The organism is Enterobacter cloacae complex sp. IR5412, assembly GCF_049237385.1.
GTDB classification, from domain to species: domain Bacteria; phylum Pseudomonadota; class Gammaproteobacteria; order Enterobacterales; family Enterobacteriaceae; genus Enterobacter; species Enterobacter intestinihominis.
Genome location: NZ_JBMKHQ010000005.1, coordinates 72,663 through 129,523, shown reverse-complemented (window position 1 = coordinate 129,523; position 56,861 = coordinate 72,663). Strand labels below are relative to the sequence as shown.

At 55.9% G+C, this 56,861-nt stretch carries 56 protein-coding genes and 1 other RNA gene; 33 read left to right on the top strand and 24 right to left on the bottom strand.

Going from position 1 to position 56,861, the window contains the following annotated elements; genetic code table 11:
• The first annotated feature begins 253 nt into the window (after positions 1 to 253).
• The 11 genes from ACOTX2_RS11185 (at position 254) to ACOTX2_RS11135 (ending at position 7,633) form a co-directional block, all read left to right on the top strand.
• A complete protein-coding gene (locus ACOTX2_RS11185) occupies positions 254 to 1,552 on the top strand; it encodes an MFS transporter (RefSeq protein ID WP_022649474.1) in 1,299 nt (432 codons plus the stop codon).
• Between the two features lie 196 nt (positions 1,553 to 1,748).
• Entirely contained in the window at positions 1,749 to 2,525 is a 777-nt protein-coding gene (gene exuR / locus ACOTX2_RS11180) for a transcriptional regulator ExuR (protein WP_063147859.1), read from the top strand.
• A gap of 341 nt (positions 2,526 to 2,866) precedes the next feature.
• Positions 2,867 to 3,529: a DedA family general envelope maintenance protein YqjA gene (yqjA, locus tag ACOTX2_RS11175; RefSeq protein WP_022649475.1), complete on the top strand. Its 663-nt coding sequence runs from the start codon at positions 2,867 to 2,869 to the stop codon at positions 3,527 to 3,529.
• 2 nt (positions 3,530 to 3,531) lie between these two features.
• Positions 3,532 to 3,915: an EnvZ/OmpR regulon moderator MzrA gene (gene mzrA, locus ACOTX2_RS11170; protein WP_022649476.1), complete on the top strand. Its 384-nt coding sequence runs from the start codon at positions 3,532 to 3,534 to the stop codon at positions 3,913 to 3,915.
• 143 nt (positions 3,916 to 4,058) lie between these two features.
• Positions 4,059 to 4,427 (top strand): DUF1090 domain-containing protein, encoded by a 369-nt coding sequence (locus tag ACOTX2_RS11165; protein ID WP_017382428.1) that lies wholly within the window; start codon positions 4,059 to 4,061, stop codon positions 4,425 to 4,427.
• 29 nt (positions 4,428 to 4,456) lie between these two features.
• Positions 4,457 to 4,762, top strand: coding sequence for a DUF883 family protein (locus ACOTX2_RS11160; RefSeq protein WP_008503141.1), 306 nt, complete (start codon positions 4,457 to 4,459; stop codon positions 4,760 to 4,762).
• 2 nt (positions 4,763 to 4,764) lie between these two features.
• The gene (locus ACOTX2_RS11155) at positions 4,765 to 5,163 is read left to right on the top strand and encodes a phage holin family protein (RefSeq protein WP_003862647.1); all 399 of its coding nucleotides are present in this window, start codon (positions 4,765 to 4,767) and stop codon (positions 5,161 to 5,163) included.
• A complete protein-coding gene (locus ACOTX2_RS11150) occupies positions 5,160 to 5,456 on the top strand; it encodes a YqjK-like family protein (RefSeq protein WP_022649477.1) in 297 nt (98 codons plus the stop codon). The genes ACOTX2_RS11155 and ACOTX2_RS11150 overlap by 4 nt, the downstream gene beginning before the upstream one ends.
• Before the next feature lie 253 nt (positions 5,457 to 5,709).
• Complete coding sequence (locus tag ACOTX2_RS11145) at positions 5,710 to 6,102, top strand: DoxX family protein (RefSeq protein ID WP_032626373.1); 393 nt, start codon at positions 5,710 to 5,712, stop codon at positions 6,100 to 6,102.
• A 72-nt stretch (positions 6,103 to 6,174) separates the two neighbouring features.
• Positions 6,175 to 7,161, top strand: coding sequence for a glutathione S-transferase family protein (locus ACOTX2_RS11140; protein WP_003862653.1), 987 nt, complete (start codon positions 6,175 to 6,177; stop codon positions 7,159 to 7,161).
• A gap of 106 nt (positions 7,162 to 7,267) precedes the next feature.
• Positions 7,268 to 7,633 carry a DUF805 domain-containing protein gene (locus tag ACOTX2_RS11135; protein WP_022649479.1) on the top strand — a complete coding sequence of 122 codons (366 nt, stop codon included), beginning with the start codon at positions 7,268 to 7,270 and terminating at the stop codon, positions 7,631 to 7,633.
• Between the two features lie 47 nt (positions 7,634 to 7,680).
• Here the strand turns inward: ACOTX2_RS11135 and yhaJ are convergent, their stop codons facing one another.
• Complete coding sequence (gene yhaJ / locus ACOTX2_RS11130) at positions 7,681 to 8,583, bottom strand: DNA-binding transcriptional regulator YhaJ (RefSeq protein WP_022649480.1); 903 nt, start codon at positions 8,581 to 8,583, stop codon at positions 7,681 to 7,683.
• 104 nt (positions 8,584 to 8,687) lie between these two features.
• On the opposite strand from yhaJ, the gene ACOTX2_RS11125 reads away from it, so the two are divergent.
• On the top strand, positions 8,688 to 9,389 hold the full coding sequence (locus ACOTX2_RS11125) for a pirin family protein (RefSeq protein WP_063147858.1): 702 nt from the start codon (positions 8,688 to 8,690) through the stop codon (positions 9,387 to 9,389).
• A gap of 93 nt (positions 9,390 to 9,482) precedes the next feature.
• Here the strand turns inward: ACOTX2_RS11125 and ACOTX2_RS11120 are convergent, their stop codons facing one another.
• The 11 genes from ACOTX2_RS11120 to garL all read right to left on the bottom strand — a co-directional run bounded on the left by ACOTX2_RS11120 (position 9,483) and on the right by garL (position 23,273).
• Positions 9,483 to 10,784, bottom strand: a complete 1,302-nt coding sequence (locus tag ACOTX2_RS11120; protein WP_022649482.1) for a serine dehydratase subunit alpha family protein — start codon at positions 10,782 to 10,784, stop codon at positions 9,483 to 9,485.
• Positions 10,785 to 10,804: 20 nt separating this feature from the next.
• A complete protein-coding gene (locus tag ACOTX2_RS11115; protein ID WP_048965982.1) occupies positions 10,805 to 12,136 on the bottom strand; it encodes an amino acid permease in 1,332 nt (443 codons plus the stop codon).
• 274 nt (positions 12,137 to 12,410) lie between these two features.
• Entirely contained in the window at positions 12,411 to 14,705 is a 2,295-nt protein-coding gene (gene pflB, locus ACOTX2_RS11110; protein ID WP_421625916.1) for a formate C-acetyltransferase, read from the bottom strand.
• Positions 14,706 to 14,720: 15 nt separating this feature from the next.
• Entirely contained in the window at positions 14,721 to 15,929 is a 1,209-nt protein-coding gene (gene tdcD / locus ACOTX2_RS11105; RefSeq protein ID WP_063147857.1) for a propionate kinase, read from the bottom strand.
• Between the two features lie 30 nt (positions 15,930 to 15,959).
• A complete protein-coding gene (gene tdcC / locus ACOTX2_RS11100) occupies positions 15,960 to 17,291 on the bottom strand; it encodes a threonine/serine transporter TdcC (RefSeq protein WP_022649486.1) in 1,332 nt (443 codons plus the stop codon).
• A gap of 9 nt (positions 17,292 to 17,300) precedes the next feature.
• The gene (gene tdcB / locus ACOTX2_RS11095) at positions 17,301 to 18,290 is read right to left on the bottom strand and encodes a bifunctional threonine ammonia-lyase/L-serine ammonia-lyase TdcB (RefSeq protein WP_023298701.1); all 990 of its coding nucleotides are present in this window, start codon (positions 18,288 to 18,290) and stop codon (positions 17,301 to 17,303) included.
• Between the two features lie 96 nt (positions 18,291 to 18,386).
• Complete coding sequence (gene tdcA / locus ACOTX2_RS11090; protein ID WP_023298702.1) at positions 18,387 to 19,307, bottom strand: transcriptional regulator TdcA; 921 nt, start codon at positions 19,305 to 19,307, stop codon at positions 18,387 to 18,389.
• 672 nt (positions 19,308 to 19,979) lie between these two features.
• Positions 19,980 to 20,356, bottom strand: an RNA gene (gene rnpB, locus ACOTX2_RS11085) — RNase P RNA component class A.
• A 32-nt stretch (positions 20,357 to 20,388) separates the two neighbouring features.
• On the bottom strand, positions 20,389 to 21,534 hold the full coding sequence (gene garK, locus ACOTX2_RS11080) for a glycerate 2-kinase (RefSeq protein ID WP_022649489.1): 1,146 nt from the start codon (positions 21,532 to 21,534) through the stop codon (positions 20,389 to 20,391).
• A 56-nt stretch (positions 21,535 to 21,590) separates the two neighbouring features.
• Positions 21,591 to 22,481, bottom strand: a complete 891-nt coding sequence (gene garR / locus ACOTX2_RS11075; RefSeq protein WP_022649490.1) for a 2-hydroxy-3-oxopropionate reductase — start codon at positions 22,479 to 22,481, stop codon at positions 21,591 to 21,593.
• A 21-nt stretch (positions 22,482 to 22,502) separates the two neighbouring features.
• Positions 22,503 to 23,273, bottom strand: a complete 771-nt coding sequence (garL, locus tag ACOTX2_RS11070) for a 2-dehydro-3-deoxyglucarate aldolase (protein WP_032676532.1) — start codon at positions 23,271 to 23,273, stop codon at positions 22,503 to 22,505.
• A gap of 366 nt (positions 23,274 to 23,639) precedes the next feature.
• Here garL and garD point away from each other — a divergent pair, with 366 nt between their 5' ends.
• Positions 23,640 to 25,211 carry a galactarate dehydratase gene (gene garD, locus ACOTX2_RS11065; protein WP_023307046.1) on the top strand — a complete coding sequence of 524 codons (1,572 nt, stop codon included), beginning with the start codon at positions 23,640 to 23,642 and terminating at the stop codon, positions 25,209 to 25,211.
• Positions 25,212 to 25,318: 107 nt separating this feature from the next.
• On the opposite strand, the gene ACOTX2_RS11060 is transcribed toward garD, so the two are convergent.
• Entirely contained in the window at positions 25,319 to 26,122 is an 804-nt protein-coding gene (locus tag ACOTX2_RS11060) for a DeoR family transcriptional regulator (RefSeq protein ID WP_063147855.1), read from the bottom strand.
• A gap of 239 nt (positions 26,123 to 26,361) precedes the next feature.
• Between ACOTX2_RS11060 and kbaZ the strand changes: the two genes are divergently transcribed.
• The 11 genes from kbaZ (at position 26,362) to ACOTX2_RS11005 (ending at position 38,457) form a co-directional block, all read left to right on the top strand.
• On the top strand, positions 26,362 to 27,669 hold the full coding sequence (kbaZ, locus tag ACOTX2_RS11055; protein ID WP_063147854.1) for a tagatose-bisphosphate aldolase subunit KbaZ: 1,308 nt from the start codon (positions 26,362 to 26,364) through the stop codon (positions 27,667 to 27,669).
• A 19-nt stretch (positions 27,670 to 27,688) separates the two neighbouring features.
• A complete protein-coding gene (agaV, locus tag ACOTX2_RS11050; RefSeq protein ID WP_003861728.1) occupies positions 27,689 to 28,162 on the top strand; it encodes a PTS N-acetylgalactosamine transporter subunit IIB in 474 nt (157 codons plus the stop codon).
• Positions 28,163 to 28,172: 10 nt separating this feature from the next.
• Positions 28,173 to 28,952 carry a PTS N-acetylgalactosamine transporter subunit IIC gene (agaW, locus tag ACOTX2_RS11045; RefSeq protein WP_003861730.1) on the top strand — a complete coding sequence of 260 codons (780 nt, stop codon included), beginning with the start codon at positions 28,173 to 28,175 and terminating at the stop codon, positions 28,950 to 28,952.
• On the top strand, positions 28,942 to 29,820 hold the full coding sequence (agaE, locus tag ACOTX2_RS11040; RefSeq protein WP_022649494.1) for a PTS N-acetylgalactosamine transporter subunit IID: 879 nt from the start codon (positions 28,942 to 28,944) through the stop codon (positions 29,818 to 29,820). Before agaW ends, agaE begins: the two co-directional genes overlap by 11 nt.
• A 16-nt stretch (positions 29,821 to 29,836) precedes the next feature.
• Positions 29,837 to 30,271: a PTS galactosamine/N-acetylgalactosamine transporter subunit IIA gene (gene agaF, locus ACOTX2_RS11035; RefSeq protein ID WP_032626392.1), complete on the top strand. Its 435-nt coding sequence runs from the start codon at positions 29,837 to 29,839 to the stop codon at positions 30,269 to 30,271.
• The gene (nagA, locus tag ACOTX2_RS11030; protein WP_063147853.1) at positions 30,268 to 31,401 is read left to right on the top strand and encodes an N-acetylglucosamine-6-phosphate deacetylase; all 1,134 of its coding nucleotides are present in this window, start codon (positions 30,268 to 30,270) and stop codon (positions 31,399 to 31,401) included. The genes agaF and nagA overlap by 4 nt, the downstream gene beginning before the upstream one ends.
• Positions 31,402 to 31,647: 246 nt before the next feature.
• Positions 31,648 to 32,793 carry an SIS domain-containing protein gene (locus ACOTX2_RS11025; protein ID WP_063147852.1) on the top strand — a complete coding sequence of 382 codons (1,146 nt, stop codon included), beginning with the start codon at positions 31,648 to 31,650 and terminating at the stop codon, positions 32,791 to 32,793.
• A gap of 12 nt (positions 32,794 to 32,805) precedes the next feature.
• Positions 32,806 to 33,678 (top strand): tagatose-bisphosphate aldolase subunit KbaY, encoded by an 873-nt coding sequence (gene kbaY, locus ACOTX2_RS11020; protein WP_003861740.1) that lies wholly within the window; start codon positions 32,806 to 32,808, stop codon positions 33,676 to 33,678.
• Between the two features lie 116 nt (positions 33,679 to 33,794).
• Positions 33,795 to 35,366 (top strand): maltose/glucose-specific PTS transporter subunit IIBC, encoded by a 1,572-nt coding sequence (gene malX, locus ACOTX2_RS11015; RefSeq protein WP_063147851.1) that lies wholly within the window; start codon positions 33,795 to 33,797, stop codon positions 35,364 to 35,366.
• A gap of 12 nt (positions 35,367 to 35,378) precedes the next feature.
• Positions 35,379 to 36,551: a MalY/PatB family protein gene (locus ACOTX2_RS11010; protein ID WP_063147850.1), complete on the top strand. Its 1,173-nt coding sequence runs from the start codon at positions 35,379 to 35,381 to the stop codon at positions 36,549 to 36,551.
• A gap of 16 nt (positions 36,552 to 36,567) precedes the next feature.
• Positions 36,568 to 38,457 carry a hypothetical protein gene (locus tag ACOTX2_RS11005; RefSeq protein WP_063147849.1) on the top strand — a complete coding sequence of 630 codons (1,890 nt, stop codon included), beginning with the start codon at positions 36,568 to 36,570 and terminating at the stop codon, positions 38,455 to 38,457.
• 67 nt (positions 38,458 to 38,524) lie between these two features.
• Here the strand turns inward: ACOTX2_RS11005 and rsmI are convergent, their stop codons facing one another.
• Complete coding sequence (gene rsmI / locus ACOTX2_RS11000; protein ID WP_063147848.1) at positions 38,525 to 39,388, bottom strand: 16S rRNA (cytidine(1402)-2'-O)-methyltransferase; 864 nt, start codon at positions 39,386 to 39,388, stop codon at positions 38,525 to 38,527.
• A gap of 61 nt (positions 39,389 to 39,449) precedes the next feature.
• Between rsmI and ACOTX2_RS10995 the strand changes: the two genes are divergently transcribed.
• From ACOTX2_RS10995 to dolP, 4 genes are read left to right on the top strand one after another with little or no spacing between them, the layout of a single operon-like run.
• Positions 39,450 to 41,588: a penicillin-binding protein activator gene (locus ACOTX2_RS10995; protein WP_058677042.1), complete on the top strand. Its 2,139-nt coding sequence runs from the start codon at positions 39,450 to 39,452 to the stop codon at positions 41,586 to 41,588.
• On the top strand, positions 41,546 to 41,941 hold the full coding sequence (locus tag ACOTX2_RS10990) for a YraN family protein (protein WP_022649504.1): 396 nt from the start codon (positions 41,546 to 41,548) through the stop codon (positions 41,939 to 41,941). Before ACOTX2_RS10995 ends, ACOTX2_RS10990 begins: the two co-directional genes overlap by 43 nt.
• 21 nt (positions 41,942 to 41,962) lie before the next feature.
• The gene (gene diaA / locus ACOTX2_RS10985) at positions 41,963 to 42,553 is read left to right on the top strand and encodes a DnaA initiator-associating protein DiaA (RefSeq protein ID WP_003861754.1); all 591 of its coding nucleotides are present in this window, start codon (positions 41,963 to 41,965) and stop codon (positions 42,551 to 42,553) included.
• 9 nt (positions 42,554 to 42,562) lie between these two features.
• Positions 42,563 to 43,138 carry a division/outer membrane stress-associated lipid-binding lipoprotein gene (gene dolP / locus ACOTX2_RS10980; RefSeq protein ID WP_022649505.1) on the top strand — a complete coding sequence of 192 codons (576 nt, stop codon included), beginning with the start codon at positions 42,563 to 42,565 and terminating at the stop codon, positions 43,136 to 43,138.
• A gap of 50 nt (positions 43,139 to 43,188) precedes the next feature.
• On the opposite strand, the gene ACOTX2_RS10975 is transcribed toward dolP, so the two are convergent.
• On the bottom strand, positions 43,189 to 44,226 hold the full coding sequence (locus ACOTX2_RS10975; protein ID WP_023307055.1) for a permease: 1,038 nt from the start codon (positions 44,224 to 44,226) through the stop codon (positions 43,189 to 43,191).
• Between the two features lie 40 nt (positions 44,227 to 44,266).
• Complete coding sequence (locus tag ACOTX2_RS10970) at positions 44,267 to 44,911, bottom strand: NAD(P)H-binding protein (RefSeq protein ID WP_022649507.1); 645 nt, start codon at positions 44,909 to 44,911, stop codon at positions 44,267 to 44,269.
• A gap of 128 nt (positions 44,912 to 45,039) precedes the next feature.
• Between ACOTX2_RS10970 and ACOTX2_RS10965 the strand changes: the two genes are divergently transcribed.
• On the top strand, positions 45,040 to 45,558 hold the full coding sequence (locus ACOTX2_RS10965; protein ID WP_015571965.1) for a type 1 glutamine amidotransferase domain-containing protein: 519 nt from the start codon (positions 45,040 to 45,042) through the stop codon (positions 45,556 to 45,558).
• On the opposite strand, the gene ACOTX2_RS10960 is transcribed toward ACOTX2_RS10965, so the two are convergent.
• Complete coding sequence (locus ACOTX2_RS10960) at positions 45,538 to 45,972, bottom strand: YhbP family protein (RefSeq protein WP_022649508.1); 435 nt, start codon at positions 45,970 to 45,972, stop codon at positions 45,538 to 45,540. The genes ACOTX2_RS10965 and ACOTX2_RS10960 overlap by 21 nt on opposite strands.
• 14 nt (positions 45,973 to 45,986) lie before the next feature.
• Here ACOTX2_RS10960 and ACOTX2_RS10955 point away from each other — a divergent pair, with 14 nt between their 5' ends.
• A complete protein-coding gene (locus ACOTX2_RS10955) occupies positions 45,987 to 46,316 on the top strand; it encodes a GIY-YIG nuclease family protein (protein WP_003861768.1) in 330 nt (109 codons plus the stop codon).
• Here the strand turns inward: ACOTX2_RS10955 and ACOTX2_RS10950 are convergent.
• Positions 46,303 to 46,806 carry a GNAT family N-acetyltransferase gene (locus ACOTX2_RS10950; protein WP_022649509.1) on the bottom strand — a complete coding sequence of 168 codons (504 nt, stop codon included), beginning with the start codon at positions 46,804 to 46,806 and terminating at the stop codon, positions 46,303 to 46,305. The genes ACOTX2_RS10955 and ACOTX2_RS10950 overlap by 14 nt on opposite strands.
• Positions 46,800 to 47,324, bottom strand: coding sequence for a ubiquinone anaerobic biosynthesis accessory factor UbiT (ubiT, locus tag ACOTX2_RS10945; protein ID WP_003861771.1), 525 nt, complete (start codon positions 47,322 to 47,324; stop codon positions 46,800 to 46,802). Before ubiT ends, ACOTX2_RS10950 begins: the two co-directional genes overlap by 7 nt.
• A gap of 221 nt (positions 47,325 to 47,545) precedes the next feature.
• Between ubiT and ubiU the strand changes: the two genes are divergently transcribed.
• From ubiU to ACOTX2_RS10930, 3 genes are all read left to right on the top strand, one after another.
• On the top strand, positions 47,546 to 48,541 hold the full coding sequence (gene ubiU, locus ACOTX2_RS10940) for a ubiquinone anaerobic biosynthesis protein UbiU (protein ID WP_003861773.1): 996 nt from the start codon (positions 47,546 to 47,548) through the stop codon (positions 48,539 to 48,541).
• Positions 48,542 to 48,548: 7 nt separating this feature from the next.
• Positions 48,549 to 49,427, top strand: coding sequence for a U32 family peptidase (locus ACOTX2_RS10935; RefSeq protein ID WP_063147847.1), 879 nt, complete (start codon positions 48,549 to 48,551; stop codon positions 49,425 to 49,427).
• Between the two features lie 77 nt (positions 49,428 to 49,504).
• On the top strand, positions 49,505 to 50,512 hold the full coding sequence (locus ACOTX2_RS10930) for a luciferase-like monooxygenase (RefSeq protein ID WP_022649512.1): 1,008 nt from the start codon (positions 49,505 to 49,507) through the stop codon (positions 50,510 to 50,512).
• Between the two features lie 84 nt (positions 50,513 to 50,596).
• Here ACOTX2_RS10930 and mtr read toward each other — a convergent pair whose 3' ends face one another.
• From mtr to pnp, 5 genes are all read right to left on the bottom strand, one after another.
• A complete protein-coding gene (mtr, locus tag ACOTX2_RS10925; RefSeq protein WP_022649513.1) occupies positions 50,597 to 51,841 on the bottom strand; it encodes a tryptophan permease in 1,245 nt (414 codons plus the stop codon).
• Between the two features lie 142 nt (positions 51,842 to 51,983).
• Entirely contained in the window at positions 51,984 to 53,879 is a 1,896-nt protein-coding gene (locus ACOTX2_RS10920; RefSeq protein WP_022649514.1) for a DEAD/DEAH family ATP-dependent RNA helicase, read from the bottom strand.
• Positions 53,872 to 53,952 carry a protein YrbN gene (gene yrbN / locus ACOTX2_RS10915; RefSeq protein ID WP_097397692.1) on the bottom strand — a complete coding sequence of 27 codons (81 nt, stop codon included), beginning with the start codon at positions 53,950 to 53,952 and terminating at the stop codon, positions 53,872 to 53,874. Before yrbN ends, ACOTX2_RS10920 begins: the two co-directional genes overlap by 8 nt.
• Positions 53,953 to 54,059: 107 nt before the next feature.
• Positions 54,060 to 54,944 (bottom strand): lipoprotein NlpI, encoded by an 885-nt coding sequence (gene nlpI, locus ACOTX2_RS10910; protein WP_003861782.1) that lies wholly within the window; start codon positions 54,942 to 54,944, stop codon positions 54,060 to 54,062.
• Positions 54,945 to 55,054: 110 nt separating this feature from the next.
• The coding region (gene pnp, locus ACOTX2_RS10905) for a polyribonucleotide nucleotidyltransferase (protein WP_421625915.1) at positions 55,055 to 56,861 on the bottom strand (1,807 nt) is incomplete at its 5' end.

The following is a 56,861-nucleotide window of genomic DNA, read 5'->3' as shown; positions in this document are numbered from 1 at the left end:
CTCACCTTTTAAAGTTGTATGACAAGTTATCTTTTCGCCGTCGCAAATTATAAGCCGACGGAATGCATTACCGGTGTTTGTTACATCGGATTTAACGGTACGGAAGCCGACTTAGCACGATGACTTATGGCAAGGTTCGGGCCGTTCCGGGACAGGTTCCCGGTTACGCCCCTCCCGTTACAGAACAGCTCCCGGCAACGGTTGAGTTGTTGCCGTGTCCCGACACGGAAATAACATAACGATGAGGTTTTACATGCGTAAAATTAAAGGGTTACGTTGGTACATGATCGCACTGGTGACGCTCGGCACCGTGCTGGGCTACCTGACACGTAACACCGTGGCAGCAGCGGCGCCAACGTTGATGGAAGAGTTACATATCTCCACACAACAATACTCTTACATCATTGCGGCGTATTCTGCCGCTTACACCGTAATGCAGCCTGTTGCAGGTTATGTTCTTGATATTCTGGGTACAAAAATTGGTTATGCCTTCTTCGCTGTAGCATGGGCCGTCTTCTGCGGGGCGACGGCGCTGGCTGGCAGCTGGGGCGGGCTGGCGCTGGCGCGTGGTGCGGTAGGTGCTGCCGAAGCGGCGATGATCCCTGCGGGTCTGAAAGCCAGCTCTGAATGGTTCCCGGCAAAAGAACGTTCAATCGCTGTCGGTTACTTCAACGTGGGTTCCTCCATCGGGGCGATGATTGCTCCGCCACTGGTGGTGTGGGCGATTGTGATGCACAGCTGGCAAATGGCGTTCATCATCTCCGGTGTGCTGAGTTTTGCCTGGGCCATGGCGTGGCTGATCTTCTATAAACACCCGCGCGATCAGAAAAAGCTGTCTACCGAAGAACGTGACTACATTATCAATGGTCAGGAATCTCATCATCAGACCGACAACGGTAAAAAAATGTCCGTCTGGCAGATCCTGGGTACCCGTCAGTTCTGGGGTATCGCCCTGCCACGCTTCCTGGCGGAACCGGCCTGGGGTACGTTCAACGCCTGGATCCCGCTGTTCATGTTCAAAGTCTACGGCTTTAACCTGAAAGAGATCGCGATGTTCGCCTGGATGCCAATGCTGTTTGCAGACCTGGGCTGTATCGTCGGCGGCTACCTGCCACCGCTGTTCCAGCGCTGGTTTGGCGTGAACCTGATTGTGTCCCGTAAGATGGTGGTCACCATGGGCGCCCTGCTGATGATTGGCCCTGGCATGATTGGCCTGTTCACCAGTCCTTACGTGGCTATCGCCCTGCTGTGTATCGGGGGCTTTGCTCACCAGTCTCTGTCTGGCGCACTGATTACGCTCTCGTCCGACGTGTTTGGTCGTAACGAAGTTGCCACCGCCAACGGTCTGACCGGGATGGCCGCCTGGACCGCAAGTACCCTGTTCGCCCTCGTGGTCGGCGCGCTGGCAGACACCATCGGCTTCAGCCCGCTGTTCGCGGTACTGGCCATCTTCGACCTGCTGGGTGCAGTGGTTATCTGGACGGTGCTGAAGAGTAAATCCGCCGAGGAACTGGCGAAAGAGTCCCTTGGGGGACCGGCGACGCAGAGTTAGCTTGTTGTGCCGGGTGGCGGCTCCGCCTTACCCGGCCTACAACACACGATAAAACCGTAGGCCGGGTAAGCGTAGCGCCACCCGGCAAAAACGTCGCAAAAGCCGCCTCCGGGCGGCTTTTTTAATGGCGAAATCTGGAGAGTGGCAAGCAAAAGTGGTATAACAAATCATTCGCCGTACCCTGCCTGGAGCGCATATGGAAATCACCGAATCACGTCGTTTATATCAACAACTTGCCGCCGAGCTGAAAGATCGCATCGAGCAAGGGGTCTATCTTGTCGGTGATAAACTTCCCGCTGAGCGTTTTATTGCGGATGAAAAAAGCGTCAGCCGCACGGTGGTCCGCGAAGCCATCATCATGCTGGAAGTTGAAGGGTATGTTGAGGTACGCAAAGGTTCCGGTATTCACGTGATTTCCAGCCAGGCGAAACACTCCCCCACGCCGGACGAAAGTCTGGAATTTGCCAGCTACGGTCCGTTTGAGCTTCTCCAGGCTCGCCAGCTGATTGAAAGCAATATCGCAGAATTCGCAGCGACGCAGGTCACCAAGCAGGACATCATGAAGCTGATGGAAATCCAGGATCATGCGCGTAAAGAAAAATGTTTCCGCGATTCCGAATGGGACCTGCAATTCCACGTCCAGGTCGCCCTTGCGACTCAAAACACGGCGCTGGCGGCAATCGTTGAAAAAATGTGGACTCAGCGCGTTCACAACCCGTACTGGAAGAAACTGCACGATCACATTGATTCCCGCACGGTAGATAACTGGTGTGACGACCACGACCAGATTCTTAAGGCCCTGATTCGTAAAGATCCGCATGCGGCGAAACTGGCAATGTGGCAGCATCTGGAGAACACCAAGCAGATGCTTTTTAATGAAACGAGTGATGACTTTGAATTTAACGCTGACCGCTATCTTTTTGCTGATAATCCGGTGGTTCACCTCGATACCGCGACCAATATCGCAAAATAACCTCCTGAACTGCTGGCAGGCGCACCGCCGCGCCTTCCGGCCAGACAGGGTAAGAAAACCTCTATAGTGTCAGCCTTTGTAAAATCTCTCGCTCCCCTCCGTGGCTTACGCCAAAATCGTGTTTCCCCTCAAATTCTGTGACGCAGAACGTCGGGCTTTGTTACAATTGGATTCACTTCGTTATTTTGTAAGTTAGTGCTTGCTAACCAGCCAATTAACAGGGAACAGTGTTGGCCACACATCATTGTGTCCGCGAGCGACCATAATGAAATCATAACAATGTCGCCGTGCTGTTTTCCCGAATGACAGGCGTGACGTTAACCGATTTCCAGGAACACTGAATGGAACTTTTGACCCAACTACTGAACGCCCTCTGGGCTCAGGATTTCGAAACGCTGGCCAACCCGTCCATGATTGGCATGCTCTACTTTGTGTTATTTATGATCCTGTTCCTTGAGAACGGTCTGCTGCCTGCTGCCTTTTTACCGGGCGACAGCCTGCTGGTGCTGGTTGGGGTGCTCTGTGCAAAAGGGGCGATGGCTTTCCCACAAACGGTTCTGCTGTTGACCATTGCCGCCAGCCTGGGTTGCTGGGTGAGTTATATTCAGGGGCGATGGCTGGGCAACACGCGAATCGTTCAGAACTGGCTTTCGCATCTTCCGGCACATTATCACCAGCGAGCGCACCACCTTTTCCATAAGCACGGGCTCTCCGCCTTGCTGATTGGCCGCTTTATCGCATTCGTACGCACCCTGCTGCCGACCATTGCGGGCTTGTCCGGCCTGAGCAGCGCGCGCTTCCAGTTCTTTAACTGGATGAGCGGCCTGCTGTGGGTTCTGATCCTGACCACGCTCGGCTACGCGCTCGGTAAAACGCCGGTCTTTATGAAATATGAAGACCAGCTGATGTCTTGCCTGATGCTGCTGCCCGTCGTCCTGCTGGTGTTTGGCCTGGTCGGTTCACTGGTCGTACTGTGGAAAAAGAAATACGGAGCCAGGGGTTAACGATGGTTATCTCCCCGCTCGCGCTGCGCCGCTTCTCTTACGCCATCGTCGCGCTAATGATGTTCAGCGCTCTCATCCTGCTATGGTCTGCCCTACAGCACCAGGAGTCGACGCTGACTATCCGTCCTGTGAGTCAAGGAACCAGCGTGCCGGATGGTTTTTCCATCTGGCATCATCTGGACGCTAACGGGATCCGCTTTAAGAGCATCACGCCGCAAGACGATGTGCTGCTGATAAAATTTGACTCCAGTGCGCAAAGCGCCGCGGCGAAAGCGGTGCTGGACCGCACGTTGCCGCAGGGTTACATCATCGCGCAACAGGATGATGACAGCCATGTAGCCTCCTGGATGTCACGGTTACGCGACACGTCGCATCGATTTGGCTAACGACTAATATTCCGAATATTTTCACCCACTTTGGTGAAACTCCCGTTTACTTACTATGCTTAAGTACGCGGAGCACCCCTCAGATGTTCTCCGCATAGTTCTGGAACACGGCTTACGCCGTAACACAATGGAAGGTTTCTATAATGAAATACCGCATCACCCTGGCTCTGGCCCTTTTTTCTTTAAGCACAGCTTCCTTCGCTATGTCTCTTTGTCAGGAGAAAGAACAGGATATTCAACGCGAAATCAGTTATGCCGAAAAGCATAACAATCAGCACCGGATCGACGGACTGAAAAAAGCGCTGAGCGAAGTGAAAGACAATTGTACGGACAGCAAGCTGCGTGCCGATCATCAGGAAAAAATCGCTGAACAGAAGGACGAGATAGCCGAGCGCCGTCAAGACCTGCAAGAAGCGAAAGAGAAAGGTGATGCGGAAAAAATTGCCAAGCGCGAGAGGAAGTTGCAAGAGGCGCAGGACGAACTGAAAGCGCTGGAAGCTCGCGATTATTGAGTTAACGGAAATCTCAACAGGAGAGAATCATGTCAAAAGATACAACTTCAGAACATCTGCGCGCTGAGCTGAAATCCCTGGCGGACACCCTGGAAGAGGTGCTGAACTCTTCTGCCGATAAATCGAAAGAAGAAGTCAGCAAACTGCGCAGCAAAGCGGAGCAGGCACTGAAAGAGAGCCGTTACCGTCTGGGTGAAACCGGTGATGCACTGGCGAAACAGACCCGCGAAGCGGCTGCGCGCGCAGACGAATATGTACGTGACAATCCATGGACAGGCGTTGGTATTGGTGCCGCAGTGGGTGTGGTGCTGGGTGTCCTGCTGACGCGTCGTTGATTATGGAAGATCCACGTCACGCACAAGGGCCTGCTAAAAACGTCCTCGGCATCGGCCAGCGTATTCTTACGACGCTGGTCGGGATTGCCGAAACGCGCGTCCGGCTTGCGGTAGTGGAACTGGAAGAGGAGAAAGCCAATCTCTTCCAGATGCTGCTCATGCTTGGGCTTACGATGCTCTTTGCCGCGTTTGGTCTGATGAGCCTGATGGTGTTAATCATCTGGGCTATCGATCCACAGTATCGACTGAACGCGATGATTGCGACTACCGTGGTTCTGCTGGTGGCGGCGCTGATAGGCGGTATCTGGACCCTGCATAAAGCGCGCACGTCGACCTTCCTGCGCCATACGCGCCAGGAGCTGGCCAACGACCGCGCCCTGCTGGAGGATGATAAGTCGTGAGCGACAAAGCCGAACGTCAAAAGCGGAAAGCGTATCTGCTGAGCCAGATCCAGCAGCAGCGGCTGGACCTGTCCGCCAGCCGTCGCGACTGGCTGGAGCTGACCCAGCGTTACGATCGCGGCTGGAATACTCTTCTGAGCCTGCGTTCGTGGGCGCTGGTGGGTAGCAGCGTGATGGCGATCTGGACGATTCGTCATCCAAACATGCTGATTCGCTGGGCACGCCGTGGCTTTGGTGTCTGGAGCGCATGGCGTCTGGTGAAAGCAACGATTCGTCAGCAGCAGCTGCGCTAGCCTTCTCGCCGGGTGGCGATGCGCTTACCCGGCCTACGGTAAAAAGTAGGCCGGGTAAGGCGTAGCCGTCACCCGGCAAAATCTCTCTATGCTCCCTTACTCAATATCTTTGAAAAAGATTGACAGTTTTCCTTGCTAACAATTGCCATCCGCCCCGTTTACACTCCTCTCCATCGACAGCAAAGACGCGGTATCTACCCGAATTTGCACGCAAATAACGTTTAGCCGCTGATGTGGTTTCCTGGAGAGTAAAATGAAAAAATTAGATGATGTTGGTGTATTGGTAGCGCGTATTCTGATGCCTGTGCTGTTCATCACCGCAGGCTGGGGCAAAATTACCGGCTATGCGGGCACTCAGCAGTATATGGAAGCGATGGGCGTGCCGGGCTTCCTGCTGCCACTGACCATCCTGCTTGAGTTCGGCGGCGGCCTGGCAGTGCTGTTCGGTTTCCTGACCCGCACCACGGCGCTGTTCACCGCAGGCTTTACCCTGCTGACCGCGTTCATCTTCCACAGCAACTTTGCGGAAGGCGTGAACTCCCTGATGTTCATGAAAAACCTGACAATCGCGGGTGGCTTCCTGCTGCTGGCTATCACGGGTCCGGGCGCCTACAGCATCGACCGTCTTCTGAATAAGAAGTGGTAAGCACGCTATACTGATTACATTCAAAGCGAGGAGACATCTCCTCGCTTTTGCTATCTGACGGAGGAGAAAAAAATGGGACAACTCGTAGACGGCGTCTGGCAGGATGTCTGGTATGACACCAAATCCACCGGTGGACGCTTTAAGCGCTCTGTTTCGGCCTTCCGTAACTGGCTGACCGCCGACGGCGCACCCGGCCCGAGTGGCGAAGGGGGCTTTGCGGCGGAGAAAGATCGTTATCATCTGTATGTTTCTCTCGCCTGTCCGTGGGCGCACCGCACGCTGATTGTGCGCAAACTTAAAGGTCTCGAATCGCTAATTCCGGTTTCGGTGGTCAACCCGCTGATGCTGGAAAACGGCTGGACGTTCGACAGTGACTTCCCGGCCGCGACGGGTGATGAGCTTTATCATCACGATTTCCTGTATCAGCTCTATCTGCGCGCCGATCCGCACTACACCGGACGCGTAACGGTGCCTGTGCTGTGGGACAAGAAAAACCAGACGATCGTCAGCAATGAATCCGCTGAAATCATTCGCATGTTCAATACCGCGTTTGACGCGCACGGCGCCCGCGCCGGGGATTACTATCCGGTTGAGCTGCGCGAGAAAATTGACGAGCTGAACGGCTGGATCTACGACAACGTCAACAACGGCGTCTATAAAGCCGGTTTTGCCACCAGTCAGGAAGCGTACGACGAAGCGGTCGGCAACGTGTTTGGATCCCTGGAACGTCTGGAGCAGATCCTCGGCCAGCATCGTTATTTAACGGGCGATCGCCTCACCGAAGCAGACATCCGCCTGTGGACGACGCTGATCCGCTTCGATCCGGTGTATGTCACCCACTTCAAGTGCGACAAGCATCGCATCAGCGATTATCTGAACCTGCACGGTTTCCTGCGCGACATCTATCAGATGCCGGGTATTGCGGAGACGGTCAATTTTGACCATATTCGCACCCATTATTTCCGCAGTCATAAGACCATCAACCCAACGGGCATTATCTCCATTGGTCCGTGGCAGGATCTGGATGAACCACACGGGCGCGACGTGCGTTTCGGATAATTATTTAGGGAATCAATTGATTCCCTTTTTTAATTCACGGCATACATCTATCCTTACCTCGATCGCTTAGAAAACAAGTGATTGACTGACTAAGAGGCAAGGAAAAATGGACTGGTATTTAAAAGTACTGCGCAACTACGTTGGATTTGGTGGCCGTGCCCGCCGTAAAGAGTACTGGATGTTCGTTCTGGTGAACTTCGTCCTGATTATGGTGCTGGGTATTGTGGACAAAATCCTCGGCTGGGAACGCGAGGGGGGCGAAGGCATTCTCACCACCATTTATGGTGTGTTGGTTCTGCTGCCTTCATGGGCCGTACTGTTTCGTCGTCTTCACGACACCGATCGTTCGGCGTGGTGGCTGCTGTTGCTGTTGATCCCGCTTATCGGCTGGATCGTGATTTTGATTTTCAACTGTCAGAGCGGAACGCCGGGAGAAAACCGCTTTGGTCCGGATCCGAAGATCTGCGCATAAAAAAAAGCCCGGTGGCGCTTCGCTTACCGGGCCTACAAATTACGATTTTATTTATTATATTGCGTGAAAAGCTTCGGAATTTCGCGTAAACACCATGATTTGGCTTCGCCCATGCTGTCACGACGCCACGCCATAATAATATCCACTTCGCTGGTGTATTCCGGGCTGACAACGCGCAGCCGTCCCTCTGCAATGTCCTTTTCGACGAACGGATACGGCATGGTCGCCACGCCCAGCCCCGCCAGCAGCGCCTGACGCTTATCTTCCAGCGACGTCACCGTCAGACGCGGCTGTTTATCCAGCAACTGCACCGTTAACACCGGGCGCTCGCGCGCGGTATCCGCCACCGCCACGCCGCGGTATTTCACGCGCGTGACCTCAGAGAGTGGTTCCGGCTCCTGATGGATCGGGTGACCCGGCGCAGCGACGTAGACGTTCATCACGCTGTACAGTTTGCGCGAGTTAATTTCTGACGATGAGCGGAAATGCATATCCGGCGCAATGACGATATCCGCCCTGCCCGTCTCAAGACGCTCCCACGCCCCGGCCAGTACCTCGGTGATGATCGACAGCTGGGTATTGGCTTTCGCGGCCAGTCTGTCCACCAGCGGGAACAGCGCCTCGGTGGGCACCAGCGCTTCGGTCACTAACGTCAGATGGGTTTCCCAGCCGCGGGCCAGCGCTTCGGCATCGGTCGTCAGTTTATCCGCCGCTTCCAGCAATACGCGGCCGCGCTCCAGCAGCATCCGCCCAACGTTGGTGAATTTTGTTCGATGGCCGGAGCGATCGAAGAGCACAACATCCAGCTCCTCTTCCAGCTTTTGCATGGTATAGCTCAGGGCAGACGGAACGCGCCCCAGTTCATCTGCCGCCGCGGCAAAACTGCCGCGCCTGTCAATCGCGTCCATGACGCGAAGCGCCTCAAGCGTCAATGCTCTCTCTTTAGCCATCTCGTTCTCATTCAGGAAATTTGAACATACCAGGCAGAATATCTGGCTAACAATGCAGCGTCCATACCTTTACCATTGATTTAGTGTAAAGAGAGGTCAAGTTTATGATTACGACAAGAACAGCGAAACAGTGCGGACAAGCCGATTTCGGTTGGTTGCAGGCCCGCTACACCTTTTCCTTTGGACACTACTTTGACCCTAAACTCCTCGGTTACGCTTCACTGCGCGTATTGAACCAGGAAGTGCTCGCCCCGGGCGCGTCCTTCCAGCCGCGCACGTACCCTAAAGTCGATATCCTGAACCTGATCCTGGAAGGCGAGGCAGAATACCGCGATAGCGAGGGCAATCATGTCCAGGCGAAGGCTGGCGAGGCGCTGTTAATTTCCACGCAGTCAGGTATTAGCTACAGCGAGCATAACCTCAGCAAAGATAAAACGCTGACCCGCATGCAGCTGTGGCTGGATGCCTGTCCGGAGCGGGAAAATCCGCTGGTGCAAAAAATCGATCTGAAGGGCGGTAAACAGCAGCTGATTGCCTCGCCTGATGGCAGCAAAGGCAGCCTGCAGCTGCGCCAGCAGGTGTGGCTGCATCATATCGAGCTGAAAAAAGGTGAACAGGCAAGCTTCCAGCTTCATGGTCCGCGCGCCTATCTGCAGTCCATTCACGGTACGGTGCATGCGGTGACGCACGCGGAAGAGAAAGAGGCGCTCACCTGCGGCGACGGCGCGTTTATTCGTGATGAAGCGAATATCACCCTGGTGGCGGATACGCCGCTGCGCGCGCTGCTGATTGATTTGCCGGTTTAACCCCCCCCTCACCCTAGCCCTCTCCCCAAAGGGGAGAGGGAACGATCGAGCCCCTCCCCCTATGGGGAGAGGGATTGGGGTGAGGGGAAATTTTTACACCTTACTCGCCATAATCTCAATAATCTGCCGGTCCGTTGCCTGCATCGAGCGGCACGCCAGCGCGCACAGGTTCGCGATCGACTGCTCCACGTCGTGGGCCACAATCCCCTCGTTGCCCGTCACGGCAGTATCATCCAGCGCCATCATCACGGCTTTCCAGGCGCTGGTGACGCTGGTCGAGACCTTCATTGCGCAACTGTTAGACGCCCCGTCACAGATCATCCCGCTGACGTCGCCGATCATACTGCCGATCGCCATGGCAATAGTCTGGTAAGATCCGCCCATCAGCCACGCCATCCCCGCCGCAGCCCCCATTCCGGCTGTTGTCGCCGCACACAGCGCGGACAAGCGCGGAAGCTGGTAATGGATATAGATCGCCGACAGGTGCGAGAGCATCAGCGCCCGCGCCAGCCGTTCGTCATCGGCCTGAACGTGCTCAGCCACCACCACCACCGGCATGGTGGCGGTGATGCCCTGATTCCCGGAACCCGAGTTGCTCATCGCCGGCAGTGTCGCGCCCCCCATGCGGGCATCCGAGGCTGCGCTGGTGCGGATAACAATGTCTGACCCCAGATCCTGCGCCATCCATCCGCGTGTGCGCTGTTTATTGAGCGTCGCACCAATATGCAACCCCCAGTTGCCACGTAAACCTTCGCGGGAGAGCGCATCGTTCAGCCGTCCCGCATCGAGGATAAAGCGGATCGCGTCGAACGGCACCTGTTCCACAAACTCAAGGATCTGCGACAGCGTGGTGGTCGAGAGCACCGCCAGCGGATCGTCGCTGTTCTGGCTCTGATTATCGTCAAGCCTGAAGCGCGTTTCGCCCTGACAAACTACCTCCACCACGCGAGTGTGCCCGCCAGCGATGGTCACCATCGCCGAGGATTCACCGACGTAAACGCAGGCACGTGAATAGAGGATCTCATCGCACGGCTCCTGCAATTTTACCTGCACCAGACCCGCGTTCAGCAGTGCTTTGGCGCGCGTTAGCGCCTCGGACGACGCGTCTTTCAACACCTCCAGCCCGGCGTGTGCATTACCGCCTGTCGCCCCCAGCGCGGCCGCGATGGGTAAACCGACCATACCGGTACCGGGCACCGTTACGCCAAGCCCGTTTTTCATCAGGTTCGGCGATACCCACGCCTCGATACGCGTCACCTCACCGTCAAGCTGTCCGGCAGCCATCGCGCACGCCAGCGCCAGCGAGACGGGTTCGGTACAGCCCAGCGCAGGCTTTACCTCTTCCTGCACCGCGCGAATAAAATGGTTCCATAAAGGATTAATTTGCTCAGACATCGTTACGACCTTATTTAACCTCATGAGAAGGCGAGGAAAGGAGAAACACAAAGCAGCAGCCCGGTAATCACAATAATCACCAGCGATACGCCTTTATATTTATGAAGTGCGGGCACTTTGTAGACCAGCCACGCCGGAATTAAGCAGCCCACCATCCCGAAAATAGGGCTACAGATGGAAGTGAAGCTCAGCACCGGCGCGTTTAACACAATCGCGCTCCAGGCCAGCAGGATGGCGAACAGCATAATCCCGCGCTGGACGGCATTTTCATTGATTTTCTCCGCCGGCATTTTGCGGCGCAGGATGTTCATCACAATGCCCTGCGTCGCCTCACGAAAGCCGAGATAGACGCCAAAGAACGCGGTCATCACAGCGAAAATATTGAGGATTACGCTGACAATTTTGACCCAGCCCGCGCCGTCACCGCTGATAAACTGTGCTGCGATTGCCAGGGCGGAAATATTCTGCTCGTAGGCTTTTACCGCCTCGTCGTGCCCCATCGCCAGGGTGAAGGAGACAGCGTAGAAAAAGACCGTCACAAACAGCACGCCAAAGGCGATATTCATTGCCCGCAGCGCTTTATGACGCGCCACCTCAACGGATTTTTCCCTTGAACGATAGGAAATCACCATCGGGCTTAATGTCTGAATAAACAGAATGGAGGTTAAGGTGAAAGGCAGCGTAATAATGGCGTTTTTAATCAGCAGCCCCATTGGCGGCAGCATGCCGACGTTGGCTAAATGCCAGAGGCCAATCATCGAAAGCCCCAGCGCCGCCACCACAAATAATTTGGTCAGCACCATCAGGCTGGAGACTTTAAACAGCAGCTTTTCACCGCGCGACGAAATGGCGACCAGAATGCAGATCAGGAATAAGCCGTAGAACGGATTTTCCGAGAGCAAATCGTCGGTTACGCCGAAGGTGTGTAAATAGGATGCGCTGTCGTTGGTAATGGCCGTCGAATAGACAAACATCCAGATCACCAGCATCACGAAATAAAGTGCACCCAATAAGATGCCCCAGTTTTTGCCTAAATATCCGCTAATAACGCTCGGATAGTCTTTACATTCCGGTGATTCCGCCAGCGTATTAATAAACAGGCGCTGGAACAGGTACATGGCCGGATAACCAATTATCGACGAGAGTAAAAATACCCATAGCCCCATTAATCCAACCTGCACCGGAAGAAAAACAATGCCCGCGCCGATAGCCATCCCAATACTCATGATGACCCAGCCCGTATCGGTGCTGTCGAATTTAATCGCCTCTCGCCATTCGCTTTCGCTCATTCCCGCCCGCCTTGCCGCAGGGGAATCACTCACAATCACACTGCTGTTTGTTGCCATATTCATTGGGCACTCGCTTATTTTGTAGGGTAACGATCTGTTTTTATAAGGTTCCGATCGCCAGCGATTGCGAGTCAGAGGGTGCAGGTGTGAGTTATTGGTATGGGGAGATCATATCCGGAGCGCGGGAGAAAAAAGTCACAACTTTTATAGGGATTTCCTAAGGCAAGAGGAAAATATTACTTCGGGATAGCAGAAAAGAGAGCGAGTTTTCTAAAATTGACGGTGTTCACAAAATTAAAAGCCTCCTCATCTGAGGAGGCTGAAGATGGGGCCTGTGTTAGATCGCCTGCGTAAACGTCCTCGAAATCACGTCCTGCTGCTGCTCGCGGGTCAGAGCGTTAAACCGCACCGCATAGCCTGAAACGCGGATCGTCAGGTTCGGATAGTTCTCCGGATGGGCGATGGCATCCAGCAGCATCTCCCGGTTCATCACGTTGACGTTCAGGTGCTGCCCGCCCTCAATGGTCGCTTCGTGGTGGAAGTACCCGTCCAGCAGCCCGACAAGGTTGGTTTTGCGCACCAGCTCGTCCTTGCCCAGTGCCTGCGGCACGATGGAGAAGGTGTAGGAGATCCCGTCTTTGGCATAGGTGAACGGCAGCTTGGCGACCGAGGTCAACGACGCCACCGCTCCTTTTCTGTCGCGCCCGTGCATCGGGTTGGCGCCAGGCGCAAACGGTGTACCGCCGCGACGTCCGTCCGGCGTGTTGCCGGTCTTCTGCCCGTAAACCACATTGGAGGTGATGGTCAGGATCGACTGCGTCGGCACGGCGTTGCGGTACGTCGGCAGCGCCTGGATTTTCTTCATAAAGCGCTCAACCAGATCGCAGGCGATACTGTCCACGCGATCGTCGTTGTTGCCGTATTGCGGATAGTCGCCTTCGATGACGAAATCGACCGCCAGACCGGTGTGGTCGCGCACCGGTTTTACCGTGGCGTATTTGATGGCTGACAGGGAATCCGCCGCCACCGACAGTCCGGCAATGCCACAGGCCATGGTGCGGTAAACGTCCCGGTCGTGCAGCGCCATCAGCGAGGCTTCGTAGCTGTATTTATCATGCATGTAGTGAATGAGATTCAGCGCACTGATGTACTGCACTGCCAGCCAGTCCATGAAGTGATCGAGGCTCGCCATTACGGTGTCGTAATCCAGTACCTCATCCAGCAGCGGCTCGGTTTTCGGCCCCACCTGGATCTTCAGCTTCTCATCCACCCCGCCGTTAATCGCGTACAGCAGCGTTTTCGCCAGGTTGGCGCGTGCGCCGAAGAACTGCATCTGCTTGCCGATCACCATCGGACTGACGCAGCAGGCAATGGCGTAGTCGTCGCTGTTGAAGTCGGCACGCATCAGATCGTCGTTCTCGTATTGCAGCGAGGAGGTGACGATCGAGACCTGCGCGGCGTATTTCTTGAACGCGATCGGCAGCTGTTCGGACCAGAGGATCGTCAGGTTTGGCTCCGGCGCAGGCCCCATGGTGTGCAGGGTATGCAGATAGCGGAAGCTGTTTTTGGTCACCAGCGTACGGCCATCCAGCCCCATGCCGCCAATCACTTCCGTGGCCCAGATCGGATCGCCGGAGAAGAGCGTGTCGAACTCCGGCGTGCGCAGGAAGCGCACCATGCGGATCTTCATGATGAAGTGGTCGATCAGCTCCTGGGCCTGCACCTCGTTCAGCCTTCCTGCCTGCATGTCGCGTTCAATGTAGATATCGAGGAACGAGGCCGTGCGCCCCAGCGACATCGCCCCGCCGTTCTGGGATTTCACTGCGGCAAGGTAGGCAAAGTAGACCCACTGCACCGCTTCCTGCGCATTCATCGCCGGACGTGAAATATCAAAGCCATAGTTCGCCGCCATCTGCTGGATCTGGAGCAACGCACGCTTATGCTCCGCCAGCTCCTCGCGCAGGCGGATCGTGGCCTCCAGATCGTCTCCGCGCTCCAGTTTCCCCTGGAGATCGGCGAACTGAAGTTCACGCTCGCGCACCAGATAGCTGATGCCGTATAGCGCCACGCGACGGTAGTCGCCGATGATGCGTCCGCGCCCGTAGCCGTCCGGCAGACCGGTGAGCACGCCGGATTTTCGGCAGCGCATCATCTCCGGAGAGTAAACGTCAAATACGCCCTGGTTGTGGGTTTTGCGCAGGTCGGTGAAGAGATATTCAAACTGCGGATCCATCTCGCGACCGAAGGCTTCGAACGAGCTGCGGATCATATTGATCCCGCCGTACGGATGCAGGGCCCGCTTGAGCGGCTTGTCGGTTTGCAAGCCGACGATCGTCTCCAGCTCCTGGTCAATATAGCCCGGCCCGTGCGCGGTAATGGTGGTGGCGATGTTGGTGTCAAAATCCACCGGAGCGTGGGTGGCATTCTCCTGGCGAATGCCGACCATCACCTTCTGCCACAGCGCCGTCGTTGCTGGCGTCGCCTGCGCGAGGAAAGCTTCATCGCCTTCATAAGGGGTGTAGTTATGCTGAATAAAATCGCGCACGTTAACGGCGTTTTTCCATTCTTCACCGCAAAACCCGGCCCATGCGTCGCTGTAAGGCGCGACGCCCGTATCGATTGTTACTTTCATCAGATTCTCGCTTTATCAGGCGTAAGCCGCAGCCGGGGTGACCTTCCCAAGACGGAGGGCGTCCAGCGCGATCATTTTTTCTTCATTGGTAGGGATCACCGCGCAGGCCGCGCGGGACGACTCGGTGGAGATCACGCGCTCACCCGCGCTGCCCGGCAGGGCATTTTTGGACTCGTCGAGGATGATGCCAAACACCTTCAGGTGCTCCACCACCAGCGCGCGTATGAGCACGGAGTTCTCACCGATCCCGCCGGTAAACACCACGCCATCCAGACGGTGCAGGGATGCGGCATGACCGGCGATATGCCGCGCTACGCGGTGGACAAAGGTCTTTATCGCCAGCCGCGCCCGCTCGTTGCCGTCATGCCAGGCTTTCTCCAGCACGCGCAAATCGGAGGAGATGCCGGAGATCCCCAGCAGCCCGGACTCTTTGTTGACCACGCGCTCCAGATCCTCGAACGTCTGGCCGGTCTGCCGGGCAATCCACGCCATCGCGCCAAAATCTACGTCGCCACAGCGCGTGCCCATCACCAGTCCTTCAAGCGGCGTCATCCCCATGGACGTGTCCACGCTTCTGCCGTTACGCACCGCGCAAATGGACGCCCCGTTGCCGAGATGGGCAATCACCAGGCCGCTGTCTTCGGCGGAGAGCCCGAGAAGCGCGTGCGCCTGCGCCGCCACATAGCGGTGAGAGGTGCCGTGGAAGCCGTAGCGGCGCACGCCCAGCTCTTCAAAAAAGCGGTACGGCAAGCCGTACAGATACGCCTGCGGCGCCATGGTCTGGTGGAAGCTGGTATCAAATACCGCCACCTGCTGCACCCCGGGGAAGAGTCGCTCTGCGGCTTCCACGCCGCTCAGGTTAGCGTAGTTATGCAGCGGCGCCAGCGGGGAGACCTGGCGGATCTGCTCCATCACCTCTTCCGTGATCAGGGTCGACTCGCTGAAGAGATCGCCGCCGTGGGCAATGCGATGGCCAATCAAAGCCACGCTGCCCATCAGGTCGCGCTTCTCCAGCTCCAGGGCGATGGCGGCCAGCGCCCCTTCGTAGTCCTGATGAGCCAGTCTGACTGGCTCACCCCCATTCACGGAAATAAAGGCTTTTTCTGTGTTGATGCCGTCCGCAATGCCCGTCAGCAGGGCATCGCAGCCTGCGGCGTCCAGCACCGAAAACTTAACAGAGGACGATCCGCAGTTAATGACCAGTACTACCGGAAACTCAATCATGGTATGGCTCCGCTCTTCCTGAGCTTTGGTTTAAAACAGTTTGTACACGATGTTCAGAATGGTCAGCAGGCCGACCACGGTTACGAAGATGTTCTCGGTCCGGCCTTTGTATTTCGCCAGCGCCGGTGCTTTGCGGATGGCGTACATCGGCAGCAGGCACAGCAGAGAGGCGATAATTGGCGCGCCCATAGCTTCAATAAGGTCAAGAATGTTCGGATTGGCATAGGCCACAATCCAGGTGGAGCCCATGATGAAGACCATGCTGATGGTGTTCAGCTTGCCCACGGAGACGTTCTTCTTGTCGCCCTTGTAGCCGAACTTAACGATCAGGCCGTTCAGCCCCTCCAGCGTGCCCAGGTAGTGACCGAAGAAGGATTTAAAGATAGCGACCAGCGCGATGATGGACGCGCCGTACTCCAGCACCGTGGCGAACGTGGATTTACTGCCTGACATCGACGCAAAGTGGTTCGCCAGGTAAGAGAGCACCGGAATGTTCTGCGCTTTGGCGTCCGCCATGTTCTGCGGAGAGAGCGTAAACAGGCAGCTAAAGGCGAAGAACATCACCACCGCCACCATCAGCAGGCTGGCGCGACCGATGATTTTGGAACATTTCTGCTCGGTGAATTCTTTACCAAACTCCGGCTCGTACTCTTCGCGCTTGGAGACCACAAACGAGGAGACGATAGGCGAGAAGTTGAAGGAGAAGACCATAATGGAAATCCCCAGCCACACCGTGACAAGAATGCCGTCATGACCGGTGAAGGCGATATCGCTAAGGTTAACCTGGTCGATCACCGCTGAGTTCCAGTACGGGATCAGCGAGAGAGAAATCAGCACCAGGCTGGCGATGAACGGGAACACCAGGTAGCTCATCACCTTCACCATCAGGTCTTTACCGAACCAGATCACAAAGGCCATCAGCAGCAGCAGGAACAGCGCTACCACGCCGCGGTTCAGGGCAGGCATCTGGAGCTGGTTTTCCCAGAAGGTCATAAAGGTGTTGGTAATGGTGACGCCGTAAATCCACAGCAGCGGGCAAATAGCAAAGAAGTAGAGGAAGGTGATCACCACCCCGCCGGTCTTACCAAAATGCTCCTCCACCGTTTCGGTGATGTTGCCGGAGACGTTACTGCCGGACAAACACAGACGCGCCAGCGCGCGGTGGCAGTAAAAGGCAATGGGGAACGCCAGAACCAGCATCAGCAGAATAGGGATCAACCCCCCAAAGCCTGCGCGGATGGGGAAGAACAGCACGCCAGCGCCAATGGCGGTACCAAACAGGCCGAGCGTCCAGGTGGTATCCGATTTACGCCAGGAGGACGTTTTTGTCTGGCCAACGATAATGCTTTCTGTGTTGCTCATAGGTCACCTTTATGCGTCAACGAAGCCGGTAATTTGGGAAACACGGGAGAGATCAATATTGCCACCGGAAATAATGCAGACGGTTTTACGGCCCTGAATATAGTGGTCCAGTTTGCCGCTTAATAACGCCGCGCACGCCAGCGCGCCAGCACCTTCCGTAACCACTTTATTTCGCTGAATAAGCGCGATCATGCTGTTGCGAATCTCGTCTTCGCTGACCAGCACAATGTCGTCAACCAGTTCACGAACGATTTCGAAGGTTAAATTACCCGGGCGAGACACGTCGCAGCCGTCCGCTAATGTGCCGGTAATGCGGTGGTTCGTTATTTCACCGGTCTGATACGACGCCGCCATTCCGTGCACGTTTTCAGACTGCACGCCGATAATATTGATAGTTGGGTTGATGGATTTAATTGCTGTCGCAATACCGGCAATTAAACCACCACCGCCGATGGGAACAATCACGTTATCCACGTCGTATAAATCTTCGAGGATTTCCAGGCCGATGGTGCCCTGACCGGCGATCACTTTCGGATCGTCGTAAGGCGGAATAAATATGCGCCCTTCCATCTCGACGATTTCGCTCACTTTGGCGATAGTGTCGTTAAAGTTCTCGCCGTGCAGCACCACTTCGGCGGAGTAGTCGCGCGTGGCGGCCACCTTGGATTTCGGCGCGCCCATAGGCATTACCACTTTGCCGTCGATGCCGAGCATGGCGCAGGAGAGCGACACCCCCTGCGCGTGGTTCCCTGCGGAACAGGCCACCACGCCCTTACGTTTTTCCGCATCGGTCAGCGAGCTTAATTTATTAAACGCCCCACGTATTTTAAACGAACCGGTACGCTGCATATTTTCAAATTTCAGGAATATCTCACCCTTACACCGTTCGCTCAGATAATTTGAACGCGGCATACCGGTTTTATAGATCTTTCCCGCCAGTCTTTTTCTGGCGTCCTGAATATCGTCAATGGTCACCGGGAGATCGTAAGTAATGTGCATAATATCCTCGTTATAATAATTCATTATTTTCAGGCAAAGTCAGGGTATCAGAGCGTTAAAAAGCGTCGCTCCGGGTGTTTTAAATCATCATTATTTCTATCGTCGTTTTTCGATATTCATCGACGAATATTGTTTTGCCAGTTCAACTAATACTGACGCCGATTTTTTAATACTGTAATTTTTTGACCACACGGCGGCATAACGCGCCACGGGTAATGCATCTTCCACCGGCAGGACAATAAACTGGTCCGAGCCGAATGGCGCAATCATGTCACGGGGGATCACCGTCAGGTAATCGGCATTGAGAACAAGGTTATAGATGGTGACGACGGAATCGGTCTGGACGATGTTTTCAATGCTGATGTGGTTATCTTGCAGGGTGGTCAGGAGTTCATTGTAGTAGCCCATATCGGTTTGCGGCATCACCCACTGCTCGTGCGTGAGCGATGCCAGTCTGGTCGGGCCGGTGCACGTTCGTGATTTACTCGCCACCAGCACAAACTCAGATTCAAAGAGTGGCTCAACGTGAAGATCCTGGAGCAACATCCCGTCGCTCAGCGTGCCGATGGCGAAATCCAGCCGGCCATCGCGAATGGCGGGCAGGAATGAAGAGAGCTGCGCTTCATACATTGAGACGCGCGCCTTCGGGAACACTTCCTTGAATTTTTTGATCATCCCGGACAGGAAGGTGAAGCCAATCAGCGACGGATAGCCGAAGGAGACGTCCATGACGGTACTGAAACTGAGGCTGTTGATCTCGCTCACCATGTTTTTCATTTCGCGGGTGATCGACTCAGCGTAGGACAGCAGCACCTGACCGGCGGCAGTGAGTTTTACGCCGGTGTTTTTACGCACCATCACTTCTACCCCAAAGTAAGATTCGATGTCGCTGATGATTTTGCTGACGGCAGGTTGCGTCAGCCCCAGTTGTCTTGCAGCAGAACCTATAGAGCCACTTTTGATGACTTCCTGAAATACCACGAGGTGCTGTGTTTTCGGTAGAATAATAGTATTCATAATATTCTGCGCTTATTTCCCTATGACGCAGCGGATTCTACCCAATATTGTTTCAGGGGGTATGTGCTGTTACTCACAATTTGCCAGGATGCCCTTTTTACAACCACATTTAAAATCGATTTATAATCTTATTATTCAAACAGTTAGACAGCTAAAAATACGCAATTACGCTGATATTGATCAACAAAACCCTCGGTAATAAATTTATTTTATGGCAATAACCAGCATGAATTTTTTTGCCTTAACAATATTAATAGAGACTATCTTTCAGGCAATTAAAGGTTAATAAACCATCATTATTCTTTTAAAACATTTTTGTGGTTTATCAACTTTATCAGGAATATTTTCTCAGCTTCCGGTTAAAGAGTGGGATATATCACACATTCACCAGAAGAATGTTTTTAGATTCAATATTAAATTATCAAATGAATAACATTCAGCATCACTGATTCAACATTCACAACATCTGTTCAACACTAAAATTTTCTATTTTTATAGCGTTAAATTTTGTGATTACGATCATGCGCAGCAGATGAAAGGAACGCATAATCGGTAAAGCAGTGAAATGTGCTTGGCGTCGCAAAATTGAGAATTGATGTCGTTTGGCGTTTCGCTGACCCGGCATGCAACCTTCAGAAAACAAAAACCCCGCCGAAGCGGGGTTTCGTAAGAAGTTGAAGCTGACCGATAAGCCGGGTTCTGTCGTGGACAGTCATTCATCTAGGCCAGCAATCGCTCACTGGCTCAAGCAGCCTACCCGGGTTCAGTACGGGCCGTACCATGTGAACCCCTATTTGGCCTTGCTCCGGGTGGAGTTTACCGTGCCACGGACTGTTACCAGCCGCGCGGTGCGCTCTTACCGCACCCTTTCACCCTTACCTGATCCCGCTTACGCGGGCCATCGGCGGTTTGCTCTCTGTTGCACTGGTCGTGGGTTTCCCCCCCAGGCGTTACCTGGCACCCTGCCCTGTGGAGCCCGGACTTTCCTCCCCTCCGCCCGTCTCCCCCGAAAGGGACGACGACGAAGCGGCGACTGTCTGGTCAGCTTCGGCGCGCAGTATAGAGGGTTTGCGCGCCGCTGTCACCCCTGGCTACGCATGCCTACCTGCAATGTGGCCGCGATATTGCGCGAGGCGCGGTAAATGTTGTCGTACGCTCCCTGGAACGCCTCTTCCAGTGAACCGATGCGGGTCAATACGCTGAACACCGCGTCGATGCCGTACTGATGCACCACACCCACATCCTGCGTCAGACTTCCGGCAATCCCTATCACCGGCTTATGGTATTTTTTGGCGACGCTCGCCACGCCGACGGGCACTTTGCCATTAATGCTCTGGCTGTCGATGCGCCCTTCTCCCGTCAGCACCCACGTGCAGTCGTGAATATGTTCTTCAAGATTGAGCGCCTGAGTGACAATCTCAATGCCGCTTTTCAGCTCAGCGCCCAGGAAGGCCATCAGCGCCGCGCCCATGCCGCCCGCCGCTCCTGCCCCCGGAACCGGGTTGACGTCAATGCGCAGCGATTTTTTGATCACGTTGGCGTAGTGGCTAAGACTGGCGTCGAGTTCGAGGATCATCTCCTCCGTGGCGCCTTTTTGCGGGCCAAAGATACGCGACGCGCCGCTTTCACCGACCAGCGGATTCGTCACGTCACAGGCGACGCGGATTGCGCACCCCTGAAGACGCGGATCAAGATCAGAAATATCAATACGGTTCAGCGCCATCAGGCTGCCGCCGCCGTAGCCGATCTCCGTCCCGTTCGCATCCGTAAACCTTGCGCCCAGCGCCTGCATCATACCCGCGCCCCCATCGTTGGTTGCGCTCCCGCCGATACCGATAATGATGTTGCGCGCGCCTTTATCCAGCGCGCGGAGGATCAGCTCCCCCGTCCCGCGCGACGTCGTGACCAGCGGGTTACGCTGCGCGGGAGGAACAAGTACCAGGCCGCTGGCGGCGGCCATCTCGATAAACGCGGTGGTACCGTCGCCCGAGATCCCCCAGCTGGCCTTCACCTTTTCCCCTAACGGGCCGGTGACGACAGCCTGCTGCCAGGTGCCCTGCGTCGCGGCGATCATCGCTTCAACCGTACCTTCTCCGCCGTCAGCAACGGGAACAGACACGTAATGAGCGTCGGGGAAAATTTCCCGAAATCCTTTTTCTATCGCCTGCGCCACCTCAGTGGCAGACAGGCTTTCTTTATAAGAGTCTGGCGCGATTACGATTTTCATAGTTGTATGCCTGAGCCGTAGGCCCGGTAAGCGTAACGCCACCGGGCGGGACGTCATTAGCGAGCAATTTCAACCTTCGCCAGCTTTTCGTAATAGCACGCTAACGCGCTGTGATCGGCGGTGCCCAGACCGTCCGCACGCAGCGCCTGCATCATCTCCATGACGGCGGCAGTCAGCGGCAACTGCGCGCCCACGCCGTGGGAGGTATCCAGCGCATTCGCCAGATCTTTAATGTGCAGATCGATGCGGAAGCCCGGCTTGAAGTTACGATCCATCACCATCGGTGCCTTGGCATCCAGCACGGTGCTGCCCGCCAGACCACCGCGAATGGCCTGATAGACCAGATCCGGATTAACGCCCGCTTTGGTGGCCAGCGTCAGTGCTTCGGACATGGCCGCGATGTTCAACGCCACAATCACCTGGTTTGCCAGCTTGGTGACGTTGCCTGCGCCAATTTCACCGGTATGCACCACGGAGCCAGCCATGGCTTTCATCAGGTCGTAGTATTTGTCGAACACGGCTTTATCGCCCCCCACCATTACCGACAGAGTACCGTCGATGGCTTTCGGTTCGCCGCCGCTGACCGGCGCATCCAGCATCTCCACGCCTTTCGCTTTCAGCGCCTCACTGATTTCGCGGCTCGCCAGCGGCGCGATAGAACTCATGTCGATCACCACCAGACCCGGCTTCGCGCCGTCGATAATGCCGTTCTCACCCAGCGCCACCTCTTTCACGTGCGGGGAGTTTGGCAGCATGGTGATAATGACATCGCACTGCTCGGCGATCGCTTTTGCAGTTGTCGCCGTTTCTGCGCCAGCCGCAATCACTTCTGCCACCGCGTCTGAATTACGATCTAAAACCACCAGTGAGTAACCTGCTTTGATGAGGTTTTTGCTCATTGGTTTGCCCATGATACCCAGGCCAATAAAACCCACTTTCAGCGTCATAATCTGTTTCCTCAATGATGGTTATTTTTTAAAAGCGTCTGCTAATTTCTGCGTGGCGGCGCGGAATACGCCGAGGTCGCTGCCGACGGCGACAAACGTTGCGCCCCACTCCAGGTAGCGGCGGGCATCAGCTTCCACCGGCGCCAGAATGCCGCACGGTTTACCGTGCGCTTTGGCACGGGCAAAAATGTGCTGGATTGCCCGCTGCACGTCCGGGTGGCTGGCGTTGCCCAGATGACCAAAGGCGGCCGCCAGATCGCTCGGGCCGACGAAAATACCGTCGACACCTACGGTCGCGGCAATGGCGTCGACGTTATCGACCCCCTGCTGGCTCTCGATCTGAACCAGAATGGTGATGTTCTTGTTGGACTGGGCGAAATAGTCCGGCACGGTGCCAAACATGTTGGCGCGGTGAGAGACAGACACGCCGCGGATCCCTTCCGGCGGATAGCGGGTGGCAGCTACGGCCAGCACCGCTTCTTCTTCCGTTTCAACAAACGGGATCAGGAAGTTGTAGAAGCCGATATCCAGCAGACGCTTGATGATCACCGGCTCGTTGGTAGGTACACGCACCACCGGCGCGCTGTGGCTGCCTTTCAGCGCCATCAGCTGCGGAATAAACGTGTTGATATCGTTTGGCGCATGTTCGCCGTCCAGCACCAGCCAGTCGAATCCGGCCAGGCCCAGCACTTCGGTGCTGATGGGGTTGGCCAGCGCAGACCAGCAGCCAATCTGAATCTGATGCGCCGCAAGGGCCGCTTTAAATTTATTCGGGAAGATGTCGTTACTCATTACGTATACCTTTTTTAATTCCGCAGTTTTAGCCAGTAGCTTTTCTTATTTATTCCGACTCAGCGTCAGCGTTATATTTATTTACTGACTGAATTTTGGCGTTATAAAATCGTCATTCAGTATAATCGTCACCACCCGGCAGCACATTGTCTCAATGCTCAATTATCCAACGGGGTTAGCACGCTATTTTGAGCATTTGCCCAATGCAGTGGGCGCTGATGCACAGAATCAACGATTAGTGTGTCGGGAGCGATCGCGATCACATTCTCACTTTTCCTCTCCTGACATTCTTTATTTCCTCAATAAGAAACGATTAACCATCTGGCTATATTTAGTATCAGATATTTTGCTGGAGATGAGTGAACAATGGCCGATATTGAAATTCGACAGGCGTCGCCGACGGCGTTCTATATAAAAGTGCACGATACCGATAACGTGGCGATTATTGTCAACGACAATGGCTTAAAAGCGGGTACCCGGTTCCCGGACGGGCTGGAGCTGATTGAGCACATTCCGCAGGGGCATAAAGTCGCACTGGTCGATATCCCGGCGCAGGGCGAAATCGTGCGCTACGGCGAAGTCATCGGCTATGCGGTGCGCGCTATCCCGCAGGGTAGCTGGATTGAGGAGTCGCTGGTTGAGCTGCCCACCGCCCCGCCGCTGGAGACGTTGCCGCTGGCTACCCGCGTCCCTGAGCCGTTACCTCCGCTGGAGGGTTATACCTTCGAAGGTTACCGCAACGCGGATGGCAGCGTGGGAACCAAAAACCTGCTTGGCATCACCACCAGCGTGCATTGCGTGGCGGGTGTCGTGGATTACGTGGTGAAAATTATTGAGCGCGATCTGCTGCCGAAATACCCCAACGTTGACGGCGTGGTGGGTCTTAACCACCTGTACGGCTGCGGCGTGGCGATCAACGCGCCCGCAGCGGTCGTGCCGATCCGCACGATCCACAATATCGCCCTTAACCCGAACTTTGGCGGCGAGGTGATGGTGATTGGCCTCGGCTGTGAAAAATTGCAGCCAGAACGCCTGTTGCAGGGTACTGAGGATGTGAAAGCCATTCCGGTTGACGAGGCCAGTATTGTGCGTCTTCAGGATGAACACCATGTCGGCTTCAGATCGATGGTCGACGACATTTTACAGGTGGCAGAGCGCCATCTGGAGAAGCTGAACAAACGTCAGCGTGAAACCTGCCCGGCCTCTGAACTGGTGGTTGGGACACAGTGTGGCGGCAGCGATGCGTTTTCCGGCGTCACCGCTAACCCGGCGGTAGGTTATGCCTCCGATCTGTTCGTGCGCTGCGGCGCCACGGTGATGTTCTCTGAAGTCACCGAGGTGCGTGATGCTATCCACCTGCTCACGCCGCGCGCCGTTAACGAAGAGGTGGGCAAACGCCTGCTGGAGGAGATGGCCTGGTACGATAACTATCTCGACATGGGCAAAACCGACCGCAGCGCCAACCCGTCTCCGGGTAACAAGAAAGGCGGCCTGGCAAACGTGGTGGAAAAGGCCCTCGGGTCGATTGCCAAATCCGGCCAGAGCGCGATTGTGGAAGTGCTCTCACCTGGCCAGCGACCAACCAAACGCGGTCTGATCTACGCGGCAACGCCTGCCAGTGATTTCGTGTGCGGCACCCAGCAGGTAGCATCCGGCATTACGGTACAGGTCTTTACCACCGGACGCGGCACGCCGTACGGCCTGATGGCGGTACCGGTGATCAAAATGGCGACCCGCACCGAGCTGGCAAACCGCTGGTATGACTTAATGGATATCAACGCGGGCACCATCGCCACCGGGGAAGAGAGTATTGAAGAGGTGGGCTGGAAGCTGTTCCACTTCATTCTGGATGTGGCAAGCGGACGGAAGAAAACCTTCTCCGATCAATGGGGATTGCATAACTCGCTGGCGGTGTTTAACCCGGCACCGGTGACGTGATGGCCCCTCACCCTGCCCTCTCCCCACCGGGGAGAGGGTAAAAAAACCGCACCGAGCAGTCCCCTCTCCCCTATGGGGAGAGGGTTAGGGTGAGGGGAAAAGCCTCTTTAGACCAGCACCACATCGATCCCGCTTTTGCGTAACCCTTCCAGGCTTTCCGCCGGAATATCTTCATCAACGATAATCATGTCGATCCGCTGAGTATCAATGATTTTATGCAGGCTTGAACGGTTAAACTTGCTGGAATCAGTGACAACGATAATACGCTCCGCCACCTCGCACATTTTCCGGTTCAGACGGGCTTCATCCTCGTTGTGCGTACTCACCCCCCGATCGAGATCGATGGCATCGACGCCCAGGAACAGCAGGTCAAAATGGTAATTCTGTAAGGACTGCTCCGCCTGGTCACCATAGAAGGACTGCGACTGACGGCGCAAGTGCCCGCCGGTCATCAGCAGCTCTACGCCCTCCGCTTCCAGCAGCGCGTTTGCCACGTTCATCCCGTTGGTCATGGCAATAACATCGGTGTGCTGGCGCAGCATGCGAGCAATTTCAAAGGTCGTGGTGCCGGAGTCCAGAATAATGCGGTGACCCGGCTTCACCAGTTCAGCCGCCGCCTGCGCGATGCTGCGCTTCACAGCCGTATTAAGGGAACTTTTGTCCTCAACGGACGGCTCCACGCCGGGGGCATTACCTTCACAAATCAGCGCGCCGCCGTAAGCGCGAACGGCAATCCCCTGCTTTTCCAGAAAGGCCAGATCGTTACGGATCGTCACCGTCGACACGCCGTATAAAAGAGAAAGATCGTTAACCTGCACGCTTCCCTGCGCCCGCAACCGCTGAATGATCTGCTCTCGCCTTTCACTGGTGCCGGTGATGCGCTTCTCTGCGGATGAATCGGTGCTGCTCATACGAGCTCCTTAGTAAATAAACTTTCGTTTCATTTCGTTTTGCTTATTAACGCCTTTCTTTTGAGGGAATGCAAGCCCTGTATGGTGAGCAGACGCAAGCTTAACCGCCGCTGAAACCTTTCATTATGTTTCTTTTGTGAAACAGATCGGAAAACTATTATCTTTCGTTTTATTTTTACCCCACCATAATGCAGTATCAAATGAAACAAAACGAAAGATGAATACCAACACCATCCGAAATGGAGAGGAAAGTGAAACATCTGACAGAAATGGTGGAACAACATAAACGGGGGAATACAAACGGGATTTACGCCGTCTGTTCCGCACATCCATTGGTACTTGAAGCTGCAATTCGTTACGCCCATTCACAACAGACGCCTCTGCTAATTGAAGCCACCTCAAACCAGGTGGATCAGTTTGGCGGCTATACCGGTATGACGCCCGCCGATTTTTATGGGTTTGTCTGCAAGCTGGCAGGATCCCTCGGTTTCCCCACCTCACAGCTGATCCTTGGCGGCGATCATTTAGGTCCTAACCGCTGGCAAAACCTGCCAGCTTTGCAGGCGATGGCGAACGCCGACGATCTGATCAGAAGCTACGTGGCGGCCGGATTTAAAAAAATTCACCTCGATTGCAGCATGTCCTGCGAAGACGATCCGGTTCCTTTAACCGATGCAATCGTTGCCGGGCGTGCCGCTCGGCTGGCTAAAATTGCCGAAACCACCTGTCTCGAGCAATTTGGCGTAGCGGATCTGGTCTACGTTATCGGCACGGAAGTTCCGGTTCCCGGTGGGGCACACGAAACGCTGACCGAGCTTGAGGTCACCACACCAGAGGCGGCACGTGCCACGCTTGAGGCACACCGCCACGCATTCGAGAAGGAAGGGTTAAGCGACATCTGGCCGCGCATTATTGGCCTGGTGGTTCAGCCTGGCGTTGAGTTCGACCATGCGCACGTTTGTGACTATCAACCGCATAAAGCCGTCGCACTGAGCAAGATGGTTGAAGCCTACGACACGCTCGTATTTGAAGCACACTCTACCGATTACCAGACGCCGCAGGCGCTGCGCCAGTTGGTGAAAGATCACTTCGCCATTCTGAAAGTCGGCCCTGCGCTAACCTTCGCGCTGCGCGAAGCGCTGTTCTCCCTGGCTGCAATTGAAGAAGAGCTTTTACCGGCAAAAGCCTGCTCAGGACTGCGTCACGTCCTGGAAAACGTGATGCTCGATCGCCCGGAATACTGGCAAAGCCACTATCACGGCGACGGCAATGCCCGTCGCCTGGCCCGCGGTTACAGCTATTCCGACCGCGTGCGCTATTACTGGCCAGACAGCCAGATTGACGAGGCTTTTGAGCGACTGGTACGCAACCTGGCGGATGAACCGATCCCGCTGCCGCTGATCAGCCAGTATCTGCCGTTGCAGTACAGCAAAGTTCGCGAGGGTGCTCTCAGGTTCACACCACGGGAGCTCATTCTCGACCACATTCAGGACATACTCCAGCAGTACCATGCCGCCTGCGAAGGCGTAACGACTCAACACGCATAATTAAAAAGAGGAAAACGCTATGCCAAACATTGTCTTATGCCGCATTGATGAACGCCTGATCCACGGTCAGGTGGGCGTACAGTGGGTGGGGTTTGCGGGGGCGAACCTGGTGCTGGTGGCAAATGACGAGGTTGCAGACGATCCGGTTCAGCAAAACCTGATGGAGATGGTGCTTGCGGAAGGCATCGCCGTGCGTTTCTGGTCCCTGCAAAAAGTGATCGACAACATTCATCGCGCCGCCGATCGGCAGAAAATTCTACTGGTCTGTAAAACACCGGCTGATTTTTTAACGCTGGTCGAGGGCGGCGTGCCTATCACCCGTATCAACGTCGGAAATATGCATTACGCCAGTGGCAAACAGCAAATTGCCAAAACGGTATCTGTAGACGCGAACGATATCGCCGCGTTTAACGGCCTGAAGGCGGCCGGAGTGGAATGCTTCGTTCAGGGCGTTCCAACAGAGACTGCTTTGGATCTCTTTAAACTGCTCTGAGGGATTCACAATGGAAATCAGTCTGTTGCAGGCTTTCGCGCTGGGGCTTCTCGCCTTTATCGCGGGCCTGGATATGTTTAACGGCTTAACACACATGCACCGTCCGGTGGTGCTCGGGCCACTGGTTGGCCTGATTCTGGGCGATCTGCACACCGGAATTCTGACCGGCGGTACGTTAGAACTGGTCTGGATGGGTCTCGCGCCGCTGGCGGGCGCGCAGCCGCCAAACGTGATTATCGGCACCATCGTTGGCACCACATTTGCCATTACCACAGGCGTGAAGCCGGATGTCGCGGTTGGGGTCGCCGTGCCGTTTGCCGTGGCGGTTCAGATGGGGATCACTTTCCTCTTCTCGGTGATGTCCGGCGTGATGTCCCGCTGCGATCGCATGGCGGCTAACGCAGACACCCGTGGTATTGAACGGGTCAACTATCTGGCACTGCTGGCGCTCGGCGTCTTCTACTTCCTGTGTGCGTTTCTGCCCATCTACTTCGGGGCTGAACATGCGAAAACCGCGATTGATGTCCTGCCGGAACGTCTGATCGACGGTCTGGGCGTCGCGGGCGGTATCATGCCAGCGATCGGCTTCGCCGTGCTGCTGAAGATCATGATGAAAAACGTCTACATCCCTTACTTCATTATCGGCTTTGTCGCCGCGGCCTGGCTGAAACTGCCGGTGCTGGCGATTGCCGCGGCTGCGCTGGCGATGGCGCTGATCGACCTGCTGCGCAAATCGCCTGAACCGACGGCGCCTGCGGCCCAGAAAGAGGAATTTGAAGATGGCATCTAATCCAACCACCCTGCCGGGCGTGTCTGAAAGTGAAGAGACGCTGCTGACCGGCGTGAATGAAAACGTCTACGAAGACCAGAGTATTGGCGCTGAGCTAACGAAAAAGGATATTAACCGTGTCGCCTGGCGTTCCATGCTGCTACAGGCCTCGTTCAACTACGAGCGAATGCAGGCCTCCGGCTGGCTGTATGGGCTACTGCCCGCGCTGAAAAAGATCCACACCAATAAGCGGGACCTGGCGCGCGCCATGAAAGGCCATATGGGCTTCTTTAACACCCACCCGTTCCTGGTGACCTTCGTCATCGGCATTATTCTGGCAATGGAGCGTTCCAAGCAGGATGTGAACAGCATCCAGAGCACTAAAATTGCCGTCGGTGCACCGCTCGGTGGCATTGGTGACGCCATGTTCTGGCTAACCCTGCTGCCTATTTGCGGGGGGATTGGCGCCAGCCTGGCGCTACAGGGATCCATTCTTGGCGCCGTGGTCTTTATCGTGCTGTTTAACGTGGTGCATCTCGGCCTGCGTTTTGGTCTGGCGCACTATGCCTACCGGATGGGGGTCGCCGCGATCCCGCTGATCAAGGCCAACACCAAAAAGGTTGGTCATGCTGCGTCCATTGTCGGGATGACGGTGATTGGTGCGCTGGTGGCAACCTATGTGCGCCTGAATACCACACTCGAGATTAAAGCCGGGGATGCGGTCGTCAAACTGCAAACCGACGTGATCGACAAACTGATGCCCGCCTTTCTGCCGCTGGTCTACACCCTGACCATGTTCTGGCTGGTACGCCGTGGCTGGAGCCCGCTGCGCCTGATTGGTATCACCGTGGTGCTGGGCGTTGTCGGTAAATTCTGTCACTTCCTGTAAAAGCAAAGAGGTTGCGATGTTAGGCATTATTTTGACGGGTCATGGCGGTTTTGCCAGCGGGCTGGAACAGGCGATGAAGCAAATCCTCGGCGAACAGCCGCAGTTTATCGCCATCGATTTTCCGGAAAGCTCCACCACTGCGCGGCTGACCGCGCAGCTTGAGCAGGCAGTGAATGATTTGGACGCAGAGCACGATATCGTGTTTCTCACCGATCTTCTCGGCGGTACGCCGTTTCGTGTGGCCTCTACCCTCGCGATGCAACACCCCGGCAGCGAAGTGATCACCGGCACCAATCTCCAGCTTTTGCTGGAGATGGTTCTGGAGCGCGACGGGTTAAGCAGTGAAGCATTTCGTTTGCAGGCGCTGGAGTGCGGCCATCGCGGCCTGACCAGCCTGGTGGATGAGCTTGCACGCTGTCGCGAGGAAGCGCCCGCCGAGGAAGGGATATGAGCCAGCTGCTGCGCGCGCGTCGTCTGCTTACCGGGCAGGGCTGGCTGGATGACCATCAGTTGCGCATGGATAGAGGCGTCATCACCGCCATCGAGCCGATTCCGGCAGGGGTTAACACCCGCGAGGCAGACCTGCTTTGCCCGGCATACATTGATATCCACGTCCACGGCGGCGCGGGTGTGGATGTGATGGATGATGCCCCCGACGTGCTGGACCGGTTAGCCATGCATAAAGCGCGTGAAGGCGTGGGGGCGTTTCTGCCTACCACCGTCACCGCTCCGCTGGAGGCGATCCATAGCGCGTTACGGCGCATTGCCCGACGCTGTCATGTCGGTGGCCCCGGTGCGCAGGTCCTGGGCAGCTATCTGGAAGGCCCGTACTTTACGCCGCAGAACAAAGGGGCACATCCGCAAGGACTGTTTCGCGAACTGGATCTCGCGGAACTTGATGATCTGATTGCGGTTTCGCAGAACACGCTGCGGGTAGTGGCGCTTGCTCCGGAAAAAGCGGAAGCCCTGAAGGCGATCCATCACCTCAAGCAAAAAGCGATACGCGTCATGCTGGGCCACAGCGCCGCTACATACGCGCAAACCCTGGCCGCATTTGATGCAGGCGCAGCCGGGCTGGTGCACTGCTACAACGGCATGACGGGGTTACACCACCGGGAGCCCGGCATGGTTGGCGCTGGCCTTACGGACCCACGCGCGTGGCTGGAGCTTATTGCCGACGGGCATCACGTTCATCCAGGAGCCATGCGGCTGTGTTGTTGCTGCGCGAAGGATCGTACGGTGCTGATTACCGATGCCATGCAGGCGGCGGGTATGCCTGATGGGGGCTATACGTTGTGTGGTGAAAGTGTCGAGATGCAGGGCGGCGTTGTCCGCACGGCCTCAGGCGGGCTGGCGGGCAGCACGCTCGCGCTGGATGCCGCCGTGCGAAATATGGTGGAGCATACGGGGGTCGCCCCAGAGCAAGCTATCCATATGGCTTCACTGCATCCCGCCCGTCTGCTCGGTATGGATCACTTGCTGGGATCGTTAGCGCCTGGCAAACGCGCCAATATTATTGCGCTGGATGCGGGTTTACACCTCCGGCAGATTTGGATCCAGGGTCAGGCTCTTTCCCTGTAGCCCTTTCACAGTGTGCCCTGTTGGCCTTACGGAAGACGATCGTAAGGCCTTTCTTTTCCTTTCCTTGACTTTCTCCTTTCCTTTCGCGATCACACTTTTCGTTTTATTTCTTTTACGCCATTGAACTTTCGATTTCTTTTCTATAGATTTTATTTAACTGCTAAAGTGAACAAGTGAAACGAAACGAAAGATAGCGACACGTTTGCCAGCGTCTGATGTGGAATTCACACGACTAAGGACTGAGTTATGCCACAAACCACTACCGCCACCACCGGCACCTGGACCGAAAAAGAGATCCGCCAGCAGCCAGCCAGCTGGCTTCGCTCGCTCAACAATATTGATAACCTGCGCACCTCGATCGACAGTTTTCTGACGCCACTGTTGCGCAAGCCCGATCTGCGGATCGTTCTGACCGGCGCGGGCACGTCCGCTTTTATCGGCGACATCATTGCGCCATGGCTTGCCAGCCACACGGGGAAAAACATCACCGCGATACCTACGACCGATCTGGTCACCAACCCGATGGATTATTTCAGCCCTGCGCACCCGCTGCTTCTGGTCTCTTTCGCCCGTTCTGGCAATAGCCCGGAGAGCGTCGCCGCCGTTGAGCTGGCGAATCAGTTCGTACCGGAGTGCTACCACCTGTCGATCACCTGTAATGAAGCGGGCAGCCTGTACCAGAATGCCGTCGACAGCGATAACGCCTGCGCTCTGCTCATGCCAGCCGAAACGCACGATCGCGGGTTCGCGATGACAAGCAGCATCACCACCATGATGGCGAGCTGCCTGGCGGTATTCGCACCGGAAACGATCAACAGCAAAACGTTCCGGAACGTGTCCGATCGCTGTCAGGCGATCCTCACTTCGCTTGGCGATTTCAGCCCCGGCGTCTTTGGTAACGAACCGTGGAAACGCATTGTTTATCTGGGCAGCGGTGGATTACAGGGCGCCGCACGGGAGTCTGCGCTGAAAGTGCTGGAGCTGACCGCCGGCAAGCTGGCGGCATTCTACGATTCGCCAACGGGTTTCCGTCACGGGCCTAAGTCGCTGGTGGACAACGAAACGCTGGTCGTCGTGTTTGTCTCCAGCCATCCGTACACGCGTCAGTACGATCTGGATCTGCTCGCCGAGCTACGTCGCGATCGTCAGGCTATGCGGGTAGTAGCCATTGCAGCCGAAACGGATCCGGTCATTGAAGCTGGCCCGCATATCCTGCTGCCGCCTTCTCGTTCATTTAACGATATGGAGCAGGCGTTCTGCTTCCTGATGTACGCCCAGGTCTTCGCACTGACCCAGTCTCTGCACGTTGGCAATACGCCAGATACGCCATCCGCCAGCGGTACGGTTAACCGTGTGGTCCAGGGCGTCGTTATTCATCCGTGGCAGGCTTAAGAGGACAGGCTCATGAGTATTATTTCCACCAAATATCTTTTGCAGGACGCACAGGCAAAGGGCTATGCCGTTCCGGCCTTTAACATTCATAACGCCGAGACGATCCAGGCGATCCTCGAAGTCTGTAGCGAAATGCGATCCCCGGTGATCCTCGCGGGTACGCCGGGGACGTTTAAACATATTGCGCTGGAAGAGATCTACGCCTTGTGCAGCGCATATTCCCTTACTTATGACATGCCGCTGGCGCTACACCTCGATCACCACGAATCGCTGGATGACATTCGCCGCAAAGTCCATGCCGGCGTACGTAGCGCAATGATCGACGGTAGCCATTACCCCTTCGAACAAAACGTCAAGCTGGTGAAATCGGTCGTCGATTTCTGTCACCTCAACGACTGTAGCGTCGAGGCCGAACTGGGCCGACTGGGTGGAGTGGAAGATGACATGAGCGTCGACGCCGAAAGCGCGTTCCTGACCGACCCGCAGGAAGCAAAACGCTTTGTCGAACTGACAGGCGTGGACAGCCTCGCCGTTGCCATCGGAACCGCGCACGGCCTCTATACCAAACGCCCAAAAATCGACTTCCAGCGGCTGGCCGAGATCCGCGAGGTAGTGACAGTGCCGCTGGTACTGCACGGTGCGAGCGATGTTCCGGATGAGGATGTGCGCCGCACCATTGAGCTGGGCGTCTGCAAAGTTAACGTCGCAACAGAGCTGAAAATCGCCTTCTCTGACGCAGTCAAAGCCTGGTTTGCCGAGAACCCACAGGGCAACGATCCGCGCTTCTACATGCGCGTCGGCATGGATGCCATGAAAGAGGTGGTCAGAAGCAAAATCACCGTTTGCGGCTCGGCGAACCGGCTGCTGCTTCCGGCTGAAGCCTGAACCCATCGCGCATAACGTTAGTACCTAAAAAATAACTATAAGCCTCGCAAATATGAAGGCGCGTCCTTAAGCCGGACAGCGCCTTCCATTATCCTAAAAATCCGAGGAGTCCCTACATGACACAGGAAAAGTCGTTTAAATCGAAAGCGTGGGAGTTTTTCCAGAGCCTGGGAAAGACGTTTATGTTCCCGGTTTCGCTATTGGCCTTTATGGGGTTGTTGTTAGGTATCGGTAGTTCTGTCACCAGCCCTTCCACCATCAAAAGTTTTCCCTTTCTGGGCGGCGAGTTAACGCAGCTCACCTTTGGTTTTATCGCCATGGTCGGCGGCTTTGCTTTTACCTATCTGCCGCTGATGTTTGCCATGGCGATCCCAATGGGCCTTGCCAGACGTAATAAAGCGGTGGGCGCTTTTGCCGGATTCGTTGGCTACATGCTGATGAACATGAGCATCAACTACTACCTGACCGCCACCCACCAGCTTGCGGATGCCGCCACCATGAGACAGGTGGGACAATCCATCGTGCTTGGCATTCAAACGCTGGAGATGGGCGTGCTCGGCGGCATTGTGGTAGGGGTGATCACCTACTTCCTGCACGAACGCTTCCAGGACACGGTGCTGCACGACGCATTTGCCTTCTTTAGCGGCATTCGTTTTGTTCCGATTGTTACCGCCCTCACCCTGTCGCTGGTCGGCCTGGTCATCCCCCTGCTGTGGGAATATATGGCAATGGGCATTGCCGGGATTGGTCATATCATCCAGAGCACCAGCGTCTTTGGACCGTTCCTGTATGGCGTGGGCGTGCTGCTACTCAAACCTTTTGGCCTGCATCACATACTGCTGGCGATGGTGCGCTTCACCCCGGCGGGCGGCATTGAGATGGTTAACGGCCAGGAAGTGGCCGGTGCGCTGAACATTTTCTACGCCGAGCTGAAAGCGGGTCTGCCGTTTAGCCCGCACGTTACGGCATTTTTATCGCAAGGGTTTATGCCGACCTTTATCTTCGGCCTGCCTGCCGTGGCTTACGCTATCTACCGCACCGCGCGCCCGGAAAACCGTCCGGTGATTAAAGGGCTGCTGCTTTCAGGCGTGCTGGTTTCAGTTGTCACGGGTATTTCAGAGCCAATTGAGTTCCTGTTCCTGTTTATTGCCCCTGTGCTTTACGCGTTTCATATCGTTATGTCTGGCCTGGCGCTGATGGTGATGGCGCTGCTCGGCGTCACCATCGGCAACACTGACGGCGGTATTCTGGATCTGCTGATCTTCGGCGTCATGCAGGGGATGTCGACCAAATGGTATCTGCTGTTCCCGGTGGGTATTGCCTGGTTTGCTATCTACTTCTTCGTCTTCCGCTGGTACATCCTCAAGCACGATATAAAAACGCCAGGCCGTGAGGTTGACGCGCAGGGTGCGCTCCAGGCGGTGGAAGCCAATACCCGGGCACGTGGAAAATCGAAATACGATCATGGGCTTATTCTTCGCGCGCTTGGCGGTAAAGAGAATATTGAGTCGCTCGACAACTGCATTACCCGCTTACGTCTGGTGGTGAAAGATATGGGGCTTATCGACCAGCAGGCGCTGAAGGCCGCTGGCGCCTTGTCAGTCGTGGTGCTTGATGCCCACAGCGTTCAGGTGATCATCGGCCCGCAGGTGCAGAGCGTCAAATCCGGTATTGAAGCCTTAATTTAACAGGGGGTCGTTGTGTTTGATTTCGACAGAATCATTGAGCGTAAAAGCGATAAATGCCGTAAATGGGATCATGCGTTTGTGTGTTCGCGTTTCGGTGATGTCCCGGAGGGATTTATCCCGCTGTGGATAGCAGACATGGATTTCACCTCGCCACCCGCCGTGATTGAAGGCTTCCAGCGCATCGTGGAGCATGGCACCTTCGGTTACACCTGGTGCTTCGACGAATTCTACGATGCGGTCATCGCCTTCCAGCGCACCCGTCATCAGGTTGAGGTGCATAAGTCATGGATCACCCTGACCTACGGCACCGTTTCTACGCTGCACTATACGGTTCAGGCGTTCTGCAATCCCGGCGACTGCGTGATGATGAACACCCCGGTGTATGACCCGTTTGCCATGGCGACACAGCGACAGGGCGTGCGGGTGCTTGCAAATCCGCTGAGCGTGAAGGAAAACCGCTATCAGCTGGATTTTAATCTGATTGAAGTTCAGCTCAAAACTCACCGTCCAAAACTGTGGTTCTTCTGCTCGCCGCATAACCCCTCGGGCCGCATCTGGCGCGCGGATGAGATACGCCAGGTGTCCGATCTCTGTAAGCGCTACGGCACGATTCTGGTGGTTGATGAGGTTCACGCCGAGCACATTCTGGACGGTACATTCGTCAGCTGTCTGACTTCGGGCTGTGCCGCCCAGGACAACCTGATTGTGCTGACCTCCCCCAATAAAGCCTTCAACCTTGGCGGGCTAAAAACATCCTACTCAATGATTCCAGACGATTCGCTGCGCCAGCGTTTCCGCCAGCAGTTGGAGAAGAACTCCATTACCTCGCCCAATATCTTCGGCGTGTGGGGAATTATTCTGGCTTATCAGCAAGGTCTGCCATGGCTCGACGCGCTGAATGGTTATCTGCGCGGCAATGCCCGCTACCTTGCGGATGCCATCCAGACCCATTTCCCTGCATGGAAGATGATGAACCCGGAGTCGTCGTATCTCGCCTGGATAGACGTCAGTGCGGACGATCGCAGTGCGACGGCGCTAACCCAACATTTCGCAAAACACGCTGGCGTGGTCATCGAAGATGGCAGCCACTACGTACAAAACGGCGAAAACTACCTGCGTATTAACTTCGGCACCCAGCGCTACTGGCTGGAACAGTCCATCAACCGAATGCTGAAGCATTACTGATAAGGATCTTACCCCGATGAAAAAAATGCTCACTCTCTCGCTGCTGGCTCTCTGTGTTTCTCATGGCGCGGCGGCAGCAAACTACGCGCTCAGTAACGACAATATCGCCCTTTCGTTTGATGATGCAAACGCAACGGTAGTGGTAACGGACAGCAAGGCTAACCATCCGCTCACGCCACAGGAGTTGTTCTTTCTGACACTGCCGGATGAAACAAAAATCCACACCGCTGATTTCAAAATCAAGCACGTCGAAAAGCAGGGCAACGCGATAGTCATCGACTTTACGCATCCGGATTTTAACGTAACGGTGAAACTGAACCTGGTGAAGGGAAAATACGCCAGCATCGGCTACACCATCGCCGCCGTCGGGCAGCCGCGGGACGTAGCGAAAATGACCTTCTTCCCGACGAAGAAGCAGTCTCAGGCACCTTACGTTGACGGGGCGATTAACAGCTCGCCAATCGTGGCCGACTCGTTCTTCATCCTGCCAGACAAACCGATTGTGAATACTTACGCTTATGAAGCCACCACGAACCTCAACGTGGAGCTGAAAACGCCAATTCTGCCTGAGACACCGGTCAGTTTTACCACCTGGTTCGGCACTTTCCCGGAAACTAATCAGCTGCGGCGCAGCGTAAACCAGTTTATCGATGCCGTGCGCCCGCGGCCTTATAAGCCTTATCTGCACTACAACAGCTGGATGGACATTGGCTTCTTTACTCCTTACTCCGAGCAGGATGTCATTGGGCGGATGGACGAATGGAATAAAGAATTTATTGCCGGACGCGGGGTGGCGCTGGACGCGTTCCTGCTGGACGATGGCTGGGACGATCGCACCGGACGCTGGCTGTTTGGCCCGGCATTCAGCAACGGTTTTGGCAAAGTCAGGGAAAAAGCCGACAGCCTGCATAGCTCGGTTGGGCTGTGGCTTTCACCGTGGGGCGGTTACAACAAGCCGCGCGATATTCGCGTCTCGCATGCAAAAGAGTATGGTTTCGAAACCGTAGACGGCAAGCTGGCGCTGTCGGGGCCGAACTACTTTAAAAACTTTAACGATCAAATCATTAAGCTGATCAAAAACGAGCACATTACCTCGTTCAAGCTCGACGGAATGGGTAACGCCAATTCGCATATCAAGGGCAGCCCATTTGCATCGGATTTTGACGCGTCCATTGCCCTGCTGCACAACATGCGCAGCGCAAACCCGAACCTGTTTATCAACCTGACCACCGGCACCGACGCGAGCCCGTCCTGGCTGTTCTATGCTGATTCAATCTGGCGTCAGGGCGATGATATCAACCTGTACGGTCCCGGCACGCCAGTGCAGCAGTGGATGACCTACCGGGATGCCGAAACTTATCGCTCCATCGTACGCAAAGGCCCGCTGTTCCCGCTGAACTCCCTGATGTACCACGGGATCGTCAGTGCAGAGAACGCTTACTATGGACTGGAGAAAGTACAAACGGACGGTGATTTTGCCGATCAGGTCTGGAGCTACTTCGCGACCGGAACTCAACTTCAGGAGCTGTACATCACGCCGTCCATGCTTAACAAGGCGAAGTGGGACACCCTGGCACAGGCGGCGAAGTGGTCGCGTGAGAATGCCAGCGTGCTGGTGGATACGCACTGGATTGGCGGTGACCCAACTTCGCTTGAGGTTTACGGCTGGGCCTCATGGAGTAAAGACAAAGCGATTTTTGGTTTACGCAACCCGTCGGATAAGCCGCAACGTTACTACCTGGATTTAACCAAAGATTTTGAAATCCCGGCAGGAGAGCGTTCGCAGTTTGCCCTGAAAGCCGTGTACGGCAGTAATTCAACCGTACCAGAGGAGTATAAAAACGCTGTGGTGATTACGCTGCAACCGCTGGAAACGCTGGTGTTTGAGGCGATGCCGGGAAAATAGTGAGGCTTTGACACGGTGTAGGCCGGGTAAGGCGAAGCCGTCACCCGGCAAAACAGGCGGCAGGGGCTTACTCCCCCTGCTGCTCCAGCGCATATTTATACAGCGCATTTTTCTTCACGCCGTGGATCTCCGCCGCCAGCGCCGCCGCTTTTTTCAGGGGCAGTTCAGCCTGTAGCAGGGTCAGCGTACGCAGCGCATCGGCAGGCAGGGCGTCTTCCTGCGCTTTATGCCCTTCGACAATCAGCACCATTTCGCCCTTGCGGCGGTTCTCATCCTCTTTCACCCACGCCAGCAGTTCGCCAACCGGCGCGCCGTGAATGGTTTCCCAGGTTTTGGTCAGCTCGCGCGCCAGCACCACGTAGCGGGTTTCGCCCCAGACGGTAACCATATCCTCCAGGCTTTCCAGCAGGCGGTGGGTTGATTCGTAAAAAATCAGGGTACGCGGCTCTGCTTCCAGATCCTTTAACACGTCGCGACGGCCTTTGGATTTAGCAGGCAGGAAACCTTCGTAGCAGAAACGATCGGACGGCAGGCCCGCCGCACTTAATGCGGCAATAGCAGCACACGGCCCCGGCAGCGGCACAACGCGTATCCCTGCTTCACGGCAGGTGCGCACCAGATGGTAGCCCGGATCGTTGATAAGCGGCGTACCCGCATCGGAGACCAGCGCGATGTTCTGCCCTTCTTTCAGCTTCGCCACCAGCGTTTCGGCTTTTTGTTGCTCATTGTGATCGTGCAGGGCAAACAGACGGGCGTTAATGGCAAAGTGCTGCAGCAGTAAACCGGTATGACGGGTGTCTTCAGCAGCAATTAAATCAACAGCTTGCAATACAGTGAGTGCACGTTGGGTAATATCAGACAAATTCCCGATAGGAGTAGGTACAATATAAAGCTGGCCTTGAGAATTATCTGCCGTTTCGTGTTGTTTCATTGTTTCGTCCGTATTGCCGATTTAATATTGAGCATTGCGTAAAAAAATCACTGGATACAGTATGGTACCGTTAACGTTTCTTCGTAAAAAAGCCGCGCACAGCGTGCCCCTCCTGCTGGCAGCCCTGATCTTTACAGGCTGCGGCACCCAGGCACCTGACCAGAGCACTGCTCATATGCAGGGATCCGCTCAGGCTGATTCTGGCTTTTATCTGCAACAAATGTCGCAGAGTTCAAATGATACCAGGATCAACTGGCAATTACTCGCCATTCGTGCACTGCTGAAGGAAGGAAAAACCCAGCAGGCTGCCGAGCTGTTCAGCCAGCTGCCGCAGGATCTTAACGACGATCAGCGCCATGAGCAGACGCTGCTGTCGGCAGAACTGAAGGTCGCGCAGAAAGATTTCGACGGCGCGAAGAAGATCCTCGGCACTATCGAACTGAGCGCGCTGGATAAGAATCAGCAGGCCCGTTTCTGGCAGGCCGGTATCACCGCTGAGCAGGGTCGCCCCTCCCTGACGCTTCTCCGCGCGCTGATTGCCCAGGAGCCTCTGCTCGCGGGTGCGGACAAGCAGAAAAATATTGACGCAACCTGGCAGGCACTCGCCTCCATGACCCAGGATCAGGCCAGAGCGCTGGTGATCAACGCCGATGAAAATGTCCTGCAAGGCTGGCTGGATCTGCAACAGATGTGGTTCAACAACCGCAGCGATCCGAACATGCTGAAAGCCGGCATTACCGACTGGCAAAAGCGCTACCCGCAAAACCCGGGAGCAAAAATGCTGCCAACGCAGCTGGTGAACGTGCAAAACTTTAAGCCCGCCTCCACCAGCAAAATCGCCCTGCTGCTGCCGTTAAACGGCCAGGCAGCGGTGTTTGGCCGCGCCATTCAGCAAGGTTTTGAAGCCGCGAAAAACGGCACTACCGCCGTCACCGGCAGCGCCGTTCCGGCGCAGGCAGCACAGGCGGCGAATGTGAATGACGTCGTCAGTCCGTCAGCCGCCGAAACCAGCGACCTGACCACCGCGCAAACCCCTGCCCAGGGCACCATGCAGAATCCGGTTACCGCCCCAACGACGCAACCCGCTACCTCAGCGCCTGCGGCAACACAGGCCCCGGCTGAAACCCCGGCGCCCGCGACGGCAGAACAACCTCAGCCGCAAACCGCGCAGCCGGAACAGCAGCTAGCAGCCCAGCCGCAGGCTGTGGCCACCACCAGCGCTAACCCTGGTGCAGAGTTGAAAATCTACGACACCAGCGCCCAGCCGCTTGACCAGGTGCTGGCGCAGGTTCAGCAGGACGGGGCCAGCATCGTTGTCGGCCCGCTGTTGAAAAACAACGTGGAAGCGCTGATGAAGAGCAACACCACGCTGAACGTGCTGGCGCTTAACCAGCCTGAGCAGGTTCAGAACCGCGCCAATATCTGTTACTTCGCCCTCTCTCCGGAGGATGAAGCCCGCGATGCGGCCCGTCATATTCACGAGCAGGGCAAACAGGCGCCGCTGCTGCTGATCCCACGCAGCACGCTGGGCGACCGCGTTGCCAACGCCTTTGCGCAAGAGTGGCAGACCCTTGGCGGTGGCGTGGTGTTGCAGCAGAAATTTGGCTCAGCTTCCGAACTGAGAGCGGGCGTGAACGGCGGGGCAGGTATTGCCCTCAACGGTAGCCCGGTATCCGCCAGCCTGCCGCAGCAGCAGAGCGTCACCATCGGCGGTCTGACGATCCCGGCCCCCCCTACCGACGCGCAAATCAGCGGCGGCGGTAAAGTGGATTCGGCGTACATCGTCGCTACGCCGGAAGAGATCGCCTTTATCAAACCAATGATCGCCATGCGTAACGGCAGCCAGAGCGGCGCAACGCTCTACGCCAGCTCACGCAGCGCACAGGGTACCGCAGGCCCGGATTTCCGTCTGGAAATGGAAGGACTGCAATACAGCGAGATCCCTATGCTGGCAGGCAGCAACCCGCAGTTGATGCAGCAGGCGCTGGGCGCGGTGCGCAATGATTATTCCCTGGCGCGTCTGTACGCGATGGGCGTCGATGCCTGGGCGCTGGCAAACCACTTTACCCAGATGCGCCAGGTACCGGGCTTTGAGCTTAACGGGAATACCGGCGATCTGACCGCCGATCAGGATTGTGTGATTAACAGGAAGTTATCATGGCTCAAATACCAGCAGGGGCAGATCGTCCCGGCCAGTTAAGCCGCAAAGAGACCGGCGACGCGTGGGAGCTAAAAGCGCGCCGCTGGCTTGAAGGCAAAGGACTGCGCTTTGTCGCCGCCAACGTTCGCGGGCGCGGCGGCGAGATTGACCTGATTATGAAAGACGGTCAAACCATCGTGTTTGTTGAAGTACGCTACCGACAGTCGTCCCGTTTTGGCGGTGCTGCCGCCAGCGTGACGCTCGCCAAACAACAAAAATTATTACAGACTGCCCACTTGTGGCTTGCCCGCCATAATGGGAGTTTTGATACTGTGGATTGCCGTTTCGATGTGGTAGCCTTCACCGGAAATGCAATCGACTGGCTTAAAAACGCGTTTGGCGAAGACGCATAAATAAGATTTTAAAGGGATACCGTGCTCGAACGAATAAAAGTGTGCTTCACAGAAAGCATTCAAACGCAGATTGCCGCAGCGGAAGCCCTTCCGGACGCGATCTCGCGTGCAGCGATGACGCTGGTTCAGTCGCTGCTCAACGGCAACAAAATCCTCTGTTGTGGCAATGGCACGTCCGCCGCCAACGCACAGCATTTTGCTGCCAGCATGATCAATCGCTTCGAAACCGAGCGACCGAGTTTACCTGCCATTGCACTAAACACCGATAACGTGGTCTTAACTGCGATTGCCAACGATCGTCTGCATGACGAAATTTACGCCAAGCAGGTGCGCGCCTTAGGCCATGCCGGAGACGTGTTGCTGGCGATCTCCACGCGCGGTAACAGCCGGGATATCGTTAAGGCGGTTGAAGCGGCAGTAACCCGAGACATGACGATTGTCGCCCTGACCGGTTACGACGGCGGTGAGCTGGCTGGCCTGCTGGGGCCGCAGGATGTGGAGATCCGCATTCCTTCGCACCGTAGCGCCCGCATCCAGGAGATGCATATGCTCACGGTGAACTGCTTATGCGATCTGATCGATAACACGCTTTTCCCTCACCAGGATGATTAAGGAGTTCTCATGAAGGTTTTATCGGCCCTTGCAGTCGTGATGTCTGCATTACTGCTTCAGGGATGCATCGCTGCCGCTGTAGTCGGTACCGCAGCGGTCGGCACCAAAGCAGCGACCGATCCGCGTACCGTTGGGACGCAGGTGGATGACGGTACGCTTGAGCTGCGCGTAAACAGTGCGCTGTCGAAAGACGAACAGATCAAGAAGGAAGCACGCATTAACGTGACGGCTTATCAGGGCAAAGTTCTGCTGGCAGGCCAGGCGCCAACCCCTGAACTCGCCTCGCGCGCCAAACAGATCGCGATGGGCGTAGAAGGTACGGCGGAAGTGTTTAACGAGATCCGCCAGGGCCAGCCGATTGGTCTCGGCACCGCGTCATCTGATACCTGGATCACCACCAAAGTGCGTTCCCAGCTGCTGGGTACCGACCAGGTGAAATCCTCAAACGTGAAAGTAACCACTGAGAACGGCGAAGTGTTCCTGCTGGGCCTGGTGACAGAACGTGAAGGGAAAGCGGCGGCGGATATCGCCAGCCGGGTGAGCGGCGTGAAGCACGTCACCACCGCCTTTACTTATATCAAGTAATTCACACCTGACTGTAAGCCCGGTAAGCGCCAGCGCCACCGGGCTTTCTTTCACACCAGCGCCATACTCCCCACAATCACTCCGCTCAACGCCACCAGCCCCGCCGTCAGCCACAGCGCTTTCGCCGGGAATGACTTACGCAGCATGATCAGCGACGGCAGGCTCACCGCCGGCAGCGTGATGAGCAGCGCCAGCGCCGGTGCGGTACCCATGCCAGCCATCATCATGGTCTGAATAATCGGGATCTCCGCCGCGGTTGGGATCACAAACAGGCAACCGGCCACCGCCATCGCAATCACCCACATCAGCGTGTTGTCGATAGCGCCATCCGCATGCGGGAACAGCCAGACGCGCGCCGCCCCGAGCACCAGTACGGCCAGGATATAGACCGGGATTGTGCTCCAGAAAAGCTGCCACAGCGCTTTGCCCCAGCGAGCTAAGAAACTGCCCTGCGGATCGCTGAGGTCCAGCTCAACGGAGGCAGGCCCGGCCTCGTTGTCTTTCACCAGGTGCTGCACTAGCGTAGCGACAAGCACCACCGTCAGCAGGCCAGCCGCCAGACGGATAAACGCGAAATGCCAGCCGAGAACGAAGCCCATAAACACCAGCGTTGCCGGGTTCAGCAGGGGGTTACCCATCCAGAAGGCAAGCGCACCGCCCATCGACACGCGCTGTCGGCGCATACCCGCCGCCACCGGTGCAGCGCAGCAGGAGCACATCATGCCCGGCAGGGAGAAAATCGTTCCCAGCAGCGTGCCCTGCAAGCGCGGTTGTCCCAGGGTTTTTATCAGCCAGTTACGCGGGATAAGTACCTGAATCAGCGAGCCCAGCAATACGCCCAATACCGCCGCTTTCCAGACGGCAAGAAAATAGACCATTGCGTAATCCCACGCCGCGCGAAGCGGGCTGGAATCGGCCTGCGCGAGAATCGATTTACCGATGCTGTGGGTGTCGGCGGCGGTGAAGGCTTTACCGTAGTACGGCTGCCATTTCACATACCAGAGGCCAATGATGACCACGAGAAAGAAGAGTGCGGGCTTCCACCACTGAACAGGTGTTGCCGCCTGAGATGAAGACTGACCAGTCATACCATTCCCCGGAAGGTGTTATTTAATAAGCCGGGGAAGTTTACGCCTCGCCCTGCGCGATTTCACGCAGTTTTGCCGAAGGGATAATATTAACCCCCTCTTGCGACGGAGCCAGTGCCTCTTTCAGCATCGCCTGCGCGACATCCCGCGCCTCGATGGACTTCCAGTTACCGGGCAGGATGCGAAACAGCGGAGCGAAAAAAGACTCGTTAAAACGCCGTTCGTCGCGGTGGCCCATCAGCATGGAAGGCCGCACGATGGTCAGGCGCTCCCATTGCTGCGCGATTAACGCCTCTTCCATTTTGCCCTTCACCTGGTTGTAAAAAAACGGCGAGCCTGCGTTCGCGCCGTGCGCGCTGACCACCAGGAAATGCTTAGCACCCAGCTTCTTGGCCGTCAGGGCGGTATCTACCACCAGCGTGTAATCTGCATGGACAAAGGCTTCTTTACTGCCCGCTTCCCGTCGGGTGGTGCCAAGGCAGCAAAAGGCGATATCAATGGGATCCTGCACCTGCGCCAGCGCGTCGGTAAGCTGGGGATCGTGCGGGTTATAGACGCCGGTGATATCCAACAGCGGGCGACGCGTCGGGGCGGCGATATAGTTGATATGCCGATCCTGGATCAGCAGCCGCAGCAGATGTCCACCCACCAGCCCGGTTGCGCCGGTAATCAGTACCTGACTCATCTTGTCCCCTTTACAGAATTGTCCGTTTGCGATCTGGGCCTGCTCTACCACACTTAAAAGTCTGTTACCGGTAAGTATTTACCACAAACGGGAAAAAAACAGTCTGAAGCGAAAACAACGGAGGAAGCATGGGTAAAAAAATCGCAGTCTTGATTACCGACGAGTTTGAAGATTCAGAATTTACGTCGCCAGCAGAGGCATTCCGCAAGGCGGGCCACGAGGTGGTCACCATCGAAAAAGAAGCGGGTAAAACCGTGAAGGGCCACAAGGGTGAAGCCAGCGTGACCATTGACGAATCCATTGATAACGTCAGCCCGTCGGATTTCGACGCCCTGCTGTTACCGGGCGGCCATTCACCGGATTCCCTGCGCGGGGACGAGCGTTTCGTCACCTTTACCCGTGACTTCGTCGGCACCGGTAAACCGGTGTTTGCCATTTGCCACGGCCCGCAGCTGCTGATCAGCGCCGAGGTGGTACGCGGGCGTAAGCTCACCGCGGTGAAACCGATCGTTATCGATCTGAAAAACGCCGGTGCCGAGTTCTACGATCAGGAAGTGGTGAACGATAACGATCAGCTGATCACCAGCCGTACGCCGGACGATCTTCCAGCGTTTAACCGCGAAGCGCTACGCCTGCTCGGTGCGTAACCAGTGCAGCTTCTTGCCAAAGCCCAGGGTGTTGTCGGTAAATTTCAGCTCATCGAGGCGGATTTCCCACACCGGGGCTTTTAGCGCTGCGGCCACCGGGAAGCGGCGCGTATAGCGTTTACGCTGGGCGTCGCTTTCCTCACCTTCCAGGCGACGAATTTCGCCTTTGAACTGGACCCCGCGGATCAGCGCAACGGTTTTAGGCTGACCATTTACCGTGCCCGCCACTTTTGCCTGTTGGCCCGTCATCTGCGCATGCCGCGTTTTGTCTTCGCTCATCACGTAAAAGGCCACGCGCTCGGGATCGTAGTAATAAAAGGCATTTGCGCACCACATCTCCTCGTCTTTACAGACGCACCAGGTCACAACATGCTGCTTTGCCAGCCAGCGGTTAATGGCGGCCAGTGTTTCCATTTTCGCTCTCTCTCATGCTATGGTGCGTTCACCTTAACATACTGAATCTGTTTACCGTGTGCTGGTTTCTCTATCTTGTCCGAACCGCTGATAACGCACTCTACACCGGGATCACTACCGATGTGGCACGGCGTTTTTTACAACATCAAACGGGAAAAGGGGCGAAAGCACTGCGGGGGAAAGGTGAACTTCAGCTGGCGTTTTCAGCCGCCGTGGGCGACAGATCCCTGGCGCTCAGGCTGGAATACCGCATCAAGCAGCTGACGAAGCGCCAGAAAGAGCGTCTCGTCAACGGGGACGGCTCTTTCGAGGCGCTACGCGAAAGCCTGCTTAAAAACGATTGAAATGATCGTGGTACTCCACCAGACCGGTAACCCCATCGAGCGAATCGTCCGCCAGAGGATGTACCAGGAAAGATGTTTCCGTGCCTGGCCAGTGGCAGCGCAGATCGTATCTGGACGCTGGCTCAAAGCCTAAACGCTCGTAGAACGCCGGATCGCCCAGAACGACGACAGCGGCATAGCCGAATTCATTCAGGGAATCCAGCCCTTCATAGACCAGCTGGCGTGCCAGGCCCTGTCCACGGTAGTTTTCATCCACCGCCAGCGGCGCCATTCCGACCCACTGCAACTCTTCACCCTGCACAATCACCGGGCTGAACGCCACGTAGCCGACTACCTGCCCTTCATCGTCGGTGGCAACCAGGCCCAGCGTAATCAGGCCATCTTCGCGAAGATCGTGAACCAGTTGAGCTTCGGCGTCGCCTGCAAAAGAGCGGCGTAACAACGCATCGATACCCGGCGCATCAATCCCAATTTCGACTCGAATCAGCATGGTTCACCTACTGAAGTGTGTTTACTGTCCGGCGGGGTTTTTAGCCCGGCCTCAACGAAATCTGCCATTTGCATCAACATCATACGCAGTGCTTTCGGCATCTGCTCCAGCTCAATGGCATCCATTAAATTTTTGACGTACAGACCGAGCTCCGTGTCGCCTTCAATCACCAGACGACGCTGGAAGAAAAGGGTGTCCGGATCCTGTTTGCGCGCGGCGATCATCAGCAGATCGCTGGCATCCGCGCTAAAGCTGACATCCGCCTCGGCGGTTTCACGGACGATAAGCCGATCGTTCTCTACGGAAGTAAACCAGCGCAACCCGATATCGCGTACTTCAATCTTTAACCAGCGGCCTTCCAGAAACTCAAGCTCACCGTCCTGTAGCGCCTGGCGGAACTGCCAGCTCAGTACCTGTTCCAGCACCTGGCGTTTAAGCGCGAACGGCGCCAGTTTTACCGGCACGCTCAGCATTGATGGACCGAATTGTACGAGACGTGAACGCAGTTTATCCAGCACGAGCTTTACTCCCTGATAGCTATAATCCTGCTATTTTGCCATATCCCGACAAGAAGATAGCGGCGTAAATCAACAAACCGTTGTCCGGTATACCTCATTATTGGTGCCATCAATACGCCATTAGCTGCCTTAAATCAAAAATTGTCGCGTATGGGTTAATTAAAATCCCAGCTCGTTAACATTTTTTACGATCCCTGCGATCGACAACATCGGGATAAATTATGGAGCTGCTCTGCCCTGCCGGAAACCTTCCGGCGCTTAAGGCGGCCATCGAAAATGGGGCCGATGCGGTCTATATCGGGCTGAAAGATGATACCAACGCCCGCCATTTTGCGGGTCTTAACTTTACGGAGAAAAAGCTTCAGGAAGCCGTTAACTTCGTTCACCAGCACCGGCGCAAACTGCACATCGCCATCAATACCTTTGCCCATCCTGATGGCTATGCCCGCTGGCAGCGCGCCGTGGATATGGCGGCCCAGCTGGGCGCAGATGCGCTGATCCTGGCTGACCTCGCCATGCTTGAGTATGCGGCAGAACGTTATCCGCATATTGAGCGCCACGTCTCTGTTCAGGCATCGGCCACCAATGAAGAGGCCGTGCGTTTTTATCATCGACACTTTGACGTAGCCCGCGTGGTGCTGCCGCGCGTGCTCTCTATTCATCAGGTTAAGCAACTGGCGCGCGTCACGCCAGTGCCGCTGGAGGTTTTTGCCTTCGGCAGCCTGTGCATCATGGCCGAAGGCCGCTGCTATCTTTCTTCCTATCTCACCGGGGAATCGCCAAATACCGTCGGTGCCTGCTCGCCTGCCCGCTTCGTTCGCTGGCAGCAAACGCCGCAGGGGCTGGAGTCGCGCCTGAATGATGTGTTAATCGACCGCTATCAGGACGGTGAAAACGCGGGCTACCCGACGCTGTGCAAAGGCCGCTATCTGGTGGACGGCGAGCGCTACCACGCGCTGGAGGAGCCCACCAGCCTCAACACGCTGGAGCTGCTGCCGGAACTGCTGGCCGCCAACATTGCCTCGGTGAAAATCGAAGGCCGCCAGCGTAGCCCGGCCTACGTGAGCCAGGTGGCGAAGGTGTGGCGTCAGGCCATCGACCGCTGCATGGCGGACCCGCAAAACTACGCCCCGCAGGCGGCCTGGATGGAGACGCTCGGCGCGATGTCCGAAGGCACGCAAACCACGCTCGGCGCGTATCACCGTAAATGGCAGTGAGATAATCATGAAATATTCATTAGGGCCGGTGCTTTACTACTGGCCAAAAGAGACGCTGGAAGATTTTTACCAGCAGGCGGCTAACAGCAGCGCCGATGTGATTTACCTCGGCGAAGCGGTGTGCAGCAAGCGCCGCGCCACCAAAGTGGGCGACTGGCTGGATATGGCGAAAAGCCTGGCCGCCAGCGGCAAGCAGGTGGTGCTCTCGACGCTGGCGCTGGTGCAGGCGTCCTCTGAACTGGGCGAGCTGAAGCGCTACGTCGAAAACGGTGAGTTCCTGCTGGAGGCGAGCGACCTGGGCGTGGTGAACATGTGCGCCGAGCGTAAGCTGCCGTTTGTCGCCGGACATGCGCTGAACTGCTATAACGCGGTGACCTTGCGCCTGCTGCTCAAACAGGGGATGATACGCTGGTGCATGCCGGTTGAGCTCTCCCGCGACTGGCTGGTCAACCTGCTAAATCAGTGTGACGAGCTGGGCATTCGCAATCAGTTTGAAGTCGAAGTGCTGAGCTACGGCCATCTGCCGCTGGCCTACTCTGCCCGCTGCTTCACCGCGCGTTCCGAAGATCGCCCGAAAGACGAGTGTGAAACCTGCTGCATTAAGTACCCGAACGGACGCAGCATGCTGTCGCAGGAGAATCAGCAGGTGTTTGTCCTCAACGGCATTCAGACTATGAGCGGTTACGTCTATAACCTCGGCAACGAGCTGGCGTCAATGCATGGGCTGGTGGATATGGTGCGTCTTTCGCCGCTCGATACCGACGTGTTCGCCATGCTGGACGCCTTCCGTGCCAACGAAAACGGCGCCTCGCCGCTGCCGCTGACGGCAAACAGCGACTGCAACGGTTACTGGAAACGTCTCGCCGGGCTGGAATTGCAGGGGTAAAAAAGCTCACTTTGTTAACAACGGTTATCATTTTTTAATGCAGTATTAAAGATTGACCGTCGACAAAGTGAGCTGTTATGACTGACAAAACCATTCCGTTTTCGGTGCTGGATCTGGCACCGATTCCACAAGGCTCCTCGGCAAGAGAAGCCTTTTCGCACTCTCTGGATCTGGCTCAGCTTGCCGAAAAACGTGGCTATCACCGCTACTGGCTGGCGGAGCACCATAATATGGTGGGCATCGCCAGCGCCGCCACCTCAGTACTGATTGGCTATCTGGCGGCGAATACCACTACTTTGCACCTTGGCTCCGGTGGCGTGATGCTGCCGAACCATGCCCCGCTGGTGATTGCCGAGCAGTTTGGCACCCTGAATACACTCTACCCCGGTCGCATTGATTTGGGTCTTGGCCGCGCGCCGGGCAGCGACCAGCCGACCATGCGCGCCCTGCGTCGCCATATGAGCGGCGATATCGACAACTTCCCGCGTGATGTAGCGGAGCTGGTAGACTGGTTCGATGCGAGCGATCCTAACCCGCACGTGCGCCCGGTGCCGGGCTACGGCGAGAAAATCCCGGTGTGGCTGTTAGGCTCAAGTCTGTACAGCGCACAGCTTGCCGCACAGCTGGGGCTGCCGTTCGCGTTCGCTTCCCACTTCGCACCGGATATGCTGCATCAGGCTCTGCATCTCTACCGCACAAACTTCAAGCCTTCCGAGCGTCTTGAGAAGCCGTATGCGATGGTGTGCATCAATATCATTGCCGCCGACAGCAACCGCGACGCGGAATTCCTGTTTACCTCCATGCAGCAGGCGTTTGTGAAGCTGCGTCGCGGCGAGACGGGCCAGTTGCCACCACCGGTAGAAAATATGCATCAGCTGTGGTCGGCCTCCGAGCAGTATGGCGTGCAGCAGGCCCTGAGCATGTCGCTGGTGGGTGATAAGGCGAAGGTGCGTCACGGTCTGGAGGCAGTGCTACGAGAAACGCAGGCGGATGAAATTATGGTCAACGGCCAGATTTTCGATCATCAGGCGCGTTTGCATTCATTTGATCTGGCGATGCAGGTGAAAGAGGAGTTGGTGGGGTAGTTTTTTGCCGGATGGCGGCTTCGCCTTATCCGGCCTACGCGATCCCTGTAGGCCCGGTAAGCGTAGCGCCACCGGGCTTTCTGTTTACTGATACACAGGCAACAGATTAAAACTCGACAGCATGTGCACCACCGCATTGCCGAGACCAAATACCAGGATCAGCGCAATCATCGGTTTTCCGCCCCAGACGCGGAATTTCGGGCTGCCGAAGCGCTTACGTGATTTACGCGCCAGCAGCGCCGGTACAATCGCCGCCCAGATGGTAGCCGCCAGTCCTGCATAGCCGATGGCGTACAGGAAACCGTTCGGCCACAGCAGGCCGCCCACAATCGGCGGCAGGAAGGTTAACAGCGCCGTTTTGAAGCGCCCCATCGCAGAGTCATCAAAACCAAACAGATCTGCCAGGTAGTCAAACAGGCCCAGCGTCACGCCGAGAAATGAGCTCGCCACCGCAAAGTTAGAGAAGACCACCAGAAGCAGATCCAGACTGCGGCTGTTCAGCACGCCACTCAGCGCCTGTACCAGCACATCAATGTTACCGCCCTTCTGCGCAATGCCGATAAATTCCGGACGCGGGATGTTACCCATCGTCCCCAGCAGCCAGATCACATACAGCCCCAGCGCCAGCAGCGTGCCGTAAATCAGGCATTTCACGATGGTGCGCGGATCCTTGCCGTAGTACTTCATCAGGCTCGGTACGTTGCCGTGGTAGCCGAACGACGCCAGACAGAATGGCAACGTCATAAGCAGGTATGGCGTGTAGGAGGTGTTCACTTCCGCAACGTTAAACAGCGTGGCCGGCGTGACGTGCCCCAGCAGGCTGCCGAAGGTCAGGAAGAAGGTGATGACCTTGGCGCCCAACACGATCGCCGTCATGCGGCTGACCGCTTTGGTACTCATCCAGACGATAAACGCCACGCCCAGCGCGAAGCAGAGACCCGCCAGACGCGCCGGAACGTTCAGCGACATCTCGGAGAAGGTGTGATGCAGAATCGATCCGCTCGCTGAAATGTACGCGTAGGTCAGGATATAGAGTACAAACGCGATGGACAACCCGTTCACCATGTTCCAGCCTTTGCCCAGCAGATCTCGGGTGATGGTGTCGAAGCTGGAGCCAATGCGGTAGTTCAGGTTTGCTTCAAGGATCATCAGCCCGGAATGGAGCATGCAGAACCAGGTGAAAACCAGCGCCGCCAGCGACCAGAAGAACCACGCACCGGACATAACCACTGGCAGGGAGAACATCCCGGCACCAATAATGGTTCCGCCGATGATCACCACGCCGCCAAGCAGCGAAGGTGACGTTTGGGTGGTGGTTAGTGTTGCCATGCGGCCTTATCTCCAGTCAAAAATGTGGTGTGCATTTTAATGTGATGCACTGTACCAGTACAAGAGTACAAAAGGAATAAAAAAAGCCCCGATAACAACTATCGGGGCTGTATATTTTACTTTACGTCAAAAGCGAAAAGGCTTACGCGTCACCGAAACGACGACGGCTGGTGCCTTCTTCGCGGCGTGGGCCACGATTTTCACGGCGCTCGCCGGAGAAACGACGAGGTTCGCCAGTGCGACCTTCGCTACGACCGCCTTCACGACGCTCGCCACCGAAGCTGCGACCACCGCCACGGCGTTCGCCACCGCGGTCAGAGCGAGGCTGTGCATCACCCATCAGTTGCATGTTCATTGGCTTGTTCAGAATGCGGGTGCGAGTAAAGTGCTGCAGTACTTCGCCCGGCATGCCTTTTGGCAGCTCGATCGTTGAGTGTGAACCGAACAGCTTGATGTTACCGATGTAACGGCTGCTGATGTCGCCTTCATTAGCGATCGCGCCAACGATGTGACGAACTTCAACACCATCATCACGGCCCACTTCAATGCGATACAGTTCCATTTCGCCAGCGTCACGACGCTCGCGACGTGGACGGTCTTCACCACCACGCTCTGGACGGTCACCGCGTGGACCACGGTCGTTACGGTCGCCACGACGTTCGAAACGATCGTCACGGTCACGGAACTCACGCTTAGGACGCATCGGTGCATCAGGTGGCACGATCAGGCTACGTTCGCCCTGCGCCATTTTCAGCAGTGCTGCGGCCAGAGTTTCCATATCCAGCTCTTCGCCTTCAGCGACAGGCTGGATCTGGGACAGCAGCGCACGGTACTGATCCAGATCGCTGCTTTCCAGCTGCTGCTGTACTTTCGCGGCGAATTTTTCCAGACGGCGTTTGCCCAGCAGTTCTGCGTTTGGCAGCTCAGCTTCTGGAATGGTCAGCTTCATGGTGCGTTCAATGTTACGCAGCAGACGACGCTCGCGGTTCTCAACGAACAGCAGCGCACGGCCCGCACGACCCGCACGACCGGTACGGCCGATACGGTGAACGTAAGACTCGGAGTCCATTGGGATATCGTAGTTTACAACCAGGCTGATACGCTCAACGTCCAGACCACGTGCTGCCACGTCGGTTGCAATCAGGATATCCAGACGACCGTCTTTCAGACGCTCCAGAGTCTGCTCACGCAGCGCCTGGTTCATGTCGCCGTTCAGCGCTGCGCTGTTATAGCCGCTACGCTCCAGCGCTTCAGCCACTTCCAGGGTCGCGTTTTTGGTACGTACGAAGATAATCGCCGCATCAAAATCTTCCGCTTCCAGGAAACGGACCAGCGCTTCGTTTTTGCGCATGCCGTATACAGACCAGTAGCTCTGGCTGATGTCCGGGCGAGTGGTCACGCTAGACTGAATACGCACTTCCTGCGGCTCTTTCATGAAGCGGCGGGTAATGCGACGGATCGCTTCTGGCATGGTTGCAGAGAACAGAGCGGTCTGATGACCTTCCGGGATCTGCGCCATGATGGTTTCAACGTCTTCGATGAAGCCCATACGCAGCATTTCATCTGCTTCATCCAGTACCAGGCCGCTCAGCTTAGAGAGGTCCAGGGTACCGCGCTTCAGGTGATCCAGCAGACGGCCCGGCGTACCGACAACAATCTGTGGGCCCTGGCGCAGGGCGCGTAACTGCACGTCATAACGCTGGCCGCCGTACAGGGCTACCACGTTTACGCCGCGCATATGTTTAGAGAATTCCGTCATTGCTTCAGCAACCTGAACAGCCAGTTCACGGGTTGGAGCCAGGACGAGGATCTGCGGTGCACGCAGGTCCGGATCAATGTTGTTCAGCAGCGGCAGCGAGAATGCTGCGGTTTTACCGCTACCGGTCTGGGCCATGCCCAGCACGTCACGACCAGAAAGCAGGTGTGGGATACACTCAGCCTGGATCGGAGATGGTTTTTCGTAACCCAGATCGTTAAGGGCTTCAAGGATAGGAGCCTTCAGGCCCAGATCTGCAAAAGTGGTTTCGAATTCAGCCATGTAGTACAAGTGCCTCGATATTAATGGCGGCCAGTCTACTTAGCTCATCGTGAAAATGATTAGCAATTTTCATTGAAAAGTGTGAACCGGCTCAAATTAGGTGTATTGACGAACAACAACGCCCTCACCAGTGAAGGTGATGGCAATCAAAAGATTACGGGCTGATGTTTATGTCGTCAGCTATTGCTGGTCCGATTCTGCCAGGTCGTCTTGCTCCTGGCCCAAGAGCGATAATTCCAACAATGCATAACGGTGCTCAACGAAGTTATGTACGTTGTTAGCAACCGCTAATTTGAACAGTGCCGTAGCGCTGTCCATATCCCCCAGACTTAGGTAGTACTTACCTAAATAGAAGTTGGTTTCACTGAGATGCTCAGCGAGCGAGGTGTTATCCGTTGCGTCCGCCTTGAGGCGTTCCATCAGCGTTGCTTCGCTAATGTTGCCCAGGTAGAACTCGACAATGTTCCATCCCCACTGTTCCTTGTCCGATTTCTCGAAGCGCTGTTTCAGTGCTTCTTTGGCCTGCTTCTCATCGAGCTTCTGCTCAACGATGTAAAGCCACAGGCTGCGGAAAGGATCATTAGGATCGTCTTGATAAAACGCCAGCAGATCATCTTGCGCTAACTTATCACGACCGCCGTAATACAATGCGATACCGCGATTCAAGTGCGCGTAGTTGTAAGTTGGATCAAGCTCAAGTACAGAATCAAACGCTTCATAGGCAGCATCAAAATTGCCTGCCTGCGTTAAATAAATGCCTAAGTAATTGAATACTTCAGGCATATCAGGTCGAATTGCCAGCGCTTGTGAAAAATCATTTCGCGCTAATGCCCTCAGACCGAGACTATCATACAACACTCCGCGCTCATATAAAAGCTGTGCGCGTTCGTCATCGGTTAAAGCCCGACTGGCAAGTATTTGTTCCATGCGTGCCAGAATCACTTCCTGCTGCAAAGTCGGTTGCAATGGCACTGCGAGGACTTCGCTCTTACGCCAGGCAGAGTTGCTGCATCCTGCCAGCGTTAAAGCTGTCGCAACGAAACACCAGCGCAAAAAAGGCTTCATTTCCCACTCCCGAAGACAACTATTGGATGAACGTCCTGTCCCCCGGCGGCTTAACAAGGCGTCCTGCCTGATAATAAGCCCTCCGCCTGCGCGGAGGGCAAATGGCAACCTTACTCGCCTTGCTGTTCGGCAGCCGGAGCTTCCGGCGCCGCAGCAGGCTGAGACTGCTCGGTTGCTTCTTTAATGCTCAGACGGATACGGCCCTGGCGGTCAACTTCCAGAACTTTCACCGGTACTTCCTGACCCATTTGCAGGTAATCGGTCACTTTCTCAACGCGCTTGTCAGCGATCTGAGAGATATGTACCAGACCTTCTTTACCGCCACCGATGGCAACGAATGCACCAAAGTCAACGATACGGGTCACTTTACCATTGTAGATACGGCCCACTTCGATTTCTGCTGTAATCTCTTCGATACGGCGGATAGCATATTTCGCTTTCTCACCGTCGGTTGCTGCGATTTTCACAGTACCGTCATCTTCGATTTCGATGGTGGTGCCCGTTTCTTCGGTCAGTGCACGGATAACAGAACCGCCCTTACCGATAACATCTTTGATCTTGTCTGGATTGATCTTGATGGTGTGAATACGCGGAGCGAATTCAGAGATATCACCGCGTGGTGCGTTGATAGCCTGTTCCATCACGCCCAGAATGTGCAGACGCGCACCTTTAGCCTGGTTCAGAGCAACCTGCATGATCTCTTTGGTGATACCTTCAATTTTGATATCCATCTGCAGGGCAGAGATACCGTCGCGGGAACCCGCCACTTTGAAGTCCATATCACCCAGGTGATCTTCGTCACCCAGAATGTCAGACAGAACAACGAAGTTGTCGCCTTCTTTCACCAGACCCATTGCGATACCCGCAACGGCGGCTTTGATCGGCACGCCTGCATCCATCAGCGCCAGAGAGGCACCACACACGGAAGCCATGGAAGAAGAACCGTTGGATTCAGTGATTTCAGACACGACACGTACAGTGTACGGGAATTTGTCTGCTTCTGGCATTACTGCCAGCACGCCGCGCTTCGCCAGACGACCGTGACCAATTTCACGACGCTTCGGTGAGCCAACCATACCGGTCTCGCCCACAGAGTACGGAGGGAAGTTGTAGTGGAACAGGAAGCTGTCAGTGCGCTCGCCCATCAGTTCATCGATGTTCTGTGCGTCACGTGCAGTACCCAGGGTAGCGGTAACCAGCGCCTGGGTTTCACCACGGGTGAACAGCGCGGAACCGTGAGTACGTGGCAGCACGCCAGTACGCACATCCAGACCACGGATCATGTCCTTTTCACGGCCATCAATACGCGGCTCGCCTGCCAGTACGCGACTACGAACAACGTTTTTCTCGATAGCGTGCAGGATTTCGCTCAGCTCGTTAGCGTCCAGCGTTTCGTCTTCCGCGATCAGGGTTGCGATGGTTTCATCTTTGATCACGTCAACCTGAGCATAACGCTCCTGTTTGTCTGTAATGCGATATGCATCGCTCAGACGAGATTCTGCCAGTGCAGCTACGCGTGCGTTCAGCGCGTCGTTTACCGCTTCTGGCTGCCAGTCCCAACGTGGTTTACCGGCTTCTTTCACCAGGTCGTTGATGTTCTGGATAACAATCTGCTGCTGGTCGTGGCCGAAGACCACTGCGCCCAGCATCTGGTCTTCACTCAGCAGTTCTGCTTCAGATTCAACCATCAGAACTGCTGCTTCAGTACCGGCAACAACCAGGTCCAGCTTACTCTCTTTCAGCTCTTCCTGAGTTGGGTTCAGCACGTACTGGTCGTTGATGTAACCGACGCGCGCGGCACCGATTGGGCCATTGAATGGGATACCAGACAGTGACAGGGCAGCAGACGCACCGATCATCGCTACGATGTCCGGGTTAACCTGTGGGTTAACGGAAACAACGGTTGCGATAACCTGC

Coding starts and splice junctions, on each gene's coding strand:
- ACOTX2_RS11185 (WP_022649474.1), top strand. CDS start 254: ATGCGTAAAATTAAAGGGTTACGTTGGTACATGATCGCACTGGTGACG.
- exuR (WP_063147859.1), top strand. CDS start 1,749: ATGGAAATCACCGAATCACGTCGTTTATATCAACAACTTGCCGCCGAG.
- yqjA (WP_022649475.1), top strand. CDS start 2,867: ATGGAACTTTTGACCCAACTACTGAACGCCCTCTGGGCTCAGGATTTC.
- mzrA (WP_022649476.1), top strand. CDS start 3,532: ATGGTTATCTCCCCGCTCGCGCTGCGCCGCTTCTCTTACGCCATCGTC.
- ACOTX2_RS11165 (WP_017382428.1), top strand. CDS start 4,059: ATGAAATACCGCATCACCCTGGCTCTGGCCCTTTTTTCTTTAAGCACA.
- ACOTX2_RS11160 (WP_008503141.1), top strand. CDS start 4,457: ATGTCAAAAGATACAACTTCAGAACATCTGCGCGCTGAGCTGAAATCC.
- ACOTX2_RS11155 (WP_003862647.1), top strand. CDS start 4,765: ATGGAAGATCCACGTCACGCACAAGGGCCTGCTAAAAACGTCCTCGGC.
- ACOTX2_RS11145 (WP_032626373.1), top strand. CDS start 5,710: ATGAAAAAATTAGATGATGTTGGTGTATTGGTAGCGCGTATTCTGATG.
- ACOTX2_RS11140 (WP_003862653.1), top strand. CDS start 6,175: ATGGGACAACTCGTAGACGGCGTCTGGCAGGATGTCTGGTATGACACC.
- ACOTX2_RS11135 (WP_022649479.1), top strand. CDS start 7,268: ATGGACTGGTATTTAAAAGTACTGCGCAACTACGTTGGATTTGGTGGC.
- yhaJ (WP_022649480.1), bottom strand. CDS start 8,583: ATGGCTAAAGAGAGAGCATTGACGCTTGAGGCGCTTCGCGTCATGGAC.
- ACOTX2_RS11125 (WP_063147858.1), top strand. CDS start 8,688: ATGATTACGACAAGAACAGCGAAACAGTGCGGACAAGCCGATTTCGGT.
- ACOTX2_RS11120 (WP_022649482.1), bottom strand. CDS start 10,784: ATGTCTGAGCAAATTAATCCTTTATGGAACCATTTTATTCGCGCGGTG.
- ACOTX2_RS11115 (WP_048965982.1), bottom strand. CDS start 12,136: ATGAATATGGCAACAAACAGCAGTGTGATTGTGAGTGATTCCCCTGCG.
- pflB (WP_421625916.1), bottom strand. CDS start 14,705: ATGAAAGTAACAATCGATACGGGCGTCGCGCCTTACAGCGACGCATGG.
- tdcD (WP_063147857.1), bottom strand. CDS start 15,929: ATGATTGAGTTTCCGGTAGTACTGGTCATTAACTGCGGATCGTCCTCT.
- tdcC (WP_022649486.1), bottom strand. CDS start 17,291: ATGAGCAACACAGAAAGCATTATCGTTGGCCAGACAAAAACGTCCTCC.
- tdcB (WP_023298701.1), bottom strand. CDS start 18,290: ATGCACATTACTTACGATCTCCCGGTGACCATTGACGATATTCAGGAC.
- tdcA (WP_023298702.1), bottom strand. CDS start 19,307: ATGAATACTATTATTCTACCGAAAACACAGCACCTCGTGGTATTTCAG.
- garK (WP_022649489.1), bottom strand. CDS start 21,534: ATGAAAATCGTAATCGCGCCAGACTCTTATAAAGAAAGCCTGTCTGCC.
- garR (WP_022649490.1), bottom strand. CDS start 22,481: ATGACGCTGAAAGTGGGTTTTATTGGCCTGGGTATCATGGGCAAACCA.
- garL (WP_032676532.1), bottom strand. CDS start 23,273: ATGAGTAACGACATCTTCCCGAATAAATTTAAAGCGGCCCTTGCGGCG.
- garD (WP_023307046.1), top strand. CDS start 23,640: ATGGCCGATATTGAAATTCGACAGGCGTCGCCGACGGCGTTCTATATA.
- ACOTX2_RS11060 (WP_063147855.1), bottom strand. CDS start 26,122: ATGAGCAGCACCGATTCATCCGCAGAGAAGCGCATCACCGGCACCAGT.
- kbaZ (WP_063147854.1), top strand. CDS start 26,362: ATGGAGAGGAAAGTGAAACATCTGACAGAAATGGTGGAACAACATAAA.
- agaV (WP_003861728.1), top strand. CDS start 27,689: ATGCCAAACATTGTCTTATGCCGCATTGATGAACGCCTGATCCACGGT.
- agaW (WP_003861730.1), top strand. CDS start 28,173: ATGGAAATCAGTCTGTTGCAGGCTTTCGCGCTGGGGCTTCTCGCCTTT.
- agaE (WP_022649494.1), top strand. CDS start 28,942: ATGGCATCTAATCCAACCACCCTGCCGGGCGTGTCTGAAAGTGAAGAG.
- agaF (WP_032626392.1), top strand. CDS start 29,837: ATGTTAGGCATTATTTTGACGGGTCATGGCGGTTTTGCCAGCGGGCTG.
- nagA (WP_063147853.1), top strand. CDS start 30,268: ATGAGCCAGCTGCTGCGCGCGCGTCGTCTGCTTACCGGGCAGGGCTGG.
- ACOTX2_RS11025 (WP_063147852.1), top strand. CDS start 31,648: ATGCCACAAACCACTACCGCCACCACCGGCACCTGGACCGAAAAAGAG.
- kbaY (WP_003861740.1), top strand. CDS start 32,806: ATGAGTATTATTTCCACCAAATATCTTTTGCAGGACGCACAGGCAAAG.
- malX (WP_063147851.1), top strand. CDS start 33,795: ATGACACAGGAAAAGTCGTTTAAATCGAAAGCGTGGGAGTTTTTCCAG.
- ACOTX2_RS11005 (WP_063147849.1), top strand. CDS start 36,568: ATGAAAAAAATGCTCACTCTCTCGCTGCTGGCTCTCTGTGTTTCTCAT.
- rsmI (WP_063147848.1), bottom strand. CDS start 39,388: ATGAAACAACACGAAACGGCAGATAATTCTCAAGGCCAGCTTTATATT.
- ACOTX2_RS10995 (WP_058677042.1), top strand. CDS start 39,450: ATGGTACCGTTAACGTTTCTTCGTAAAAAAGCCGCGCACAGCGTGCCC.
- ACOTX2_RS10990 (WP_022649504.1), top strand. CDS start 41,546: ATGGCTCAAATACCAGCAGGGGCAGATCGTCCCGGCCAGTTAAGCCGC.
- dolP (WP_022649505.1), top strand. CDS start 42,563: ATGAAGGTTTTATCGGCCCTTGCAGTCGTGATGTCTGCATTACTGCTT.
- ACOTX2_RS10975 (WP_023307055.1), bottom strand. CDS start 44,226: ATGACTGGTCAGTCTTCATCTCAGGCGGCAACACCTGTTCAGTGGTGG.
- ACOTX2_RS10970 (WP_022649507.1), bottom strand. CDS start 44,911: ATGAGTCAGGTACTGATTACCGGCGCAACCGGGCTGGTGGGTGGACAT.
- ACOTX2_RS10965 (WP_015571965.1), top strand. CDS start 45,040: ATGGGTAAAAAAATCGCAGTCTTGATTACCGACGAGTTTGAAGATTCA.
- ACOTX2_RS10960 (WP_022649508.1), bottom strand. CDS start 45,972: ATGGAAACACTGGCCGCCATTAACCGCTGGCTGGCAAAGCAGCATGTT.
- ACOTX2_RS10955 (WP_003861768.1), top strand. CDS start 45,987: ATGCTATGGTGCGTTCACCTTAACATACTGAATCTGTTTACCGTGTGC.
- ACOTX2_RS10950 (WP_022649509.1), bottom strand. CDS start 46,806: ATGCTGATTCGAGTCGAAATTGGGATTGATGCGCCGGGTATCGATGCG.
- ubiU (WP_003861773.1), top strand. CDS start 47,546: ATGGAGCTGCTCTGCCCTGCCGGAAACCTTCCGGCGCTTAAGGCGGCC.
- ACOTX2_RS10935 (WP_063147847.1), top strand. CDS start 48,549: ATGAAATATTCATTAGGGCCGGTGCTTTACTACTGGCCAAAAGAGACG.
- ACOTX2_RS10930 (WP_022649512.1), top strand. CDS start 49,505: ATGACTGACAAAACCATTCCGTTTTCGGTGCTGGATCTGGCACCGATT.
- mtr (WP_022649513.1), bottom strand. CDS start 51,841: ATGGCAACACTAACCACCACCCAAACGTCACCTTCGCTGCTTGGCGGC.
- ACOTX2_RS10920 (WP_022649514.1), bottom strand. CDS start 53,879: ATGGCTGAATTCGAAACCACTTTTGCAGATCTGGGCCTGAAGGCTCCT.
- yrbN (WP_097397692.1), bottom strand. CDS start 53,952: ATGAAAATTGCTAATCATTTTCACGATGAGCTAAGTAGACTGGCCGCC.
- nlpI (WP_003861782.1), bottom strand. CDS start 54,944: ATGAAGCCTTTTTTGCGCTGGTGTTTCGTTGCGACAGCTTTAACGCTG.